The sequence below is a fragment of the Citrobacter sp. LST-B2 genome (genome assembly GCF_057983045.1).
Genome location: NZ_CP192598.1, coordinates 4,773,500 through 4,831,170, shown reverse-complemented (window position 1 = coordinate 4,831,170; position 57,671 = coordinate 4,773,500). Strand labels below are relative to the sequence as shown.

The following is a 57,671-nucleotide window of genomic DNA, read 5'->3' as shown; positions in this document are numbered from 1 at the left end:
CCTCGATCCCACGGATCAGTTCGCTAAAGAAGGGATCGCAAATATCCGGAACAATCACCAGGATGGTTCGCGATTCATTACGTTTAACGTTGCGTCCCGCCGCCTGCGGTAAATACCCGACCTCTACAGCTGCCTGTTCAACCCGGTTTCGGGTGGACTGAGAGACTTTATCCGGGTTCATTAGCGCGCGAGACACGGTTGCCGTTGAGACTTTCGCCTTCATGGCAACATCTTTCATTGTAGCGGCAGCAACCTGCTTATTCGGTTTCACTCTTTCTCCTCGCCTGGGAAATCCGGCGCAGCACAATCCCTGTTTAAATTCACATCGGAAACATTTTTATCAGATAGCGAATGGAAACGGTTACAGAATTTTCATAAAAAGTGTGATGGGTGTTAAATTTTACGATCCGCCTCGCATCGTGAGGGGGTTATCCCTCAATAGGATCGACATCCAGCACCCATTTCACCTTGCGTGAATCCGGTAAGGTATTGATGAGCGCGAGCGTTCCGCTGACGATATGTTGCAAACGAATTCGTGATGGATGTTGCAATAAAATCTGCCAGCGATAGCGTCCGCCGCGCTTCGGCGCCAGCGCCGGAACGGGGCCTAACACCCAGAGCTTGTCATCTGCCAGCGGGCTGGCCTGGATCAGATTACGCAGCTGCTGCAAAAACAGTGAAGCCTGCTGATTATTATGATCTTCAGCACGCACGATGACGTGGCTGGTCCACGGCGGCAGTTGCATCGTTTGGCGTTCGGCCAGCGCCTGTTCGGCAAACGCGTCATAGCCTTTATGCAACAGAGTTTGCAGCAGCGGATGTTCCGGATGGTGAGTCTGCAAAACCACTTCCCCCTGTTTGCCTGCGCGTCCTGCGCGTCCGGACACCTGAGTATAAAGTTGGGCAAAGCGCTCCGCCGAGCGGAAGTCTGCGGAGAACAACGCGCCATCCACATCCAGCAGCGCAACCAGCGTCACATCAGGGAAGTGGTGACCTTTTGCCAGCATCTGGGTGCCGATCAGGATCCTTGCGCCGCCGCGATGGACTTCCGCCAGATGTTGCTCAAGCGATCCTTTTCGGCTGGTGGTGTCGCGGTCAATGCGGGAAATCGGCACGCCGGGAAAGAAGGGGGCTAAGGCTTGTTCAAGCTGCTCGGTGCCTAACCCGACCGGCACCATATGCGTGGAGCCGCAGGAGGGGCACTGACGCGGCACCGGGCGCTGACTGTCGCAGTGGTGGCAGCGCAAGTGGTGCTGCGCCTGGTGCAGGGTGTAGTAGTGATCGCAACGCGGACACTCTGCAATCCAGCCGCAGTCGTGGCAAAGCAACGCAGGCGCAAAACCCCGGCGGTTGAGGAATAAAATTACCTGGTTATCGGCCTGTAAATGCTGGCGCATACGGGCGATTAACGCCGGTGCCAGGCCTGCCTGTACCTGTTGACCTTTTAAATCGAGTACATGCTGAGTGGCGGGGCGTGCGTTTCCGGCACGACGCGTCAGGCGCAGCATGCGGTATTTTTTCTGCCTGACATTGCAAAGCGTCTCAAGCGCCGGCGTTGCCGAACCGAGGATAATCGGGATGCGTTCACTATGGGCGCGCCAGACCGCCAGATCGCGGGCATGGTAGCGCCAGCCTTCCTGCTGTTTATAGGAACTGTCGTGTTCTTCATCGATCACGATCACGCCAAGATTTTTAAACGGTGTAAATAAGGAGGAACGGGTGCCAATGACGATCGCGGCTTCGCCGTTTTTCGCCTTCAGCCAGGCAGAGAGGCGTTCGCTGTCGTTGAGAGCGGAGTGCAGCACTTCCACCGGCGCGTTGAAACGTTCGCGAAAGCGGGCGATGGTTTGCGGCGTCAGGCCAATTTCCGGCACCATTACCAGCGCCTGTTTACCCTGCGCGAGGACGTTTTCCAGTACGCTCAGGTAAACTTCGGTTTTACCTGAGCCTGTCACCCCGGCCAGCAGCCAGGCGGAGAAACTGTCTGACGCACTGTGAATGGCGCCAACGGCGGTGGCCTGTTCGGTGTTCAGGCGCAGACGTTCGCCGCAGACCGCGTAATTTGTGCGCCAGTCGCTAAAACCAGGCGTTTCGCTCGCCAGTTCGCACAAGCCTTTTTTACGCAGCGCCTGAAGCGCGCCATCGTTGAATTCGAGAGCAGCCACCTGATCGCGCCAGATTTTCCCCTGCCGTAACGCAGCCAGCGCCTGCTGCTGTTTGGGGGAACGCTTCAGGCTATTGAGATCAATGGCCTGACCCTCTTCGGTGGCAAACCAGTACCACATTGGCGCGTTGGTAGCAGGTTTCCCCTGACGCAACAGGATGGGCAGAGCGTGGAACAGCACATCGCCGATGGGATGATGATAATAATCCGCCGCCCAGATCAGCAGACGCCAGACAGAGGTCGAAAAGAGCGGTTCATCATCCAGCACGTCAACGATCGCTTTCAGTTCATTCAGCGGCAGCTCGCTTTTGTCGCTGACCGAAACCACGATCCCGACGCGCTCTTGCTGTTTGCCAAACGGCACGCGCACGCGACATCCTGCCTTGACGCTGCTCATGCCTTCCGGCAGAAGATAGTCAAAGGTGCGGGGAAGCGGAACGGGTAAGGCAACGCGCGCTACGGGCATAAATCGTCCTGACTTGAAATCTGGCGGGTTAGTATACACATTAGTCGTGGGTGACGAGCGAATCAGTTTGCATGAGTGGGCTAATTTCTGTATGATTCGCCGCCTTTGATGCAAATTGATTGTGTCAAACTATACTATCAACATCGCGTGGTGTCTGGCGTTAGGGCTGGAAGAGCGACGCGGCCTTAAACTGAGGTTTCCCATGAAAAAAGATATTCACCCGAAATACGAAGAAATTACTGCTACCTGTTCTTGCGGTAACGTCATGAAAATCCGCTCTACCGTTGGTCACGATCTGAACCTGGACGTGTGCGGTAAATGCCACCCGTTCTACACTGGCAAACAGCGTGACGTTGCAACCGGTGGCCGTGTTGACCGCTTCAACAAGCGTTTCAACATCCCGGGCAGCAAATAAGTTTCAGCTGTCAAAAAAAAGCGCCGACTGGCGCTTTTTTTGTCTCTGAAATTTATCTGTTCCATATATATCATTAATGTCTTGAATAAATAACGCCACGGCAAATTGAAATGGTGTTTTTAATTTATCGATAAATTGTTTCTGTTGGTGATGTCTGTCTCTCTTATCTTCCTTTTTTTGCCATGATTTTTATTTGCTGGCAAAATTTAAAAGGTTTTAACTTTCCCACTTAAATAAACTTCACTTCGTAATATAAAATTATCCTTGTTTTCATCATTGCATTTTTATCGTTGTGATGTTGATAAGGTCAGATTGTTTTTGATGTATTCTATTGAGAGGGATTGCTATGAAGCGTGGATATGCGTTATTACTTATTCCAATATTATCTGGAGCCGCTCATGCTGGCTACGTAGATTATCGTCATGAATATTATGACGACGGACGTAACTATGACCGTGTTTATATGTCCCATCGTTTTGCCAGTGGATTTGGCGTTGCGGTAGAAGCGATTTCGCGCTCTGATGATTCGGATCCAAAACATCCGGTTAATAACATGGAGACGAACGGTAACGAGTACACGGCCAGTTACCAGTTCACCTGGCAAGACCTTGTCTGGCAACCGGGACTGGCGATAGAAACAGATGAAGGTCAGGCAATCTATAAGCCGTACTTGCGTGTGCAATATAATATCAATGATAGCTGGTGGACGGCATTCCGCTATCGTTTTGAGTATACTCGTCGCAATTCAGAAGGCAGAGATGATCGAATGGTTTATCGCCCGGAGGCCTGGTTGGGCTATAACCTTCATGACTGGATGTTTGAACTGAACGGTATTTATAAAATCGCAGACAGTGAAGATTTATATAATAATAAAAAAGAAGACTATGAACTTAACTTTCGCGTTGCCTATAAAATAGGTTCCTGGATCCCTTTTGCTGAAGTGGGTAACGTCTCTTCCGGCTATAATACAGCGACAACCGACGATCGTCAGACACGTTATCGTATTGGTATTGGTTATACTTTCTGATTAATAAATTCTTCTCTATGACATATTCCTGTGCGGTAAGCGTATTTTTTTTTTTTTTGCCGCGCGTACTTCATGCTTAATAATCAGGGAATCCAGATGAATAAGCGAAAAATAGGTCTTGTGAATTACCTCGCCTATGGCTCAGGTGATTGTCTTGGCGCAGGGACAACCGCGCTGACTGCGGCATGGTTATTATATTTTTTCACCACCTTTTGCGGATTAACACCAATAGAGGCGACGTTTATTTTTGCGATGGCGAGAATTTTGGATGCGGTGGTCAGTCCGCTGATGGGATATCTGACGGATAGCTTTGGCAATACGTGGTTGGGAAAACGATTTGGTCGACGGAAGTTCTTTATTTTACTGGGTATTCCCTGCGTTTTCTCCTATAGCCTGATGTGGATGGAGGGAATGAGCTACTGGTATTATCTGGCCGCCTATCTGTTGTTCGACGTGGTCTACACCATGATTTTGGTGCCTTATGAAACGCTGGTTCCGGAAATGACCGACGACTTCAGGCAGAAAACGAAGTTTTCCGGGGCGCGTATCGCGATGGCGCAACTGTCAGCGATCCTGGCGGCTTTTTTACCCGGTATTTTGCTGAACCATTTTGGTAAGGACAATGCCATCTCCTTCTTTTACGCCAGCCTGGTGTTCGCCATTATGTGTGCCGTGGTGCTGACTTTCGTCTGGATCTTTACCTGGGAACGTGAACGTAGTGCGGAAGAGCTGGCGGTGCAGGCGCAAAAGCTGACTCTGGGGCAGAGTCTGCATCGCCTGGTGATTGAGCTGAGCTCAACGTTTCGCATTCGAATTTTTCGTCTGCATCTCGGGATGTATCTCGGCGGCTATATTGCGCAGGACGTTTTTAACGCCGTGTTTACCTATTACGTGGTGTTCGTGCTGATGCAAAGCCCAACGCTGGCGTCCAATCTCATGGGGACGATGGCGATCCTGCAGTTTATCGCCGTGATGGCGATGATCCCGCTGTGTATCCGTTTTGGCCCGGCGCCGTCGTATCGTGTGGTGGTGCTGCTGTTTGGTCTGGGCGCGCTGTCATACTCCGCACTGTACTATAGCGGGATGAGCGACAATTCGGCGCTGTTGCTGCTGATTTCCGCGGTGGCCGGTCTGGGGCGCGGCGGCATCAATTATATCCCGTGGAACATTTATACCTATATTGCGGATGTGGATGAGGTCATCACCGGACAGCGTCGCGAGGGGATATTTGCGGGCATCATGACCCTGACTCGCAAAGCGTCTCAGGCCGGTGCCGTAATGTTGGTCGGCATTGTGATGCAGTATTCCGGTTTTGTCTCAGGACAGGCCACTCAGGTGCCGGGTGTCAGCCATACCATCATGCTGATTCTGAGTTTCGGTACGGTGGCGGTGCTCTGCATGGGATTCCTGGTTTCACTGCGTTTTCGATTAAACCTGAAAACGCACAAAGTACTGCGCGAAGAGACACTGAAAATGCGTCAGGCCGGAGGGATTACCCCGGACGCGATCACACCTCAGGCGCGCCAGACCGTGGAGATGCTGGCTGGTATGCCGTACGAACAGCTGTGGGGAAACAATACGATTGGTTATGTAAACCAGCAGAAGGCGCAGTACCATCAGCCAGCCTGATCCGAGAGAGCCAAACCGATAATCACCATGAAAAAAAGCAGAAGCGTGGCTTCTGCTCTTTTCTGCATCAATATTCCCACGTCTCCGGGTCGATGCCCAGTTCGCGCATAATTTCTTTCGCCGCTTCCGGGATTTCATCGCTACGCTCTTTGCGCAGGTCTGCATCGTTTGGCAGGGGTTGTCCGGTAAAAGCATGCAGAAACGCTTCACACAGCAGCTCGCTGTTGGTGGCGTGACGCAGGTTGTTCACCTGACGACGCGTGCGTTCATCGGTGAGGATTTTTAACACCTTCAGAGGAATGGAAACCGTAATTTTCTTTACTTGCTCACTCTTCTTACCGTGCTCAGCGTATGGGCTGATATATTCGCCGCTCCATTCAGCCATGAGATACCTTAATCCTCTTCGTCATTAATATGGGGCAAGACCATACTATTAGTATGCCTACTCGCCGTAATTCCGCATAGTTTACCGTACAGGCGATACCGTGACACGGATTAAGCACCTGTAGTTGTGCGCTAATGCAGATAATTTTAACGGCTATTTCCAGTTTGCTCAATCTATACGCAAAGAAGTTTAGATGTCCAGATGTATTGACGTCTATTGTGAACCTGTTTACTCTGGGACCTGACTTTTCATCGACTCAGCTCAGGAACACCCTAACATGACGCGTAAACAGGCCACCATCGCAGTGCGTAGCGGGTTAAATGACGACGAACAGTACGGTTGCGTCGTTCCGCCGATTCACCTTTCCAGTACCTATAATTTTACCGGTTTTAATGAGCCGCGCGTCCATGACTACTCCCGTCGCGGTAACCCGACGCGCGATGTGGTTCAGCGTGCGCTGGCCGAACTGGAAGGCGGTGCGGGTGCGGTACTGACCAATACCGGTATGTCGGCGATTCATCTGGTGACGACCGTGTTCCTGAAGCCCGGAGATCTGCTGGTTGCGCCACATGACTGCTACGGCGGCAGCTACCGCCTGTTTGACAGCCTGGCGAAGCGCGGATGCTATCGCGTGCACTTTGTCGATCAGGGAGATGAGCAGGCGTTGCAGGCCGCGCTGGCAGAAAAACCTAAACTGGTGCTGGTAGAAAGTCCGAGTAATCCGCTGTTACGCGTGGTGGATATTGCGAAAATCTGTCAACTGTCACGTGAAGCCGGGGCCGTCAGCGTTGTCGATAACACTTTTTTAAGCCCGGCGCTGCAAAATCCGCTGGCATTGGGCGCCGATCTGGTGTTGCATTCATGCACGAAATATCTGAATGGTCACTCTGACGTCGTGGCGGGCGTGGTGATAGCCAAAGATCCGAAAATCGTCACCGAACTGGCCTGGTGGGCGAATAATATCGGCGTGACCGGCAGCGCGTTTGACAGCTACCTGCTGCTGCGCGGGCTGCGTACGCTGTCGCCGCGCATGGAAGTGGCGCAGCGTAATGCACAGGCGATCGTCGATTACCTGCAAACCCAGCCGCTGGTGAAAAAGCTGTATCATCCGTCGCTGCCAGAAAATCAGGGGCATGACATTGCCGCGCGGCAGCAGAAAGGCTTTGGCGCAATGTTGAGTTTTGAACTGGATGGCGATGAGCAGACGCTGCGTCGTTTCCTGAGTGGGCTGTCGTTGTTTACGCTGGCGGAATCTTTAGGGGGAGTGGAAAGCTTAATCTCTCACGCCGCAACGATGACGCATGCTGGCATGGCGCCAGAAGCGCGTGCGGCCGCCGGGATCTCCGAGACGCTGCTGCGTATCTCCACGGGTATTGAAGATGGCGAAGATTTAATTGCCGACCTGGAAAATGGCTTCCGGGCTGCAAACAAGGGGTAAACATGAGTGTGATTGCGCAGGCAGGGGCGAAGGGTCGTCAACTGCACAAATTTGGTGGTAGTAGTCTGGCTGACGTGAAGTGTTATCTGCGCGTCGCGGGCATCATGGCGGAATACTCACAGCCTGACGACATGATGGTGGTTTCCGCTGCGGGCAGTACGACCAACCAACTGATCAGTTGGCTGAAATTAAGTCAGACCGATCGCCTCTCTGCGCATCAGGTACAACAGACCCTGCGACGCTATCAGTGTGAACTGATTAGCGGCTTGCTTCCCGCCGACGTGGCGGAGGCATTAACCAGCCTGTTTATCAGCGATCTGGAACGTCTGGCCAATCTGCTGGACAGCGGCGTGAATGACGCCGTTTATGCGGAAGTCGTGGGCCACGGTGAAGTATGGTCAGCGCGTCTGATGTCGGCTGTGCTCAATCAGCAGGGCATGGAGTCGGCCTGGCTGGATGCACGTGAATTCTTACGCGCTGAGCGCGCTGCGCAACCGCAGGTGGATGAAGGGCTTTCTTACCCGCTATTACAGCAACTGCTGATCCAGCATCCGCAGAAACGTCTGGTCGTGACCGGTTTTATCAGTCGTAGTAATGCGGGTGAAACAGTGCTGCTGGGCCGTAATGGTTCTGACTACTCCGCCACGCAGATTGGCGCGCTGGCGGGCGTTTCCCGCGTTACCATCTGGAGTGACGTGGCCGGGGTTTACAGCGCTGACCCGCGTAAAGTCAAAGATGCCTGCCTGCTGCCGCTGCTGCGTCTGGATGAAGCCAGCGAGCTGGCGCGTCTGGCGGCACCGGTTCTGCACGCCCGTACGCTGCAGCCGGTTTCCGGCAGCGATATTGATCTCCAGTTGCGCTGTAGTTATACGCCAGATCAAGGCTCCACGCGCATTGAACGTGTATTAGCTTCCGGGACCGGTGCGCGTATCGTGACCAGCCATGATGACGTCTGCCTGATTGAATTTCAGGTCCCTGCCAGCCAGGACTTTAAGCAGGCGCATAAAGATATCGATCAGGTCCTCAAGCGTGCACAGGTGCGTCCGCTGGCCGTTGGCGTCCATACCGATCGTCATCTGCTGCAATTCTGCTATACCTCCGAAGTGGCCGACAGCGCCTTGCGAATCCTCGATGAAGCCGGTCTGCCGGGTGAACTGCGATTGCGTCAGGGGCTGGCGCTGGTGGCGATGGTGGGCGCAGGCGTCACCCGTAACCCGCTGCACTGCCATCGTTTCTGGCAACAGTTGAAGGGACAGCCGGTAGAATTTACCTGGCAGTCGGAAGAGGGCATCGGCCTGGTGGCCGTACTGCGTACCGGCCCAACGGAGAGCCTGATTCAGGGTCTGCATCAGTCCATATTCCGCGCTGAAAAACGCATCGGCCTGGTGCTTTTCGGCAAGGGCAACATCGGCTCCCGCTGGCTTGAGCTGTTTGCCCGCGAGCAGAGCACGCTCTCGGCGCGTACCGGATTTGAATTTGTGCTGGCCGGGGTGGTGGATAGCCGTCGCAGCCTGCTGAACTACGAAGGGCTGGACGCCAGCCGGGCGCTGGCGTTCTTCAATGATGAAGCCATTGAACAGGATGAAGAGTCGCTGTTCCTGTGGATGCGCGCACACCCGTATGACGATCTGGTGGTGCTGGATGTGACCGCGAGCGAACAGCTGGCGGATCAGTATCTCGACTTTGCCAGCCACGGTTTTCACGTCATCAGCGCCAACAAGCTGGCTGGGGCGAGCACCAGCAATAAGTATCGCCAGATCCACGACGCGTTTGATAAGACCGGGCGCCACTGGCTGTATAACGCGACCGTGGGTGCGGGGTTGCCGATCAACCACACCGTGCGCGATCTGATCGACAGCGGCGACACCATCCTGTCGATCAGCGGGATCTTCTCCGGCACGCTGTCCTGGCTGTTCCTGCAGTTTGATGGCTCTGTGCCGTTTACCGATCTGGTGGATCAGGCCTGGCAACAGGGACTGACGGAGCCGGATCCGCGCGTTGACCTGTCGGGTAAAGATGTGATGCGCAAGCTGGTGATTCTGGCACGCGAAGCAGGCTATGACATCGAGCCGGATCAGGTCCGCGTTGAGTCGCTGGTTCCCGCGCATTGTGAAGAAGGCTCAATCGACCACTTCTTTGAGAATGGCGATGAGCTGAACGATCAGATGGTGCAGCGTCTGGAAGCGGCCCGTGAAATGGGGCTGGTACTGCGCTATGTGGCGCGTTTCGACGCCAATGGCAAAGCGCGTGTTGGCGTGGAAGCGGTTCGCCCGGAGCATCCGCTGGCAGCGCTGCTGCCGTGCGATAACGTCTTTGCTATCGAAAGCCGCTGGTATCGCGATAACCCGTTAGTGATCCGCGGGCCCGGTGCCGGGCGTGACGTCACTGCCGGGGCGATTCAGTCGGATATTAACCGTCTGGCGCAGCTGCTGTAGTTTTTTGCCGGATGGCGCAGTGCGCTTATCCGGCCGATGGTTCGGGCGTAATTCAGGCCGGATAAGATGCTTCAGCATCCTGTCCGGCGTGTTACCGACCAGCAAACACCTCTTTTGCGGCGAACAGACCGTTCAGCGCCGCCGGGAAACCGGCATACACTGCCATCTGTATCATGACCTCAATAATCTCCTCCTGCGTTAACCCGACATGCAGCGCGGCAGCAATGTGAACCTTCAACTGCGGTGCGGCGTTGCCCAGTGCGGTTAAGGCGGCGACGGTGGCGATTTCCCGACTGCGTAAATCCAGTCCGGGGCGGGAATAAATGTCGCCAAAAGGAAACTCAATCAGATAGCGAGCGAAGTCGGGAGCGATGTCCTTCAGGCTCTCGACGACGGCATCGCCGCCTTTGCCATCAACCTGCTGTAGCATGTTCTGACCGGTGATAAAGCGTTCTGAATGCATAGTGTCTTCCTCATCTGTTAGTGATGACGTGAGGATAGGGTGGGTGGAATGATTTGGATAATACCGTTTCCGTGATACCTTTTCGGTATGACAACACCGCTTCTGCACTCTCTGGATATTCGCCTGCTGCGTTACTTTGCCGTGGTGGCGGAAGAGAACAACATGAGCCGGGCAGCCCTGCGACTGTTTATGTCGCAACCGCCGCTTAGCCGCCATATACGCCAGCTTGAAGAACGTCTGGGGGTGACGCTGTTTGTCCGTCATACCAAAGGGTTGACGCTGACGAATGAGGGGCTGCGCGTGCTGGAGATCGTGCGTCCGCTGCTGGAACAGCAGGATAAAACCTATGCGGCCCTGAATCAGCTTGCGCCAGACGGCGTGCAGTCGTTGCGTCTGGGGCTGACGACGGCATTTGAGCAGGGCGTTTTCGCCGCGCTGGAAACGCAACTGAATACCCGGGTTGATACCCTGCGTCTTGTGCGCCAGGGCTCGCCCGATCTCATACGTCAGGTGCGACGCGGAAAACTGGATGCTGCCGTGGTGGCGTTGCCGCTGGAGACCGCCGGACTGACCATCACGCCGCTCGACTGGCGTGAGCCGCTCATCGCAGCGCTACCTGCCATTTGGTCAGAGGCTGGCAGTGACACCCTCTCCCTGAAAGCACTTAATCACCGGCCGCTGTTCTGGTTTAGCCGGGAACGAAATCCGGCCTTCTTTGACGCTACGCGGGCACGCTTTCAGCGTGTGGGTTACGCTCCTGCCTGTCTTGAAGAGCCGCTGGAGCATGACGTTCTGCTGGCGCGAATAGCCCATGGCGATGGTCTGAGCTTATTCCCTGCTTCCTTTGCCGCTATTCAGCGTCAGGGCGTGGTTTTTCGACCACTGAGCGAGGGTGAACTCAGCATTCAGGCGGGGCTGGCGATGTTGCCGGAGAACGCTGCCCGCTTACAATGGCTGAAAAGCATGATGCTGTCCGCTGGTATAGCCCACTAACGTGAATTTTTTTCATCTTCCCTGACTTTTCCTCACCATCAACGATGATTTTTCAGTTGACGTCATCGTGCTTTTCCGTCATTTTTACATCTGGACGTCTAAACGGATAGATGTTCACAACACAACATATAATGACAAGCGATTGATGAGGTAAGGTATGAGCTTTTTTCACGCCAACCAGCGGGAAGCCCTGAATCAGAGCCTGGCGGAAGTCCAGGGTCAGATTAACGTTTCGTTCGAGTTTTTCCCGCCGCGCACCAGTGAAATGGAGCAAACCCTGTGGAATTCCATTGATCGCCTGAGCAGCCTGAAGCCGAAGTTTGTTTCGGTAACCTACGGCGCCAACTCTGGCGAACGCGATCGCACGCACAGCATCATCAAAGGGATTAAAGATCGCACCGGTCTGGAAGCCGCACCGCACCTGACCTGTATTGATGCGACCCGCGATGAACTGCGTACTATTGCACAGGACTACTGGAACAACGGAATCCGCCACATCGTTGCGCTGCGCGGCGATTTGCCGGCAGGCAGCGGTAAGCCCGATATGTATGCTGCCGACCTGGTGAGCCTGCTGAAAGAGGTGGCCGACTTTGATATCTCCGTCGCCGCTTACCCGGAAGTGCATCCGGAAGCGAAAAGCGCGCAGGCGGATCTGCTCAACCTGAAACGTAAAGTGGATGCCGGGGCGAACCGCGCCATTACCCAATTTTTCTTTGACGTCGAAAGCTACCTGCGTTTTCGTGACCGCTGCGTCTCTGCGGGTATCGACGTGGAAATCATTCCTGGCATTCTGCCGGTCTCGAACTTTAAGCAGGCGAAGAAGTTTGCCGATATGACCAATGTGCGCATTCCGGCGTGGATGTCACAGATGTTTAATGGCCTCGATGACGATGCGGAAACCCGTAAGCTGGTGGGAGCAAATATCGCCATGGACATGGTGAAAATTTTAAGCCGGGAAGGCGTAAAAGACTTTCATTTCTATACACTTAACCGCGCTGAAATGAGTTATGCCATTTGCCACACCCTGGGTGTCAGACCCGGTATCTAAATGCCTCGGCCCTCCCCGGAGGGCTTTATTACACCTCATTTTGATCTACATCTCTGTAACTAAAAATATAAAAGGTATCGGCTATCGAATCTGTGGATTTTTTCGACTATATCTTATCTCTGTAGGTGTATATCGTAATGTAAACACTGTAAAGGGAGCATATAGATGAGCACGCCAGACGATATCCATAACCCGACGTCCGCCGGAAAATGTCCTTTTCATCAGGGCGGCCATGACCAGAGCGCTGGAGCAGGAACAACCAGCCGTGACTGGTGGCCTAACCAGCTCCGCGTCGACTTGTTAAACCAACATTCCAATCGCTCAAACCCGCTGGGTGAAGATTTCGATTACCGCAAAGAATTCAGCAAATTAGATTATTCCGCGCTGAAAGGCGATCTCAGAGCGCTTCTCACCGAATCTCAACCGTGGTGGCCTGCTGACTGGGGAACGTATGCCGGTCTGTTTATCCGCATGGCCTGGCACGGGGCTGGTACCTATCGTTCCGTTGACGGACGCGGCGGCGCAGGTCGCGGACAGCAGCGTTTTGCTCCCCTGAACTCCTGGCCGGATAACGTGAGTCTGGACAAGGCGCGTCGTCTGCTGTGGCCAATCAAGCAAAAATACGGACAAAAAATTTCCTGGGCCGACCTGTTTATTCTGGCGGGTAACGTTGCGCTGGAAAACTCCGGCTTCCGTACCTTTGGTTTCGGTGCGGGTCGTGAGGACGTCTGGGAACCGGATCTGGATGTAAACTGGGGCGATGAGAAAACGTGGCTTGCCCACCGTGATCCGGAAGAGCTGGCTAAACGTCCTTTAGCCGCCACCGAGATGGGGCTGATCTATGTTAACCCGGAAGGTCCTAACGCCAGCGGTGAACCGCTTTCGGCGGCTTCAGCGATTCGTGCAACCTTTGGCAACATGGGGATGAACGACGAAGAGACCGTTGCGTTGATTGCCGGCGGTCACACATTAGGGAAAACCCACGGCGCAGGCCCGGCGACGCACGTCGGCCCGGACCCGGAAGTGGCACCGATCGAAAACCAGGGTTTAGGCTGGAAAAGTGATTTTGGTAGCGGTGTGGGCGCGGATGCGATTACATCCGGACTGGAAGTGGTCTGGACGCAAACCCCAACCCAGTGGAGCAACTACTTCTTCGAGAACCTGTTCAAATATGAGTGGGTACAGACGCGCAGTCCGGCTGGCGCCATCCAGTTTGAAGCAGTCGATGCGCCAGAAATCATTCCTGATCCATTCGACCCGTCGAAAAAACGTAAGCCGACGATGCTGGTCACCGACCTGACGCTGCGTTTTGATCCGGAATTCGAAAAAATTTCCCGCCGTTTCCTGAACGATCCGCAGGCGTTTAACGAAGCCTTCGCCCGTGCGTGGTTCAAACTGACCCACCGTGATATGGGGCCGAAAGCGCGTTACATCGGTCCGGAAGTGCCAAAAGAAGATCTGATTTGGCAGGACCCGCTGCCGCAACCCACCTTCAATCCAACGGAAGAAGATATCCTGAGCCTGAAGTCTGCCATCGCGGATTCCGGTCTCTCTGTCGGTGAACTGGTGTCCGTTGCGTGGGCGTCTGCGTCGACCTTCCGCGGGGGGGATAAACGTGGCGGGGCGAACGGTGCGCGTCTGGCATTAGCGCCGCAGCGCGGCTGGGATGTCAATGCGATTGCTACGCGTGCGCTGCCGGTTCTGGAGAAAATCCAGCGTGATTCCGCTAAAGCGTCGCTGGCCGATATCATTGTTCTTGCCGGTGTCGTGGGGGTTGAAAAAGCCGCCAGCGCTGCAGGTGTCAGCATTCATGTGCCGTTTACGCCTGGTCGTGTGGATGCGCGTCAGGATCAGACAGATATTGAGATGTTTGAGCTCCTCAAACCGATCGCTGATGGGTTCCGTAACTATCGCGGTGAACCTGGCGTGGCAACAACAGAGTCTCTGCTGATCGATAAAGCGCAGCAGTTGACTCTGACCGCACCAGAAATGACCGTGCTGGTGGGTGGTCTGCGCGTGCTTGGCGCGAACTACGACGGCAGTAAACATGGTGTCTTTACCGATCGTCCGGGTGTACTCAGCAATGACTTCTTCGTCAACCTGCTGGATATGCGTCACGAATGGAAACCGGTTGATGAGTCAAACGAACAGTTTGAAGGTCGCGATCGTCAGACAGGTGAAGTGAAATACACCGCTTCTCGTGCGGACCTGGTTTTTGGCTCTCATGCGGTGCTGCGTGCTCTGGCGGAAGTGTATGCCGGTAGCGATGCGCACGTGAAGTTCGTGAAGGACTTTGTTGCGGCATGGGTGAAAGTGATGAACCTGGACCGTTTCGACCTGCAGTAAGCCCACCCCTGATGTAATCTGACCCCACTTCAGCGACGGCTTGCAGTCGCTGAAGTGTATTTGTAGGGGTATAGTGTCCGCAGGAAACGTCAATCTACTGGATCTATCATGTCTGTCTCAGGAAAGGGCAATCCACTGGCAATCGGTGGACTTATCTTGCTTACCCTTATCTGGAGCTATAGCTGGATTTTTATGAAGCAGGTCACGAGCTATATCGGCGCGTTCGACTTCACTGCATTACGCTGTATCTTCGGAGCCTTAATATTATTCCTCGTCCTCCTTTTGCGCGGCCGTGGCCTGCGCCCGACGCCGTTTCGGTTTACGCTGGCGATTGCGCTGTTGCAGACCTGCGGGATGATTGGCTTCGGTCAGTGGGCGCTGGTCAGCGGCGGGGCGGGGAAAGTCGCTATCCTGACCTATACCATGCCGTTTTGGGTCGTTATTCTGGCGGCGCTGTTTCTGGGGGAGCGACTGCGACGCCTGCAATACGCCGCAATTGCCATTGCCGCAATAGGGTTACTGCTGGTGCTGCAACCGTGGCAACTGAATTTATCAACGTTGAAGAGCGCTCTGCTGGCGATTCTCTCCGGAGTCAGCTGGGGAGCGAGCGCCATTGTCGCTAAACGTCTTTATACCCGCCATCCACGCGTCGATTTGCTGTCGTTAACGGCCTGGCAGATGTTGTATGCCGCGCTGGTGATGAGTGCGGTGGCCTGGCTGGTGCCGCAGCGGGAAGTTGACTGGCAGCCGGTGGTCCTCTGGGCGCTGGGATATAGCGCGATTCTGGCGACGGCGCTGGCCTGGAGTTTGTGGCTGTTTGTCCTGAAGAATTTGCCTGCCAGTATCGCCAGCTTAAGCACCCTGGCGGTGCCGGTCTGTAGCGTGCTGTTTTCCTGGTGGCTGCTTGGTGAAAACCCCGGTCCCGTTGAGGGTGGGGGAATTGTGCTGATCGTTATGGCGCTGGCAATTGTCAGCCGGAAAAAGCGTGAGGTGCAGGTGGTCGAACAGGCCTGATGAGATAAGAAACACTCCCGGCGAGGCCGGGAGTGTAGAGCGTGTTATTCCCACTCTTGCAGATAGCGCTGACCGTACTGGTCGGCAACCAACAGTGCGGCATAAACCTGATCCGGCGTTGCGCCGCCAGGCATGTTGTGAATGGTTTCGCCTTCCGCGCAGGAGGCTTCTGCCACAATACGCATCTTCGCCGGGATATCCTGTTTGATATCCAGTTGCGCCAGCGTAATCGGCAGACCGACGGAATGGCACAGTGCGGCAACGGTCTCAATCTCTTCAACCGGCGCGTTTTCCAGAATCAGCTGCGTCAGCGTACCGAAGGCCACTTTTTCACCGTGATAATAGTGATGCGCATCCGGGATCGCCGTCAGACCGTTGTGAACCGCGTGCGCGGCAGCCAGACCGCCGCTTTCAAAGCCGACGCCGCTCAGATAGGTGTTGGCCTCAATCACGCGCTCAAGCGCCGGGGTCACGACATGCTGCTCGGCGGCGAGCATTGCTTTTTCACCCTCTTCGAGCAGCGTGTTGTAGCACAGTTCAGCCAGCGCCAGCGCCGCCTGAGTGCATTTGCCGCCCGCCATGGTGATCGCGCCGCTGCGTGAACACGCGCGTGCTTCAAACCACGTGGCCAGCGCATCACCAATCCCTGCGGCTAACAGACGCGCCGGGGCGCCGGCAACGATTTTGGTGTCGACGATAACCATATGCGGGTTGTGCGGTAGCAGCAGATAACGGTCAAATTCACCAGCATCGGTGTAGATAACGGAAAGTGCGCTGCAGGGCGCATCGGTTGAGGCGATGGTCGGGGCGATCGCCACAGGCAGGTTCATAAAGTGGGCAAGGGCTTTGGCGGTATCCAGCGTTTTACCGCCGCCGATGCCGAGCACCGCGCTACACTGCGCATTTTCCGCCACGCTGCGCAAACGGTCGATCTCGTTTTGCGAGCATTCACCGCCAAACGGCGCGACTTCCAGCGCCAGTCCTGCGTTTTTAAAGCTTTTTTCCAGTTCGCCCTGAGCGAAACCGAGAACAAATTTGTCGCCAACAACCAGCCAACGTTCAGCCAACGGCTTGAGGTATTCGCCAAGACGAGTGATGACATCTGCACCCTGGATGTACTTACCAGGGGATTGAATAATGCGATCCATACCTTATTTCCCTCACAGGTTGATGTTACCGAATGCGTTTTTCCAGTCTTGCTCAAACTTCTCAACAGCTGACTCTACCGCAGGGGTATCGAGCATTTGTTGCGCTACATCTAAAGGAAGGGTGATTGCTTCACAGCCCACCAGCAGACAGTCCAGCGCCTGGCGCGGGGTCTTGAAACTGGCGGCCAGCACTTTGCTTTTCGGGGCATGACGTTCCAGTAGCGTCTGTAATTCCTGAACGGTGCGAATACCGTCTCCGCCCTGGGCATCTACGCGGTTGACGTAAGGCGCGACATATTTTGCCCCCGCCAGCGCGGCAAGTAGTCCCTGAGAGGCGCTGTACACGGCGGTTCCCAGGGTGACTATGCCCTCTTTTTTCAACTGCTTGATGGCGACCAGTCCTTCAGAGGTTACCGGGATTTTCACCACAATTCCCGGAACGGCATTGTTCAGACGTTTAGCTTCGTTCACCATTCCCTGCGCATCGCGACTCATGGTCTGGGCAAACAGAACGCCGTTTTCGCCAATCACCTTTTGCAGACGCGGCAGAACATCCCAGATGGATTCTTTGCTTGCCGCGATAATACTCGGGTTGGTCGTCACCCCGGCGATAGGGAAAATGCGGGCCAGACGTTCGACTTCCGCCACATTGGCGCTATCCAGATACAGTTCCATTTTGCTTCCTCTTAAAGTTCAAGCTCATGTTGCAGCAGGCTGGCAATCGCGTCGGCAGACGCGGCATTCACCAGCGCATTGCGAAATTCTTCGTGCATAATGCGACGGGCCAGGCGTGAGAAAATACGCATGTGCTGGTCCCCCGCCGCGTGTTTGTTGAGCGTTAGCATGATGATGAACTGCGCCTCGTCATCTCCCCAGCGGACAGGCGCTTTCAGGCGTGCCACGCTGATAGTGGACTGCTCAATGTGTTCAGATTTGCTGTGCGGAATGGCGAAGCTGAAGCCCAGCCCGGTAGAGAATACTGCCTCACGAGCCCACAGATCGGCTTCCAGTTTGCGGGGGTAGCGGCAGCGGCTGGCGAGCAGCAGATTGTCGGTCATTCCTTTGATCACCTCTTCTTTGCTGCGCCAGTCACTGTCGAGGGTGATGCACTGGGCGGTGACCAGTGGGGCATCCTGCTGTGACATGCGGAACTGCGCCAGCAGATGCTCCACTTCCAGCGACGTGCGACAGGCCATCGCCTGATTCAGCAATTGTCGGCAGGCGCGACTGTCGAGTTGCGCCATTCGCGCTTTAGCGGCAGGAATGGCGGGGGCGCTCATGCTGATTTCATCCAGCCCCAACCCGACCAGCAATGGCAGAACGGAACCTTTTGCCCCGAGCTCGCCACACAGGCCGATCCATTTCCCCTGACGGTGCACCGCCTGCACCGCGAAATCCAGCGCGCGCAGAAAGGCCGGGTTCAGGCTGTTGTAGTGGCGGGTCACTTTGGCGTTATCGCGGTCAACGGCCAACAGGTATTGCGTCAGGTCATTGCTGCCAATACTAAAGAAATCAATCTCTTCACAGCACTGGTCGATGATGAACATCACTGACGGGACTTCCAGCATAATGCCGAGCGGGATCTTCTCATCAAATGGGATCTGTTCATTGCGAAGCTGCTGTTTGGCTTCCGCCAGTTTCTCTTTCACCCACAGGATCTCTTCCATTGAGGAGATCATCGGGATCATAATTTTCAGGCTTCCGTGCGCCGATGCGCGCAGGATCGACCGGAGCTGAGTGGTAAACAGCGCGGCGTACTCTTCATAGATACGCACGGCGCGATAGCCGAGGAACGGGTTGGCTTCAGCAGGAATATTCAGATAATCAACGGGCTTATCGCCGCCGATATCCATCGTACGCACAATAATGCTGCGCCCCTGTGCGGATTCCAGCGCCTGGCAAAAAATGTTGTACAGCTCGTTCTCGTCCGGAGCGCTGAGCCGATCCATATACAGCATTTCGGTGCGGAACAGGCCAACCGCCTCCGCGCCGTTGCCAAATGCCGCCTGCGCTTCCACGGAGTGAGCAATGTTGGCGGCAACTTCCATACGAATGCCGTCGGCCGTGCGCGCTTCCTGGGTCAGCCAGACGCGCTGTTGCTCGCGCAGCGCCTCTTGTACACGGGCTTCCTGCTGATAGTAGCGGCTGACCGGTTCATCAGGCGCGACCACCACCGCTCCTGCATTGCCATCGATATAAACTTCTTGCTGCAGCCACGGGGTTAAAGCGTCAATCGCGACACCGACCAGAGTGGGGATGTTGAATGAACGAGCAAGAATCACCGTGTGCGAAGTGGTGCCGCCGCTTTTCAACAGCAGTCCTTTGAGGAACGTTTTGTCCAGTTCCAGGAACTGGCTGGGCGTCAACTCATCCGCCATACAGATGGTGGGTTGGGTCAGCTTTCCCGGTGCCGGAAAGCGCTTTTCGCCGTAGATGTGTTGCAGCAACTGGAAACAGACGTCGCGAACGTCCAGCGCGCGTTCCTGCAAATAGCGACTGCTGGAACGGGCAAACTCATCGCAGAAATGGTTGGCGCTGTCGACAATCGCCTGCGCGCAGCTTAAGCCGCGAGAAACGCCTGCCAGCAAATGCTGACGTAAGGAGGTATCGCCCGCCAGCGAACGGTGGGCTTCCAGAATCGCACTGGTGGCGCCGTCGCTGTCGAGCAAACGAAACGCAATGTTTTTTACCAGCAGCGTTAAGCCGCGATCCAGCGCCGACTGCTCGCTTTCCACATCGCCTGCCACAGGGAGTTCGCCGAGCGCGTTGAGATCCAGCGAAGAGAGAAGCGTCAGGATACCGCCCGCGCTACCACTGCAAACGCTACGGGCGCGGAAAAGCTGCGGGTTCAGGTGAGTCAGTGAAGCCGGTAGTGGTTCTAATTCGCTGTTACTGGCTTCTGCCAGCGGGGCATCGCAGTGGGGGAACTCGTCGCGCAGCCACAGGCTCAGGCGCTGATGGGCATCGGCTTCATCTGCTCCTGTAATGAGCAACTGGCAGGGGTCGCCAGCCAGCGTATCCGTGCCAATCAACGCCAGTGCGCTCTTGGCGTTGCCCTTACGATCGGTTCGCAGGTTGTGCCACTCAATGTGTGAAGTAAAGGTGTTACACAGGGTCTCAACATGGCTTGCCGGGCGCGCATGGACGCCATTGGGCAGCTCACAGGTAAATTCCACAATCAGGGCCATTGCCTTTCTCCCATAACGGTTTTCTGTCTACAGCATAAAAGGCCTTGCTTGTTCGCTGCCATGTGACAATTCTGCCAAAAACTGGACAAATGTAATGTAAGGCGAAAAGTGGGAGACAGTTCACAAGTCCTCCCGGTATCCGTGAATTCTCTTATCCTTCAACTTATGAAGCGGATCGCATTTTTGTACTGACATTACAAAAATCCAGTAAATGGCCTTTTTATCCACTGTCTGCGACCTTGCGGATTGCCTATTGTTTGCCACAACAACGTTATGGATATGGGCAAACACCTGCCCGGGAGCGACTTATGAATGAGTTGGTACACATCCTGAAAAATACCCGTCAGCATCTGATGACGGGGGTGTCGCATATGATCCCCTTTGTGGTTGCGGGCGGCATCTTACTGGCAGTCTCCGTCATGCTGTATGGGAAAGGGGCGGTGCCTGATGCCGCGACCGATCCGAATCTCAAAAAGCTGTTTGATATCGGCGTGGCCGGACTGACCCTGATGGTGCCTTTCCTCGCGGCGTACATTGGTTATTCCATTGCGGAACGCTCCGCGCTGGCACCATGCGCGATTGGTGCCTGGGTAGGCAACAGCTTCGGCGCCGGGTTCTTCGGGGCGCTGATTGCCGGGATTATCGGCGGCATTGTGGTGTATTACCTGAAAAAAATTCCGGTCCATAAGGTATTGCGTTCTGTCATGCCCATCTTCGTGATTCCTGTCATCGGGACCTTTATTACGGCGGGCATCATGATGTGGGGACTGGGCGAACCCGTTGGCGCGCTGACCGCCAGTCTGACCCAGTGGCTGCAAGGCATGCAGCAGGGCAGCATCGTGATGTTAGCCGTGATTATGGGGCTGATGCTGGCCTTTGACATGGGCGGCCCGATCAACAAAGTGGCCTACGCCTTCATGCTGATTTGTGTAGCGCAGGGGGTTTACACCGTCGTGGCCATTGCGGCGGTCGGGATCTGCGTGCCGCCGCTGGGCTTAGGACTGGCGACGCTGGTGGGGCGTAAAAATTTCTCTTCTGAAGAGCGCGAAGCCGGTAAAGCGGCGCTGGTGATGGGATGTGTGGGCGTTACCGAAGGGGCGATTCCTTTCGCTGCCGCTGACCCGCTGCGCGTCATTCCTTCCATCATGCTGGGTTCGGCCTGTGGTGCGGCCACGGCGGCATTGTTCGGCGCTCAGTGTTACGCAGGCTGGGGTGGACTGATTGTTCTGCCGGTGGTTGAAGGTAAGTTGGGTTATGTCGCCGCGGTGGCGGTAGGTGCGGTGGTGACGGCTATCTGTGTGAACGTGCTGAAAAGCCTGGCGCGCAAGAATGTCTCTCAGACCGACGAGAAAGAAGACGATCTGGATTTAGATTTTGAAATTAATTAAGTGAGGAGTGGCGTCATGACGAAAATTATTGCAGTAACCGCATGTCCTTCAGGTGTTGCACATACCTATATGGCCGCTGAAGCGCTGGAAAGTGCAGCCAAAGCGAAAGGCTGGGAAGTGAAAGTGGAGACGCAGGGCTCCATTGGTCTGGAAAATGAACTGACACCCGCTGATGTGGCACAGGCTGATATCGTCATTCTGACCAAGGATATCGGGATTAAATTTGAGGAGCGTTTTGCTGGTAAGACTATCGTCCGTGTCAACATCAGCGATGCGGTAAAACGCGCCGACGCGATTATGAACAAGATTGGCGCGCATCTGGCGCAAACCGCATAAGTTTTTTGTGTTCCGGATGGCGGCGCTGCCTTATCCGGCCTACGAATTTGTAGGCCTCATAAGCGTAGCGCCATCAGGCATTCATGCCCACAGGAGTTCCTCATGACCCACCGCATCCACCGCTTAAAAGCGGCACTCTTTCAGAACAGCAGGGAAATTTCGCTTGAGCGTGCAATGCTGTATACCGCCAGTCATCAACAGACGGAAGGGGAGCCGGTCATTTTACGTCGGGCTAAAGCGACCGCGTATATCCTCGAGCATGTCGAGATTTCGATTCGTGATGAGGAACTGATTGCCGGCAACCGTACCGTTAAACCGCGTGCGGGCATCATGTCGCCGGAGATGGACCCGTACTGGCTGCTCAACGAGTTGGATCAGTTCCCGACTCGTCCCCAGGACCGTTTCGACATCAGCGAAGACGATAAACGCCTCTATCGTGATGTGCTGTTCCCTTACTGGGAAAAACGGTCGATGAAGGATTTCATCAACGGTCAGATGACGGATGAGGTTAAGGCCGCCGTCAGTACCCAGATTTTTAGCATCAACCAGACGGATAAGGGACAGGGGCATATCATCATTGATTATCCGCGCCTGCTGAATCACGGGCTGGGTGAACTGGTGATGGAGATGCGTGCTCACTGCGAGCAGGCGCCGGATAACGCCTTTTATCAGGCGGCACTGCTGCTGCTGGAAGCGTCGCAGCGCCACATTCTGCGTTATGCCGTACTGGCGGAAGAGATGGCTGAACGCTGCCCTGACGTCACTCGTCGCCAGGAGTTGCTGACTATCGCTGCCAACTCGCGGCATAACGTGCAGCATAAGCCGCACACCTTCTGGCAGGCGTGCCAGTTGTTCTGGTACATGAACATCATTTTGCAGTACGAGTCCAACGCCAGTTCGCTGTCGCTGGGGCGTTTCGATCAGTACATGCTGCCGTTTTATCAGGCGTCGCTGGCGCAGGGAGATGATCCTGCATTCCTGAAAGAACTGCTGGAATCGCTGTGGGTGAAATGCAACGACATTGTGCTCCTGCGTTCGACCAGCAGCGCACGTTATTTCGCTGGCTTCCCGACCGGCTATACCGCGCTACTTGGTGGCCTGACGGAGAATGGCCGCAGTGCGGTAAACGTGCTTTCATTCCTCTGTCTCGATGCCTATCAGAGTGTGCAGTTACCCCAGCCGAATCTGGGCGTTCGCACCAACACGCTGATTGATACGCCGTTTCTGATGAAGACTGCCGAGACTATCCGCCTGGGTACCGGTATTCCACAGATCTTTAATGATGAAGTGGTGATCCCGGCATTCCTCAACCGGGGCGTCTCGCTGGAAGATGCGCGTGATTACGCCGTGGTAGGGTGCGTGGAGTTGTCGATTCCGGGCAGAACCTATGGTCTGCATGATATCGCTATGTTCAATCTGTTGAAGGTCATGGAAATTAGCCTGTACGAGAATGAAGGTAATGGTGAGCTGACCTGGGACGGTCTGCTGGCACATATTCGCGCCAAAATCAGCCACTACATCACGCTGATGGTTGAAGGCAGTAATATTTGCGACATCGGTCATCGCGACTGGGCGCCAGTGCCGTTGCTCTCCTCGTTTATCAGTGATTGTCTGGAGAAGGGATGTGACATCACCGACGGCGGCGCGCGCTATAATTTCTCGGGTGTGCAGGGTATTGGCATCGCCAACCTCAGCGATTCTCTGCATGCGCTGAATGGACTGGTGTTTGAGCAGCAGCGCCTCCGTTTTGACGAACTTCTTGCGGTGTTAAAGGCTAACTTTGCCACGCCGGAAGGGGAAAAGATCCGCGCCAGGTTGATCAACCGCTTCCATAAATACGGTAATGACATTGATGAGGTGGACAACATCAGCGCCGAACTGCTGCGTTATTACTGCAAAGAGGTGGAGAAGTATCAGAATCCGCGTGGCGGGCAGTTTACGCCGGGTTCTTATACCGTGTCCGCACACGTGCCGTTGGGGGCGGTGGTAGGGGCGACACCGGACGGGCGGTTTTCCGGAGAGCAACTGGCGGATGGCGGCCTTTCGCCGATGCTTGGACAGGATATGCAGGGACCGACGGCGGTGCTGAAATCGGTCAGTAAGCTGGATAACACGCTGTTGTCCAACGGGACGTTGCTGAACGTGAAGTTCACGCCCGCCACGCTGGAAGGAGAGGCAGGATTACGCAAACTGTGCGATTTCTTGCGCGCCTTTACCCAGCTCAAATTGCAGCATATTCAGTTTAACGTGGTGAATGCCGAAACGCTGCGGGAAGCGCAGCTGCGACCCCAGGATTTCGCCGGGCTGGTGGTACGCGTGGCAGGGTATAGCGCCTTCTTTGTCGAGCTGTCGAAGGAGATTCAGGATGACATCATTCGCCGCACCGCGCATCAGTTGTGAGGTTGTGGAGTCGTGCGACGAGGAGGTCGCACGCATCTTCAATATTCAACGGTATTCGCTGAATGACGGTCAGGGGATCCGCACGGTGGTCTTTTTTAAAGGCTGCCCGCACACCTGCCCGTGGTGCGCCAATCCGGAATCGATCTCGCCACGAATTGAAACGGTGCGACGGGAAAGCAAATGCCTGCACTGTACGCCGTGTCTGCGTGATGCCGACGAGTGTCCTTCCGGGGCGTTTGAGCGGATTGGCCGTGATGTCACCCTGGATGAGCTGGAACGCGAGGTGATGAAAGATGACGTTTTCTTTCGCACTTCTGGCGGCGGGGTGACGCTGTCGGGCGGAGAGGTGTTGATGCAGGCGGCTTTCGCTACGCGATTCTTACAGCGTCTGCGGCGCTGGGGTGTGCATTGTGCAATTGAAACGGCAGGCGATGCCCCCGCCCGTCGGCTGCTTCCGCTGGCGAAAGCGTGTGATGAAGTGCTGTTCGATTTAAAGATCATGGAGCCTGAACGGGCCCGTGAGATTGTGGCGATGAATATGCCACGCGTCGTGGCTAATTTGCGGATGCTGGTGGCGGAGGGCGTTAACGTGATCCCCCGTTTGCCGCTGATCCCCGGTTACACGCTCACACATGAGAATATGCAGCGCGCGCTGACGTTGCTGTTATCGCTTGGTATAAAGCAATTGCACCTGCTACCGTTTCATCTCTATGGAGAACCGAAATATCGGTTGCTCGGGCAGCAGTGGGGGATGAAGGACGTCCCTGCGCCAACGGAACAGATTATTGCCCAAATGCGTGAGATGGCGGAGAACGCGGGCTTTCAGGTCACAACAGGAGGGTAATATGTCCGTGTCAACAGGACGATTTCTGGTCGCGGTGACGGCCTGCGTAAGCGGTGTGGCCCATACCTACATGGCGGCTGAACGGCTGGAGAAGTTATGCCAGCAGGAAAAATGGACCATTAAGATTGAAACGCAGGGGGCGCTTGGTACGGAAAATCGCTTAACCGAAGAGGATATCCGTCGGGCGGATGCCGTGCTGCTGATTACCGATATCGAACTGGCGGGGGCGGAACGTTTCACTCAATGCCGTTATGTCCAGTCCGGCATTAACGCCTTTCTGCGCGAACCGCAGCGTGTCATGAGCGCGGTGCGTAAGTTGCTTTCCGCTCCGCAATATACCCATCTTATTCTGGACTGACCTGCTTTTCCGTTAGCTGGCTGTGATACTGACGACGATATTCTGACGGCGAGCGTTCGGTGTTTTTACGAAACAGGCGGCAAAAGTAGTTACTGTCCACAAATCCGCAGGTGTGCGCGACTTCTTTCACTTTTAAGTCGTAGCCTTTCAACAAGGTCTTTGCGTGTTCCAGTCGCGTATGGTTCAGGTATTCGTTAAAGCCAACCGCCCCCGTTTTTTGAAACAGATGCGAGAGATAGTTCGGCGAAATATAGAACGCCTGCGCCACCGATTCCCGGGTGAGCGGTGAGGCGTAGCGCTCGTCAATGTAGTCTCGGATAGCCTCAAACAGCGCCTGGCTGCGGGAGGCGGTTTGAATCTGGCTGCCGAGCAGGTCGCGACAGTGGCTGAGCAGACTGGCGACAATCAACCGCGCCGTTTGCTGCTCCTGCGGCTGCATTTGCATTTCATTGAGCGTCTGCAACAGAAAGGAACCGATACGCGGGCCACGGCGCGCCACGTGCTGTTTGACCAGATTCTGGTATGTTTCCCCGTCCCATTGCACCACGCTGAATCCGAGCTGTTGTTTGCCGAACAGGATACTGAGCGTAATGACCGGCACCTGCCACTGCGGAAGATTCCAGCCACCTGCTGGCACATAGAGCACATCGTATGGGGTGAGCGTGTCGGTGAGGCTGGCGTCGGTCAGTTCACCTTCCAGCACGATTTCCAGACGGGGAAAATCGACCTGATACGCCAGCGCCGGGATGGGGGTAAGCGTACTGGCAAAGAAAATCTGGCGCAGCGGCGCGGGGCCATGAATCAGGCGGGATAGAAGATGGCTGACGTCTTGATACATGATGATCCCTTGCGTTGCTCAGACAAGGAAACAGTAACTGCCAGGGTGAAAAAAGGCCACCCTAAAAAGCGTGGCCTGCTGAATGACTTACTGATTTCCGACCTGATCGCCATACGGCAGAGTATCGTAATCAATCAGCGCATTTTTCTTGTACGGGTTACCAATCCAGCGCGTGGTTTCTTTGAACTGCGGGCTGGTGATGGAGCGCGTCGGATCGAAACCGTCGTAGGTCAGCCCGGCTAAGTCGGACCAGGTGTGGATCAGTTCCGAACTGCTGTACTTACGATTCACATCTTGTGATAAATCACGCGGATGCGCGGCCTGCCATTTCTCGGACGTCCACAACAGGAACGGCACGGTATACATGTGACGCGTCGGATTGTCCTCGTTACGACCCTGCGTTTTATGCGGCGGGGTGTCATACACCTCTTCGCCATGGTCGGAGAAATAGAGCAGGAAGCCGTTCGGATCGGTCGCTTTATAATCCTTAATCAGGCTCGCGACGACTTTGTCGTTATACAGGTTGGCGTTGTCGTAATCGTTATACGATTCCAGCTCTTCTGCGCTCAGGCCTGGCGGAACATGATCGGTACTGCCGTCGAACTTGCCCTGGTCTTCCGGGTAACGGAATTTGTACTTAATGTGCGTGCCCAGCAAATGCACGATGATGAACTTTTTCGGTGCCGGATCAGCCATGATTTTCTTAAATGGCGTCAGCACGTTAGTGTCATATTCGCGCGCGCTTTGCGTACGCTGCTGGTTCATATAGAACTGCTCATCGGTCTGCTTAGAGAAAACCGTCAGCATGGTGTTACGGGCGGTCATCGTCTGCTGGTTTGTGATCCAGTAGGTCTTATACCCCGCCTGTTTCATCATGTTCATCAGCGACGGTTTCGTCAGATACAGGTCCGGGTTCTTCTCGTTCGCGAAGGTCAGCGCCTGTTGCAAGATTTCGATCGTGTAAGGACGTGAGGTCACGACGTTGTTAAACACGGTCAGATTCGGATCCGACTGATGCAATGCGTCCAGTTCCGGCGTGGTTTCACGCGGATAACCGTACAGACTCATGCGGCCACGTTGGGTGGATTCGCCAATCACCAGCACCAGCGTGCGCGGCGCGTCGCCGGAATTGTCTTTAAAATTGCTCAGCGGAGGCAAAGCGTGGTTCTGACTTAACAGGTTGTTAAGTGAGGTCAACTGGCGCTGATACTGATAGTAACCAATGACAAACTGCCATGGTGCCGCCGGTTCCATACGTGAGGAGAGGCCGCTTAGCGTTTTTTCATACGGCGAGTTGCCAAACGCAGAACGAACCACAAACGGGTTCAGGATCAGCCCATACAGCAGCGCAAAAGAGACGAGCCAACGCCAGCGTCCGGGAATATAGACGGGGCGCAGTCGTGTCCAGAGAAACACGGCGACGACGGTATAGGCCAGCGCAATGGCGATAATCTTCAGGCTGAAGTATTGGCTCAGGTATTCACTGGCTTCGTTGGCGTTGGTCTCAAACATCACGAACAGGACGCTTTGCGAAAACTCTTGCCCGTAGATGACGTAATAGCAGAGCGTGGCCAGCGACGTCGCCCACAACACGATTCCCACCACCGCAGCAATAATGCGGGTCCGACTCGGGAACAGGAAAATTGGGATCAGCCAAAGGGAGCTGTAAAGCAACGAGTCACGCAGTCCGTTGGTACCGCTGAAACCCGTAATTAAAATAATGGCCTGTAATAAAGAGGAGAAAAACCAAAAATAGAGAAGCGCCCAGCCAAGGGCTTTCCAGCTAAATGATGGCGTAGACTGGAGGGTTGTGGATTGCATATTGTCAGCCTGTCTTTAAACGTGGTGCCAAACGTAGCGACTAAACCTTAAGAGAATCTGAAGCACCGGTGCAAAGGCACACGTTGCTCTGAAAAATCTCACGGTGGAAAAAACAGACAGAAATATAGTGAATGTGCGGAGGTTATGACAGAACTATTTCAACCCCCTCGCGCGCAATAGCACGAGAGGGGGTTAGGGGGAAAATTAGCCGGTATTACGCATACCTGCCGCCACGCCGGCAATGGTGACCATCAGCGCTTGTTCAACGCGAGGATCGGGCTCTTTGCCCTGTTGTTCCGTCAGTCGTGAGCGGTGTAACAGCTCAGCCTGCAGGACGTTCAGCGGGTCGGTGTAGATATTCCGTAACTGGATAGACTCGGCAATCCACGGGAGATCGGCCATCAGATGTGAATCGTTGGCAATTGCCAGCACCACTTTGATGTCTTCTTCCAGCAGTTCGCGCAGCTCCTTGCCCAGCGGCCACAGCGCTTTCGCGACCAGGCGCTGATCGTAATATTCCGCCAGCCACAGATCCGCTTTCGAGAACACCATTTCCAGCATGCCGAGACGGGTGGAGAAGAACGGCCAGTCGCGGCACATCGCTTCCAGTTCGCTCTGCTTACCATCTTCCACCACTTTTTGCAGCGCGGTGCCGGCACCGAGCCAGGCTGGCAACATCAGGCGATTCTGCGTCCAGGCGAAAATCCACGGAATAGCGCGCAGAGATTCCACACCACCGGTCGGGCGACGTTTCGCTGGACGCGAACCGAGCGGCAGTTTGCCCAGTTCCTGTTCCGGCGTTGCGGAGCGGAAGTACGGGACAAAGTCTTTGTTTTCACGCACGTAGCCACGGTACACGTCACAGGAGATGACTGAAAGTTCGTCCATGATATGACGCCAGGCGTCTTTCGGCTCTGGCGGCGGCAGCAGGTTCGCTTCCAGAATAGCGCTGGTGTATAGCGACAGGCTGCTGACGGTGACTTCCGGCAGACCGTATTTGAAACGGATCATCTCGCCCTGTTCGGTCACGCGCAGACCGCCTTTCAGGCTGCCCGGTGGTTGTGAAAGCAGGGCGGCATGGGCCGGTGCGCCCCCGCGACCGATAGAACCACCGCGACCATGGAACAGCGTCAGTTCAATACCGGCTTTCTCGCAGGTTTTGATCAACGCATCCTGCGCCTGATACTGCGCCCAGGAGGCGGCCATTACGCCGGCGTCTTTTGCCGAATCGGAATAACCAATCATCACCATCTGCTTACCCTGAATCAGACCGCGATACCAGTCGATGTTCAGCAGTTGGGTCATGACGTCGTCGGCATTGTTCAGGTCGTCAAGGGTCTCGAACAGCGGGGCCACCGGCATGGCAAAGCCAATTCCGGCTTCTTTCAATAGTAGATGCACAGCCAGCACGTCAGATGGCGTTTTTGCCATTGAGATGACGTAGGCAGCAATCGACCCTTTCGGCGCTTCGGCGATGACTTTACAGGTGTCGAGCACTTCACGAGTGTCATTACTCGGCTCCCAGTTGCGCGGTAGCAGCGGGCGTTTAGAGTTCAGCTCACGGATCAGGAAGGCCTGTTTGTCCGCTTCTGACCAGCTTTCGTAATCACCAATGCCGAGGTAGCGGGTCAGTTCACCCAGCGCTTCGGTGTGGCGGGTGCTTTCCTGGCGGATATCAATACGCACCAGCGGGACGCCAAAACATTTCACACGACGCAGGGTGTCGAGCAGTTCACCGTTGGCGATAATGCCCATGCCGCAAGCTTGTAACGACCGGTAGCAGGCGTACAGCGGTTCCCATAGCTGTTCGTTTTGTGTCAGCAGACCTGCCGGTTTCGGCAGCTTCTCGCCTTTCAGACGCGCTTCCAGCCAGGCCTGGGTTGCCATCAGGCGCGAGCGCAGGTTTTTCATCAGATAGCGGTAAGGCTCCGAAGCGCCTTCTTCACCGACCATCGCTAACAGTTCCGGCGTGGCATCGACCATCGACAGCTCGGAAACCAGAATCTGAATATCTTTCAGGAACAGGTCGGTTGCTTTCCAGCGGCTCAGCAGCAGAACGTGGCGGGTGATATCTGCGGTTACATTCGGGTTGCCGTCACGGTCGCCGCCCATCCATGAGGTGAAACGGACTGGAACGAAATCAACGGGTAACTGGTAGCCCAGATTATCTTCCAGCTGTTCGTTCAGCTCGCGTAAATAGTTCGGTACGCCCTGCCACAGGCTGTTCTCGACCACCGCGAAGCCCCATTTGGCTTCATCAACCGGGCTTGGGCGCAGCTTACGAATTTCATCGGTGTGCCAGGACTGTGCAATCAACTGACGCAGACGGCGCATCAGCTGGTGGCGTTCGTATTCAACGATATCTTTGTTATCGAGCTGCTTCAGACAGGCGTTGATTTCGCCCATTTTGTGGATCAGTGTGCGACGGGTAATTTCCGTCGGATGTGCGGTCAGCACCAGCTCAAGAGACAACGACTCTACCGCTTTTTTGATGATGGCGTCGTTCAGCTCTGGCTGGTTTTTCAGTTTACGCAGGGTGCGGGCAATCACTTCCGGGTTGCTGGCGCCTTCGCCTTTTGGCGAACTGCTGTGATATTGCTCGGCGGTGTTGGCCAGGTTCAGGAACTGGCTAAACGCGCGTGCGACCGGCAGCAACTCGTCATTCGACAAATTCTGTAACGTGGTGAGCAACTCTTGGCGATTTGCTTCATTGCCAGCGCGTGAGGATTTAGACAGCTTACGGATTGTTTCTACGCGATCAAGAATGTTCTCTCCCAGCGCATCCTTGATGGTTTCTCCCAGCACTTTGCCGAGCATACTGACATTACTACGCAACGCGGAATATTGTTCGTTCATATTAACCCAGACACCCCATCTTTAATCTATGAGTCCTGTATCTTTCACGCCACAGCGGCGTTGGCTGCGCTCGTCCACCCAGGTCACTTACTTATGTAAGCGCCCTGGAATGGGCTTGTTTGCCGCCTTGCTGTGACACGAAATCTTTCGGACTTTGTTTAGTAGTCGTCTTTTATAAAGCCACGTAAAACCCGTGGCGTCAATTGCGGCGAAATCGGTTCAGCAAACGAATAAATGCGGGTAATTTACGAAATTTAATTCATATCCAGCCAGATAAGAAATGCTTATCGGAATGTGAAAATGCATTGCCGGATGGCGCTGCGCATATCCGGCCTACCATCGGAGGTAGGCCGGGAAAGCGGGTAGTTCGATCAGTGCCAGCAGAAGTGGTGCACGACCTGGGTGATTAACTCACGGGTGGGCTTAATAAAACGCGTCTCGAGATATTCGTCAGGCTGGTGCGCCTGATTGATTGAACCCGGTCCCAACACCAGCGTTGGGCACAGGGTCTGAATAAACGGCGCTTCGGTGCAGTAGTTCACGACATCGGTTTTTTCGCCCAGCAGTTTCTCCACTACCTCGACAAGCTGATGGTCCGGCGGACACTCGTAACCAGGGATCGGCGGATGGAGTTCGGCAACGGTCAGACGACCCGGCCAGCGTTCGCTCACTGGTGCCAGGGCTTCCGTCAGCAAACCATCCAGTTCGCCCAGCGTCATGCCCGGCAGCGGGCGGATATCCATATGCAATTCACAGCAGGCACAAATTCGGTTCGACGCATCGCCACCGTGCAGACTACCCAGATTCAGGGTGGGATATGGTACGGTGAACGCGTCGTAGTGATAACGCGCTTTCAGAGTATCGCGCAGTTGCATAATGCGACCAATCGCGTCGTGCATCAGTTCGATGGCGTTCACGCCGCGTGCCGGATCGCTGGAGTGACCGGACTGGCCCATCACCCGTACCGCCGTCGAGATATGACCTTTGTGAGCGCGAATCGGCTGTAGCGACGTGGGCTCACCGATGATCGCGCAATCAGGACGAATCGACGCGTTTTCCGAGAAGTAACGCGCCCCCGCCATACTGGTCTCTTCATCTGCCGTCGCCAGGATGTAGAGCGGTTTTTTCAGTTGTGTCACATCAACGTCGCGAAGCGCGTCGAGAATAAATGCGAAGAAGCCCTTCATATCTGCGGTACCCAGACCGTAGAGCTTATTGTCATGCTCGGTAAGGGTGAAGGGATCGCGCGTCCAGCGCCCATCGTCAAACGGTACGGTGTCGGTATGACCCGTGAGCAGTAAGCCACCAGCTCCTTGTCCGGTGCTGGCCAGCAGATTGAATTTATTGCGGGTTCCCGGGACCGGTTGAATCTCAACGTTGAAACCGAGATTGCTGAACCAACCCGCCAGCAGATTGATTAAAGACTCATTGCTCTGATCCAGTGCTTCTTCGGTAGCGCTGATGGACGGCGTGGCAATCAGCGCGCGGTAGATCTCGATAAATGGCGGTAAGTTCATTTTCATTGTTGACACACCTTAGGTCGTGATAGTATCAATATTCATGCAATAAATATGCATAAAAATACATTAACGTTGAGCATAAAGGAACCTGATGTTGAATACGCTGATTGTAGGCGCTAGCGGTTATGCGGGCGCAGAGCTTGTAAGCTACGTGAATCGCCACCCTCATATGACCATAACCGCTTTGACCGTCTCAGCGCAAAGCAATGATGCGGGAAAGTTAATTTCTGATTTGCATCCACAGCTTAAAGGCATCGTCGATCTGCCGTTGCAGCCGATGTCTGATATCAGCGAGTTTACCGATGGCGTGGATGTGGTGTTTTTAGCCACCGCCCACGAAGTCAGCCATGACCTGGCGCCGCAATTTCTGGCTGCCGGTTGCGTGGTCTTCGACCTTTCCGGTGCCTTCCGCGTGAACGATGCCGGCTTCTATGAAAAATACTATGGCTTCACCCATCAGTATCCCAACCTGCTTGAGCAGGCGGTCTACGGTCTGGCGGAGTGGAGCGCCGACAAACTGAAAGAGGCGAATCTGATTGCGGTGCCGGGGTGTTATCCCACGGCGGCGCAACTTTCTTTGAAACCCCTGATTGATGCCGGACTGCTGGATTTGACGCAATGGCCGGTGATCAACGCGACCAGCGGGGTGAGCGGAGCGGGACGTAAAGCGGCATTGTCTAACAGCTTCTGCGAAGTGAGCCTGCAACCGTATGGCGTGTTTACCCATCGTCATCAGCCGGAGATCGCCACCCATCTGGGAACGGACGTGATTTTCACCCCGCATCTGGGCAATTTCCCGCGCGGGATCCTGGAAACGATCACTTGTCGACTGCAGCCGGGCGTGACCGCTGCGCAGGTCGCGCAGGTATTACAGCAGGCGTATGCGGATAAACCGCTGGTGCGTCTGTATGACAAAGGCGTTCCGGCGCTGAAGAATGTCGTTGGGCTGCCGTTCTGCGATATCGGTTTTGCCGTGCAGGGTGAACATTTGATCGTGGTGGCAACCGAAGATAATTTGTTGAAAGGCGCCGCCGCACAGGCAGTGCAGTGTGCCAATATCCGTTTCGGCTTTGCTGAAACGCAGTCTCTTATTTAAGGGTGCAATGATGAGTCCATTAATTATCAAGCTGGGTGGCGTATTACTGGATAGCGAAGAGGCGCTGGAGCGTCTTTTTACTGCGCTGGTGAACTATCGCGAGTCGCATCAGCGTCCGCTGGTCATTGTCCATGGCGGCGGTTGTGTCGTTGATGAGTTGATGAAAGGGCTCAACCTGCCGGTGAAAAAGAAAAACGGCCTGCGTGTGACGCCTGCTGACCAGATCGACATCATCACCGGTGCGCTGGCGGGAACGGCGAACAAAACGCTGCTGGCCTGGGCGAAGAAACACCACATCGCCTCCGTAGGCCTGTATCTTGGCGATGGCGATAGCGTAAAAGTGACCCAGCTCGACGAAGAGCTTGGCCATGTTGGACTGGCGCAGCCGGGTTCACCTACGCTGATTAACACGCTGCTGGAAAATGGTTTTCTGCCAGTCGTCAGCTCGATTGGGGTGACGGAAGAAGGGCAGTTGATGAACGTGAACGCGGACCAGGCGGCGACAGCGCTGGCGGCGATGCTGGGCGCGGATCTGATCCTGCTTTCCGACGTGAGTGGTATTCTCGACGGTAAAGGTCAGCGCATTGCTGAAATGACCGCCGCGAAAGCGGAACAGCTGATCGACCAGGGTATTATTACCGATGGCATGATTGTGAAGGTCAATGCCGCGCTGGATGCTGCACGCACGCTGGGTCGTCCGGTGGATATCGCCTCCTGGCGTCATGCCGAGCAACTCCCGGCGCTGTTCAACGGTACGCCGATCGGTACACGTATTCTGGCTTAACTATTAATGTGCCGGATGGCGGCTTCGCCTTATCCGGCCTGCATGAGTTTTGTAGGCCCGGTAAGCGCAGCGCCACCGGGCAAAAATATCAAATTAAGGAAATTCGTTATGGCACTTTGGGGTGGGCGTTTTACTCAGGCAGCAGATCAGCGGTTCAAACAGTTCAACGATTCGTTGCGCTTTGATTACCGCCTGGCGGAGCAGGATATTGTTGGCTCTGTGGCCTGGTCCAAAGCGTTGGTTACCGTTGGCGTGTTGACCGCTGACGAACAACTTCAGCTCGAAGAGGCGTTGAACGTACTGCTGGAAGAGGTTCGCGCTAATCCGCAACAGATCCTCGAAAGTGATGCCGAAGATATTCACAGCTGGGTGGAAGGCAAACTGATCGACAAAGTCGGTCAGTTAGGTAAAAAGCTGCATACCGGGCGTAGCCGTAATGACCAGGTCGCTACCGATTTGAAACTGTGGTGCAAAGAGACGGTGACCGAACTGCTTACTGCTAATCGTCAGTTGCAGAGCGCACTGGTCGAGACGGCGGAAAATAACCAGGATGCGGTGATGCCGGGGTATACCCACCTGCAACGTGCGCAGCCGGTGACGTTTGCGCACTGGTGCCTGGCGTATGTCGAAATGCTGGCGCGTGATGAAAGCCGTCTGCAGGATGCGTTAAAGCGTCTGGACGTTAGCCCATTAGGCTGTGGCGCGCTGGCCGGGACCGCCTATGAAATCGATCGTGAACAGCTGGCGGGCTGGCTGGGATTTGCCTCGGCCACGCGTAACAGTCTGGACAGCGTCTCCGATCGTGACCACGTGCTGGAACTGCTGTCCGACGCCTCTATCGGTATGGTGCACCTGTCGCGTTTTGCCGAAGATCTGATTTTCTTTAACACCGGTGAAGCGGGCTTTGTTGAGCTTTCCGATCGCGTGACCTCCGGTTCTTCATTGATGCCGCAGAAGAAAAACCCGGACGCGCTGGAGTTGATTCGCGGTAAATGTGGCCGTGTGCAGGGCGCATTGACGGGCATGATGATGACGCTGAAAGGACTTCCACTGGCCTACAACAAAGATATGCAGGAAGACAAAGAAGGCTTGTTCGACGCGCTCGACACCTGGCTGGACTGCCTGCATATGGCTGCGCTGGTGCTGGACGGCATTCAGGTGAAACGTCCGCGTTGCCAGGAAGCGGCGCAGCAAGGGTACGCTAACGCCACTGAACTGGCGGATTATCTGGTCGCGAAAGGCGTGCCGTTCCGTGAAGCACACCACATCGTCGGTGAAACGGTTGTTGAGGCGATTCGTCAGGGGAAACCGCTGGAAGACCTGCCGCTCGCCGATCTGCAGAAATTCAGTAGCGTCATCGGCGATGACGTATACCCGATCCTCTCTCTGCAGTCGTGTCTGGACAAACGTGCCGCGAAGGGCGGGGTGTCTCCGCAGCAGATCGCACAGGCGATCAGCTACGCGAAGGCGCGTCTGGCATAACGGGTATTCTGGCTTATCTGGCCTGGCGAGATGCCAGGCTTTTTTATGCCATCACGCGAAGATTACTGTCCGTAATAAGCATTCGCGCTGTGTTTTCTCAGGAAATGTTTATCCAGCAGCGTGGGTTGCATGGCGGGAATTTGAGGCTGTAACTGCTGAGTAAACAAATTCATATAAGCGATTTCTTCCAGTACCACGGCGTTATGCACGGCGTTAGCAGGATCAGAACCCCAGGCGAAAGGCCCATGGCTGTTGACCAGTACCGCCGGGATCTGTTCCGGTGAGAGCCCGCGCTGCGCAAAGGTTTCGATAATCACGCTGCCAGTTTCATATTCATAGCGGCCATTAATTTCGTCGTCATGCATCGGGCGCGTGCAAGGAATGGTTCCGTAAAAATAATCCGCATGCGTGGTGCCTAAAGCCATTAAGTCTTTTCCGGCCTGCGACCAGATAGTGGCGTGTCGGGAATGCGTATGTACGATGCCGCCAATCGTCGGGAAAGCGCGATAGAGCGCTAAATGCGTGTCGGTATCTGATGATGGCTTTTTATTTCCCTCAATAACGTTGCCGCTTTGTACATCCACCACCACCATATCTTCCAGACCCATATGGTTATATTCCACTCCGGAAGGTTTGATGACCATAATACCTTTTTCACGATCGATTCCGCTGACGTTACCCCAGGTAAACGTTACCAGTTTATGCGCAGGCAGGGATAAATTCGCCTCGAGAACGTGTTGTTTTAACGTATTCATTGTTGACTCCAGAATATAGGAAGCATGTTATTTAACAGCATTAATGACTTAACGATGGATAACATAAAATATGTGCCGCGTTTTTATTTAAATTACGCCGAATAAATAGGATGTAAAATGTAGTCAGGCGCGTCATGGCAAGAAAAAGTCATACTCGGTCACATTCGGGCATATTTGGTCAATCATAAGATGACCATTTATGTTTGTTTGCGTGTTTTCAGGTTACGGCAGGCGTGCAAAACAAGCGTATTTTGTGAGTTTTATCACCTTATATGTTGACTGGTTGCTGTTATTTCATTGTTTATTGTGATGAATATCGTTCAATTGTTCGCGGGCTTTTTCAATGGAATATTTCTTGAAATTAATCACTTTAATTCTGGGTGGAAACGTTAATTATAAGACCATGTAAAATGACACTTAGCGGATCCCTATTATGCTGCAGGCAGAACGTTACAAAATGATTTGTGCCCATGTGCAAAAACAAGGGGCGGTGCGGGTAACGGAGCTGTCGCAATTATGTCAGGTATCACCGGAAACCATTCGCCGGGATCTGAGAGTATTAGAACGTAACAAACGATTGACCCGCAGCTTTGGCGGCGCGGTTTCTCTGGATGCGCCAGAGGCGACGGCAGCGGCGATAGAGGGGACGGCATGGCAGGCGAGCAGCGTGGACCGCGCCGAATCATTTCGCAAGCGTACCGAGGAACATCCTGATATCAAAACTAAAATCGCCAAGGCAGCGTTACAGTTTATTCATTCCGGCGATTGCATTCTGATGGACAACAGCAGTACCTGCTGGTTTCTGGCCCGGCAAATTCCGGACATTGATATTACCGTGGTGACCAATTCGCTACGCATTATCCAGGCGCTGGCCTGTCGGGATAAAGTGCGCATTATCGGTATTGGGGGTGAGTATTCTGAACGCCACGATGATTTCCATGGACCCGTTGCCGAGAGTGCTATTCGAAATTTTCAAATTAATAGTTTTTTCTTTTCCTGTCAGGGAGTAAATCTGGAAAATGGCATACGTGATGGCAGTGAAATAAATGCCAGATTAAAGCAGGTTATGTTACAGGTTTCCGGGCAAAAGATCCTTCTGGTGGATTCCAGTAAATTTGAACAATACGCCTTCAGTAAAATATGTATGCTGGATGAAATCGATATTATGGTAACCAATAGCTGTATTGATCAACGTTATCGTGCGCAATACCCACAGCTAAATGTGGTGGAAGTCGATAAGTAGTATGTGTTAGCCGTTATCTGAATAATCATGACACCTGTCTGGTTATTCTGCCAATGCCAGAGGAAAGTCGAAATAAATAAAAAGTCAGGCCAATTTTTATTGGGTATTCCTGGCGTCTGAAGCTATTTCTTAAGGAAATTACGATGAAAAAATTACTCTTACCCTGCCTGATTACTGCTGCATTGTCATCAACCGCCGCGTGGGCTGAACAATCCACGGCGCCGCAAAAAGCCAACAAGCCTTTTACCATGGGCGTGGTTGTGAAAGTCGGCGGGATTCCCTGGTTCAACGTGATGGAACAAGGGATTAAAGAAGAGGGCAAGGCGCTCGGCGTTAATGCCTGGCAGGTTGGCCCAACGACGGCAGACCCGGCCGAGCAGGTGCGGGCCATTGAAGATTTAATCGCTAAGAAAGTCGATGTGATTGGCGTGGTGCCGAACGACGCGAAAGTGCTGGAGCCGGTACTTAAACGTGCCCAGGAAGCCGGTATCAAAGTGATTACACATGAATCACCGGATCAGGCTAATGCTGACTGGGATTTTGAGCTGCTGAACACCCAAACTATGGGCGCCAATCATATGAAAGATATGGCGAAGTGCATGGGTGAAGAAGGCAAATACGCCATGTTTGTCGGCAGCCTGACGGTACCGCTGGTGAATGACTGGGCCAATGCCGCGATTGCTTATCAAAAAGAACACTACCCGAAAATGACCCTGGTGGAAGATCGCTTTGGCGTGGCGGAATCGGTGGACGATTCCATGCGCACTGCGAATGACCTGATGTCCAAATACAAAGATCTCAAAGGCATTATGTCGTTCGGTTCTCAGGGCCCGATTGGCGCAGGCCGCGCGATTGATAAGCGTAAGAAAAACGATGCGATTTGCGTGTTCGGCACCTTCACTCCGGGTCAGGGCATTAAATTGCTGGAGAAAGGCGCGATTGACGGCGGCTACATTTCTAACCCGATGATCGCCGGTAAAGTTTTCGTTCAGGTCGCCACGGCGATGATGAACGGCGAACCGATTAAAGACGGCGTCAAAATCGGCGATATGGGCGAAATCAAAGTCCAGAACAACACCATCCTGAGCGATAACCCCGAAAAGCTTGATGTTGAAAATACCCGGCGTTTAGTGAAGTTAGGTTTGTAATTTCTGGTCGCATCACCGGGCCGCCAACCGGCCCGGAAATCCTTTGGTCGTTTTCAGGAACAGCATGATGCCGCATATTGCAGAACGAAATGCCGGTGAACCGTTGGTGACGTTTAAGTCGCTAAGCAAAAGTTTTGGCGGTCATCGGGCATTAAAGAATATTGATCTCACGTTAAATAAAGGCGAAGTCCACTGTCTGGCCGGAGCGAACGGCTGTGGTAAAAGCACGCTGATAAAAACCCTGTGCGGTGTGTATATCCCGGATGCCGGTAGCGAAATTATTATTGATGATAAATCCTGGTCAAGACTCTCGCCGGATAAAGCCCGTGAGTTAGGCATTCAGGTTATTTATCAGGATCTGTCGTTATTCCCGAACCTCACGGTCGCGGAAAATATCGCCTTTGAAGAAAATCTCAAGGGCTATTTTGGCTGGCACCGCAAAGCCCGTCTTAAAGCGCTGGCGCTAAAAATTATCCACGAATTACATTTCTCCCTCGATCCGGACGCGCAGGTTCAGCATTTACCGATTGCCCAGCGCCAGCAGGTGGCGATTTGCCGCGCGCTGGTGGCCGATGCCCGGCTGGTGATTATGGATGAGCCTACGGCGTCGCTGACGCGTACTGAAGTTAACCAACTACTGCGCACGGTCAATTATCTGCGCGATAAAAATATCACCGTGGTGTTTGTCAGCCATCGTCTGGATGAAGTGAAAGAGATTTCCGACCGTATTACCGTGATCCGCGATGGCGAAATCATTGGCACCTGGGCGGCGAATTTACTAACCCCGTCGCGTATTACCGAACTGATGACCGGCAGAACGATTGTCCATCAGAAAAAGCTGCCGAACAGCGTGGAAGGAAAAGTGGTGCTGGAACTGAATAAGCTCAGTCGGAAAGGGCAGTTCGAGGATATTTCACTGAAGCTTCACCAGGGTGAAGTGCTGGGACTGTGCGGATTGTTAGGCTCAGGGCGAACAGAGCTGGCGTTAAGTCTTTTTGGCATTACCCATCCGGATAGCGGAGAGATTTATCTGGAAGGGAAAAAAGTCACCATCAAAGACAATACGCAGGCCGCGAAACTGGGCATTGCCTATGTCTCTGAAGACCGCCTGACGCTGGGCGCGGTGCTCCCGCAGTCGGTCAGCGACAATATGGTGCTTTCGATCCTTAACCGGTTAAAAACGCCGTGGCATGTTATTGACGAAAAACGGCAAGCCACCCTCGTTCAGGAGTGGATCCAGGATCTGGATATTAAAGTCGCCAATCCCGATAACCCGCTCTCGACGCTGTCCGGCGGCAACCAACAAAAAGTGGTGTTGGCAAAATGGATTTTAACCCGCCCCAAAGTCTTGATCCTCGATGCGCCGACCGTCGGCGTCGATATTGGCGCGAAAGACAGTATTTATCAGCTTATCCACCGCCTTTCCGGCGTCGGTATTTCCGTGCTGCTGATTACCGATGAAGCGCCAGAGGCGTATTACAACTGCGATCGTATTTTCCATATGCAGCGCGGGAAAATTATTAACGAGCTGTTGCCTGCGGACTATACCGAGCAGCAGCTGGCGGAGGTGATTAATGGCTAATGTATTGCCGCTCCGGTTTCCACGGTCGGTGGAAGGCTGGCTGGGCTGGGTCATCGTCCTGATGCTGGCGTTTTTTTCGCTGATGAGTAATGAGTTCCTGTCAATCCAGAACCTGCTCGATCTCACCGAAAGCTACGCGGTGACGGGGATATTCGCCCTCGGCTTGTTTGTGGTGCTGGTTACCGGGGGAATTGATATTTCCTTCGCCGCCGTGGCGTCGGTGGTTCAGTACGTGGTGGCGTCCCTGTTGCTCAGCGGCACCATGACCAGCCCGCTGCTGTGCCTGGGGTTTGCTATCGCGCTGGGTGTGATATTTGGCCTGATCAACGCGATCCTGATTTATTACCTCAATGTGGTTTCCATCATCATCACCATCAGTATGCAGTCGCTGTTGTTCGGCATGCTGATGTGGCTGACCAACGGCCACAGCATCTATGACCTGCCGGACTGGTGGATCACCCAGCGATCGCTGTTTAGCTTTGGTTTTGAAGGAGAAACCTACCAGGTCGGGCTGCCGCTGGTGGTGATGTTGGCGATGGCCTGTTTCACCTGGATGCTGATGAACAAAACACATATTGGCCGCCAGCTGTATGCGGTGGGCGGCAGTACCGAGTCGGCACGACGTATCGGTATCCGGGTATCGCTGATTTATCTGTTTGCCTACGGGTATCTTGGCGCCGCCGCCGCCATTGGCGGAATGCTACAGGCCTACCGCATGAGTGAAGTGGTGCCTAACGCGCTGGTGGGCGGCGAACTCGATGTATTGGCCGCCGCCGTGCTGGGCGGAGCCAGTTTGTCCGGCGGGCGCGGTTCGGTGATCGGCACGCTAATGGGGGTCTTTCTGATCGGCATCCTCAAAAACGGTCTTAACCTGATCGGCGTCTCCAGCTACTTCGTGAATATCGTCATCGGCGTGGTGATTGTCTCGGCTATCTGCGTCACCCACTACAAAAAACGTAAAGAAACGGACGTTGGATTCGTCTGACAGGGGGCTTGAAATGAAAAAGCAGGCATTTTTACCGCTTGATGGCACCAGCTCAGGGTTGCTGGCGATCTGTTTCTTCGCCGTGGCGGCGTTCAGTCTGGCGATGCCAGGGCGTTTTTTTACCGACAACACTTTTCTGAGTATCGCCTTTCAGCTACCGGAACTGGGGCTACTGACCTTCGCGATGTTTGTCCCGATGCTGAGCGGCGGTCTGAATCTGGCGATTATCGGTACCGCGAATTTGACCAGCCTGTTTATGGCCTGGCTGCTGATCCAGTATGTGCCGGCTGACGCGTCTACCGGTATGCAACTGTGGTGGCTGTTTCTGGCGCTGCTGGGTGCGATGGCGATCGCCATGGCGATCGGCGCGCTCACCGGGACCATTATTTCCCGCGTTGGCGCGCACCCGATTCTGGTGACGCTGGGCAGCATGACCATTATCAGCGGCATCGGCGTTTACCTGACTAAAGGCGCGGCGCTAAGCGGTATGCCACCGGTGGTGCGCAGTATCGGGTCGGAAGTGATCTTTGGCATTCCGGTGCCGATGGTGATTTTTATCGTCGCTACCCTGGGTCTGGCGCTGTTCCTCGGCAAAACCCGTACCGGGAAAATCATCTATATGTGCGGCAGCAACATCAATGCGACCTGGTTTAGCGGCATTCGCACCCACCGTGTGTTAATGGCGATTTATGCGATTTCCAGCCTGCTGTGTGTGCTGGCCGGGCTGATTATGCTGGCCCGTTTTAACTCCGCCCGTATGGGCTATGGCGATTCTTATCTGCTGCTGACGGTACTGGCGATTGTGCTGGGCGGCACCGATCCCTTCGGCGGCTCAGGCAAAGTCAGCCACGTCTTTTGCGCCTTGCTGGTGCTGCAGGTGATCGCCACCGGCCTGAGCCTGTTAGGCCTCAGCCTGCATTTCAATCTGGCGGTCTGGGGTATCACGCTGATAGCAGCGCTGGCGTTTAAATTCTTTAAGCAAAAATGGCAGGCACAGCGCGCCATGAATCACAGCCGAAAAGCGTTACAACAACTGGCCACTCGTGAGGGAAGATAATGCGTAGCCACCCGTTAGGTATTTATGAAAAGGCGCTACCCGGAAACACCAGTTGGGTAGAAAAACTGGCACTGGCAAAATCCTGCGGTTTTGATTTTGTCGAAATGTCGGTGGATGAGAGCGAAGAGCGGCTGGCACGCCTCGACTGGTCTCTCGCGGAGCGCATGGAAATCATCAGCGCGATCCAGAAAACCGGGGTGCGCATTCCAACGATGTGCTTATCCGCCCATCGCCGCTTCCCGTTCGGCAGCCACGATAGCCAGACTCGCCAGCAGGCGCGTGCCATCATGCAAAAAGCGCTGCGGCTGGCGCAGGATTTAGGGATACGGACCATCCAGCTTGCGGGTTATGACGTTTATTATGAGCCACAGAATGAAGAAACTATCGCCTGGTTCGAAGACGCGATGGCCTGGGCCGCGGAGCAGGCTGCTGCTGCGCAGGTGATGTGTGCCGTGGAAATCATGGATACGCCTTTCATCAATTCCATCAGTAAATGGAAAGTGCTGGATGAAAAAATTAACTCGCCGTGGTTCACCGTTTACCCGGACGTCGGCAACTTAACTGCCTGGGGTAACGAACTGGAGAGCGAACTGGCGAAAGGCATCGACCGTATTGCCGCGATCCATCTCAAAGACACATTCCCGGTGACGCCGGATTCGCCCGGTCAATTCCGCGATGTGCCTTTTGGCGAAGGGTGTGTGGACTTTATCAAGCTGTTCAAAACGCTACGCCGCCTTAACTATCGGGGAACCTTCCTGATTGAGATGTGGACGGAAAAGTCCGCCGAGCCGTTGTTAGAAATTATCCATGCGCGCCAGTGGATAGAAAGCAAGATGCAGGCAGCCGGGTGGTATGACGAACGGCCGCTCATGGCAGGTTAAGGAGATAACGATGAGCCATTACTTTATCGGCATTGATTTGGGCGGCACAGTCACCAAAGCGGGGATCTATACCGCCGAAGGTAGAGAAGTCATCGTTGCGGCCCAAACCTTGCCGCTGCTGAGCTCACAGGCGGGGTTTTGTGAGCGCGATATGAACGAGATCTGGGCCACCACATGTCTCGTGATTCAGCGCGCACTGGCCGAGAGCCATATTGCGGCGGAACAGATCCGCGGGATTGGCTTTTCTGCACACGGTAAAGGACTTTACCTGGTCGATAAGTCGGGCAAACCCGTCCGTAATGGCATCGTCTCTTCAGATTCCCGGGCGCAACCGCTGGTGGCAAGCTGGAAGGCGCAGGGTGTCGATCGCCAGGCGTACCCGCTCAGTTTGCAACAGCTATGGCCTTCTCATCCGGCAGCGCTGCTGGCCTGGCTGAAACAGCATGAGCCGGAGAACTACGCGCGGACGGGCCACATCCTGATGGCGCACGACTATATTCGTTACTGCCTGACGGATAACCTTGCCTGTGAAGAGACCAATATCTCCGGGAGCCAGTTGTTTAATCAGCAGCGTAATGAGTTCGATCCCGCGCTGTTCGCCCTGTTTGGCATTGAGGAGATGGTGCACTGCACGCCGGGGGTGATAGGTTCTGCCGATCTCGCTGGCTATGTGACCGCCGATGCCGCTACGTTATGCGGGTTGAAGGTAGGTACACCCGTGTTCGGCGGGGTCTTTGACGTGGTTGGCGCAGCCATCACCTCCGGTGTGCATGACAGCTCGCACCTCAGTGCGGTAGCGGGCACCTGGTCTATCGCTACCCGGGTATTCGATCGCATTATTCCGGCGGATTATCCCTATGTGTGGGGTAAATTCAGTGTTCCTGGGCAGTATTTTGCGCATGAAGGCAGCCCCACTTCCGCCAGTAATCTGACCTGGTTTATCAACCATTTTTTCCCGGCGTTGGCAAACGATCACGATACGCTTAACCGGTGGGCGGAGCAGGGGTATCAGAAGCCAGACAGCATTCTGTTTTTCCCGTGGCTGTACGGCTCAAACTATTGCGACTCATTAAGCGGCGGCTTTTTCGGGCTGGCAGGGCATCACGATGCGTCAGACATGGTTTACGCTATCTATCAGGGCATCGTATTTTCTCATTTACTGCATCAGGACCGGATGCTGCAGCTCAACGGCGCAACCCAGGCGATTCGTTTTACTGGCGGGCCAACGCATTCGCGTATCTGGATGCAGATGTTTTGCGATGCCAGCAATCTGCCGCTTGAAATTGTCGATGTCGAGCAGTCCGGGTGCCGGGCGGCGGCGATGTGTGCGGCCGTTGGCGTGGGGGATTATGCAGGATTCGCACAGGCGATTAACGCCACTCTGCCGTCGGTGATCAGACTTGAGCCGAATGCCGTAAAGCACAACATGCTGCGTAGCCGGTTTGCGCAATTCAAACGCGTTGCGGATGCACTGAGTGCAATATAACGCTGATTAACTTCATTCCGGCCAGGCACGATGCCTGGCTTTTTTACGCAAAAAAAATGCGGACCACGGGGTCCGCAAAAGTTCACGTTGGCTTTCGTTATTTGGGTAGAGAGAGACTCTCTGAACGGGCAGTGGCTTCAAGGGTTAAACGAGACTGCTCCGTTTCTGTGATGGATTATCAGACAGAAAGCTTGATAGGGATAATCGTTCGTTGCTATGCTACCTATCGCCATGAACTATCGTGGCGATGGAGGATGAATAATGAATATTCGTGATCTTGAATACCTGGTGGCATTAGCCGAACATCGCCACTTCCGGCGCGCGGCGGACTCCTGTCACGTTAGTCAGCCAACGCTGAGCGGACAAATCCGCAAGCTGGAAGATGAGCTGGGCGTGATGCTGCTGGAGCGTACGAGTCGTAAAGTGCTGTTCACCCAGGCGGGTTTACTGCTGGTGGATCAGGCGCGTACCGTGCTGCGTGAGGTCAAAGTGCTCAAGGAGATGGCAAGCCAACAGGGCGAAACCATGTCAGGTCCGCTGCACATTGGTTTGATTCCCACTGTCGGTCCTTACCTGCTGCCGCATATTATCCCGATGCTGCACCAGACTTTCCCGAAGCTGGAAATGTATCTGCATGAAGCGCAGACCCATCAGCTGCTGGCGCAACTGGATAGCGGCAAGCTTGACTGCGTGATCCTGGCGCTGGTGAAAGAGAGCGAGGCCTTTATCGAAGTGCCGTTGTTCGACGAGCCGATGCTGCTGGCGATCTACGAAGATCACCCGTGGGCGAATCGCGAATGCGTGCCGATGTCCGATCTGGCAGGCGAAAAACTGCTGATGCTGGAGGACGGTCACTGTCTGCGCGATCAGGCGATGGGATTCTGCTTTGAAGCCGGTGCTGACGAAGACACCCACTTCCGTGCGACCAGTCTGGAAACGCTGCGTAACATGGTAGCGGCAGGAAGCGGTATTACCCTGCTGCCCGCGCTGGCGGTTCCGCAAGAACGCAAACGTGATGGCGTGGTGTATCTGCCCTGCATTAAGCCTGAGCCGCGTCGTACGGTGGGGCTGGTGTATCGTCCAGGATCACCGCTGCGTAGTCGCTATGAGCAACTGGCAGAGGCCATCCGCGGTGCGATGGATGGCCATTTCGACAAGGCGTTAAAAAAGGCGGTTTAAGCCATTTAGCGCCGCTACCCGATAGGCTTCCGCCATCGTCGGGTAGTTAAAGGTGGTGTTAACGAAGTACTCAATCGTGTTACCACCACCTTTCTGCTCCATAATCGCCTGACCGATGTGAATAATCTCGGCTGCGCGTTCACCAAAGCAGTGAATCCCCAGAATCTCTTTCGTTTCCCGATGGAACAAAATCTTCAGCGTGCCTACGTTCATGCCAACGATTTGCGCGCGCGCCAGGTGTTTAAACTGGGCACGGCCCACTTCGTAAGGCACTTTCATCGCTGTCAGTTGCTGTTCGGTTTTGCCCACGGAACTGATCTCCGGGATGGTGTAAATGCCGGTCGGGATATCTTCGATCAGGTGCGCGTTCGCTTCCCCTTTCACCAGCGCCTGAGCGGCAATGCGTCCCTGGTCGTATGCTGCGGACGCCAGGCTCGGGTAACCGATCACATCACCCACCGCGTAAACGTGCGGCAGCGCGGTTTGGTACATGCTGTTGACCTTGAGCTGACCACGGCTGTCGGTTTCCAGACCGATATTCTGTAACGCCAGAGAATCGGTGTTGCCGGTACGACCATTGGCATACAACAGGCAGTCGGCCTTCAGTTTCTTACCGGACTTCAGGTGCATGATCACGCCATCGTCGCAGCCTTCGATTTTCTCATACTCTTCATTGTGGCGAATGACGACGCCGCTGTTCCAGAAGTGGTAAGAGAGGGAGTCGGACATCTCTTGATCGAGGAACGCCAGCAGACGGTCGCGGGTGTTGATGAGATCAACTTTGACCTCCATTCCGCGGAAGATCGACGCATATTCGCAGCCAATCACCCCGGCGCCATAAATAATCACATGGCGCGGTTCGTGGTGCAGACTGAGGATCGAATCGCTGTCATAAATGCGCGGGTGCGAGAAATCCACGTCTGCCGGATGATAAGGGCGCGATCCGCAGGCAATGACAAATTTCTCTGCTGTCAGGGTTTCAACCATACCGTCATGACATTCCAGCGCCAGCGTGTGTTCGTCAACAAAATGGGCGTTACCCTGCAAGATCTCGCAGTGGTTACGCTCATAAAAACCCTGCCGCATCCGTGTTTGCTGATTAATCACGTTGTCGGCATGGTTGAGAATATCGGCGAATGAGGAACGAAGCAGGCGGGAATGATCGCTATAAAGGGGGTTCTGATTGAATTCGATAATACGACTGACTGCGTGGCGGAGCGCTTTTGACGGGATGGTGCCCCAGTGGGTGCAACCGCCGCCAACGTTATGATAACGCTCGATAACGGCAACACGAGCTCCTTGCTTAACCAGACCCATTGCAGCGCCTTCGCCGCCGGGGCCGGAACCTATAACTATGGCATCGTAATCGTAGGAATGTGGCATGGTAAGGCTTACCTGTTCTTATACATAAAAGCAACAGAATAGTAACATCATTGCCGGGATAACCCAATTATCGTTGTGCTTTTTTGCGAAGCCGAAGCACAAACTGCGCGTAAACAATCATTCACAAAGCTGAACAAACAGATTAACTTTGAACTCTGGTATAGTGCCGGACAAGGCATACGGAAGGATTCAGACATCGTGATGGGCGTTAGAGCGCAGCAAAAAGAAAAAACCCGGCGTTCGTTGGTAGAAGCCGCATTTAGTCAACTGAGCGCGGAGCGTAGCTTCGCCAGTCTCAGTTTGCGTGAAGTCGCACGTGAAGCGGGCATTGCGCCAACCTCCTTTTATCGTCATTTCCGTGATGTTGATGAGCTCGGCCTGACCATGGTTGATGAAAGCGGTCTGATGTTGCGTCAGTTGATGCGTCAGGCTCGTCAGCGTATCGCCAAGGGCGGGAGTGTGATCCGCACCTCGGTCTCCACATTTATGGAGTTCATCGGTAACAACCCCAACGCCTTCCGTTTATTATTGCGTGAACGTTCTGGCACCTCAGCGGCGTTCCGTGCTGCCGTTGCGCGAGAAATTCAGCACTTCATCGCGGAACTTGCGGACTATCTGGAAATCGAAAACCATATGCCGCGTGCGTTTACTGAAGCGCAAGCCGAAGCGATGGTGACGATTGTCTTCAGTGCAGGTGCCGAAGCGCTGGACGTGGGCGCGGAACAGCGTCGGCAGTTAGAAGAGCGACTGGTACTGCAACTGCGCATGATTTCGAAAGGTGCGTATTACTGGTATCGCCGTGAACAAGAGAAGATGCCCCTCATTCCGGGTAACGTGAAGGAAGAGTAATGAAACAGTCAGTTCAGGATAAAGGTACGCTGCTGCTGGCGCTGGTCGCTGGCTTGTCAATCAATGGTACATTCGCGGCGCTGTTTAGCTCCATCGTGCCGTTCTCTGTATTTCCGATTATCTCGTTGGTGCTGACGGTGTACTGTCTGCATCAACGTTATTTGAATCGCACCATGCCTGTGGGTTTACCGGGTCTGGCTGCCGCCTGCTTTATTCTCGGCGTTCTGCTTTACAGCACCGTGGTGCGCGCGGAATATCCGGATATTGGTTCCAACTTCTTCCCGGCGGTGCTGTCGGTCATTCTGGTCTTCTGGATCGGCGTGAAAATGCGTAATCGCAAGCAGGAAGTGTCGGAATAAAGAGGAGAGGCCGGATGAGACGCTTTGCGTCATCATCCGGTTATGACACTCACTTCGCCGTCAACAACACCCCACACTCCATATGGTGCGTATACGGAAACTGATCAAACAGCGCCAGACGTGATACGTCATGCGTCTGGCTTAACGTTTCCAGGTTCTTGCACAGCGTCTCCGGATTACAGGAGATGTACAGAATGCGCGGATATGCCTGTACCATTTTCTCCGTTTCGCTGTCCAGACCGCTGCGGGGCGGATCGACAAAAATCGTTTCGCACTGATAGCTTTTCAGATCGATACCCTGCAAGCGGTTAAATTCGCGCACGCCGTTCATTGCCTGCGTAAACTCTTCCGCCGCCATGCGGATAATCTGCACGTTATCAATCTGATTCGCCGCAATGTTGTATTGCGCGGCGGCAACAGACGGTTTGGCGATTTCGGTGGCCAGCACACGGTCAAAATTGCGTGCCAGCGCTAAAGAAAAGTTGCCGTTACCGCAGTACAGTTCAAGCAGGTCGCCTTTCGAGCCTTTAGTGACATCCAGCGCCCACTCCAGCATCTGAATGTTCATGGCCGCATTTGGCTGCGTAAAGCTGTTCTCAACCTGGCGATAGATCATTTCTTTGCCCGCAACTGGCAAACGTTCATCAATGTAGTCCTGATCCAGCGCGATTTTGGTTTTTGTCGCGCGGCCAATCAGATGCACGTTCAGGTTCTGCGCACGCAGGGCGTCGCGGAGCGCTTCGGCGGCTTCACGCCATTCGTCGTCCAGCCTTTTATGATACAGCAGCGAAACCACTGCCTGATTACTCATGGTGGTGAGGTAATCAATCTGGAACAGTTTATGGCGCAACACGCGGTTGTCGCGCACGCCTACGATCATCGCGGTCATCAACTGGTTAATCAGTTCACTCGCCGCAGGGAAGCTGTCGACGCGGATTCGGCTTTTGCTCTGTTGGTCAAAAATGATGTGATAGAGGTCATCGCCATCGTGCCAGATGCGGAATTCAGCACGCATACGGTAGTGACTGACCGGCGAACGAAACACTTCCGGGACAAGGTCAGAAAAGGGCGCCATCATACTCTGCAAGCGCACCACTTTTTCGGCGAGCTGCGCGTCATACTGTTCTGTCGGAAGGTGTTCGGGGGTCATGATGTATCCTGAAAAATAAAAGTACGCGGGGATTGTAGGGATTGCTCAACAGATGTCCAGTCATTGATGATCTCTCATATTTAACAAACACGCTGGACAGTAAGATGTTACAAACTGTAGCATCCGTGTGCCGGTCCTGTGAGTTAATAGGGAATCCAGTGTAAATCTGGAGCTGACGCGCAGCGGTAAGGAAAGGTGAGATGAGAGCGTAAGCAGACACTGCCTGTTGGGTGGGAAGTCTTCATCTCTTATATCCGTGGATAACCTTCCAAGCCCGAAGACCTGCCGGCTAACGTCGCAACTGGTTTTCATCATCGCGTACTATCGGTGGGACCTGCGGCATCCTTCTTATATTGTGGATGCTTTACAATGATTAAAAAAACATCGCTGCTGACGGCGCTCTCCGTCACGGCTTTTTCGGGTTGGGCACAGGATGCCACCCCTGACACGCTTGTCGTGACAGCAAACCGTTTTCAACAACCTGTTAATACCGTTCTGGCCCCGACCGATATTGTCACCCGCGAGGATATCGAACGCTGGCAGTCCCGAACCGTTCTGGATGTCATGCGCCGCCTGCCAGGCGTGGATGTCGCCCAGAATGGCGGCATGGGGCAAAGCTCTTCTCTGTTTGTGCGGGGTACCGAAGCGAAACACGTTCTGGTGTTAGTCGATGGTATTCCGGTCGCCCGTCCGGGCATTACGAATAATTCCGATATTGACCAGATCCCGGTGTCGCTGGTGCAGCGCATTGAGTATATCCGTGGCCCGCGCTCAGCGATTTATGGCTCTGGCGCGATTGGCGGCGTAGTGAACATCATCACTATGACGGGTGAGGAACGTTCGCAGATTAATGCTGGCGTGGGGTCAAAAGGTTATCAGCAATATGACGGTACGTACCGCCAGCGTTTTGGCGATACCGTGGTAACCGCGGCCGGGGCTTATCAGACCACCAAAGGCTTCGACGTTCAGCCGCGTTCCAGCTATAGCGGCGACAGCGATCGCGATGGTTATCGCAATAAACTCTTCTGGGGTGGCGTTGAGCACAAATTTAACGATCAATTCGATGGTTACTTTCGTGGCTACGGCTATGCCAGTAATGCCGATTACGACCAGGGGAACTGGGGATATGACGGCGGAAACGACGAGCACCAGAATTACACTCAGTCGTGGGATACGGGGCTGCGCTTCAATTCTGGAATCTACTCGTCACAACTGGTCGCTAACTACCAGCGAATTAAGGACTATAACTACAGCAGCCTGAATGGGCGCTATGCCACAGGTTATAGCCTTGATGATATGGAACAGCGCTACGTCCAGTGGGGCAACAACGTTATTGTCGGGCACGGCGCTGTCAGTGCTGGTGTCGACTGGAAACAAGAAAAGCTGATGTCCTTCGGCGAGTATGGGACAGACAACTATAAGCGTGATAACACGGGCCTCTATCTCACCGGGCAACAGCAGATTGATAGCGTGACGCTGGAAGCGTCGGGCCGTGAAGACCATGACGACCAGTTCGGCTGGCATGGTACCTGGCAAACAGCGGCGGGATGGCAGTTTGTTGATGACTATAAAGTGACGCTTTCCTATGGCACGGGCTTCCTTGCGCCTTCACTGGGGCAACAGTTTGGTGCGGAGCGTTTTGGGATCGCCTCTAACCCAAACCTGAAGCCGGAAGAGTCGAAGCAGTGGGAAGCCGGATTAGAAGGGCTGACCGGCCCGCTTGACTGGCGTCTGTCGACCTATCGCTACAAAATTCAGAACCTGATCGACTACAACAACAATACCTACTTCAACGTCAAATCCGCGACCATCAAAGGCCTGGAATGGACCGGGAACCTGACGACCGGGCCGGTCGATCATCGCTTAACGTTGCAGTATGTTGATCCGCGTGATGATGAAACCGATCAGCCGCTTTATCGTCGCGCTAAACAGCAGGTGAAGTACGAGCTCAGCGGACAGGTCTACGATCTGGGCTGGGATGTGACCTATCAGTATATTGGCGAGCGTTACGATTACGACTACGACAATTCCCGGAAGGTGAAAATGGGCGGGCTGAGCGTGTGGGACCTCGGACTTTCATATCCAGTCACCTCACATCTCACAGTTCGTGGTAAAATAGCCAACCTGTTCGATAAAGATTACGAGACAGTTTATGGCTACCAAACTGCAGGACGGGAATACACCTTGTCTGGCAGCTACACCTTCTGATCCGCGCCCCACCGTGCTGGTATTTGATTCCGGTGTCGGTGGGTTGTCGGTCTATGATGAGATTCGGCATCTCCTGCCGGATCTCCACTATATCTATGCTTTCGATAACGTGGCTTTTCCTTATGGGGAGAAGAGCGAGGCATTTATCGTTGAGCGCGTTGTTGAGATCGTGACGGCGGTACAGCAGCGTTATCCTCTTTCTCTGGCCGTTATCGCCTGTAACACGGCCAGCACGGTCTCTCTTCCTGCCTTACGTGAGAAGTTCGCTTTCCCGGTTGTGGGCGTGGTACCGGCGATCAAACCGGCGGCGCGTCTGACGGCGAACGGGGTTGTCGGGCTTCTGGCCACGCGCGGGACGGTGAAGCGCCCTTATACGCATGAACTGATCGCGCGCTTTGCCAATGAGTGCCAGATAGCCATGCTGGGGTCCGCAGAGCTGGTGGAACTGGCGGAAGCGAAGTTGCACGGCGAACCCGTGCCGCTGGAAGAACTGCAACGGATCCTGCGCCCATGGCTGCGGATGCCGGAGCCGCCTGATACCGTGGTACTTGGCTGCACCCACTTTCCCCTGTTGCAGGAAGAACTCTTACAGGTTCTGCCTGAAGGAACGCGACTGGTCGATTCCGGGGCGGCCATTGCACGACGTACTGCCTGGCTACTGGAACATGAAGCGCCGGATGCGAAATCAGCAGATGCCAACATTGCCTATTGCATGGCGATGACGCCAGAAACTGAGCAATTATTGCCCGTTTTGCAGCGCTATGGCTTTGAATCGCTCGAAAAACTGACGGTTTAACGCTGTTTTGGGTAAATATTACGCACTCGGAAAATTATTTTAAATTTCCCCTTGTCAGCCCGAAATAACTCCCTATAATGCGCCTCCACTGACACGGAACAACGGCACGCAAGCCGCCGGGTCAGCAGGGTTCTCCGGTGAAAACCAGTGATGAACACCGACAGAGAAAAGCGAAATAAATGCTTGACTCTGAAGCGGGAAAGCGTATTATGCACACCCCGCGCCGCTGAGAAAAAGCGAAGCGGCACTGCTCTTTAACAATTTATCAGACAATCTGTGTGGGCACTCAGAGTGACATGGATTCTTAACGTCGCAAGACGAAAAATGAATACCAAGTCTCAAAGAGTGAACACGTAATTCATTACGACGTTTAATTCTAGGAGCATCAAACTTAAATTGAAGAGTTTGATCATGGCTCAGATTGAACGCTGGCGGCAGGCCTAACACATGCAAGTCGAACGGTAACAGGAAGCAGCTTGCTGCTTTGCTGACGAGTGGCGGACGGGTGAGTAATGTCTGGGAAACTGCCCGATGGAGGGGGATAACTACTGGAAACGGTAGCTAATACCGCATAATGTCGCAAGACCAAAGAGGGGGACCTTCGGGCCTCTTGCCATCGGATGTGCCCAGATGGGATTAGCTTGTTGGTGAGGTAACGGCTCACCAAGGCGACGATCCCTAGCTGGTCTGAGAGGATGACCAGCCACACTGGAACTGAGACACGGTCCAGACTCCTACGGGAGGCAGCAGTGGGGAATATTGCACAATGGGCGCAAGCCTGATGCAGCCATGCCGCGTGTATGAAGAAGGCCTTCGGGTTGTAAAGTACTTTCAGCGGGGAGGAAGGGGTTAAGGTTAATAACCTTAGCCATTGACGTTACCCGCAGAAGAAGCACCGGCTAACTCCGTGCCAGCAGCCGCGGTAATACGGAGGGTGCAAGCGTTAATCGGAATTACTGGGCGTAAAGCGCACGCAGGCGGTCTGTCAAGTCGGATGTGAAATCCCCGGGCTCAACCTGGGAACTGCATTCGAAACTGGCAGGCTTGAGTCTCGTAGAGGGGGGTAGAATTCCAGGTGTAGCGGTGAAATGCGTAGAGATCTGGAGGAATACCGGTGGCGAAGGCGGCCCCCTGGACGAAGACTGACGCTCAGGTGCGAAAGCGTGGGGAGCAAACAGGATTAGATACCCTGGTAGTCCACGCCGTAAACGATGTCTATTTGGAGGTTGTGCCCTTGAGGCGTGGCTTCCGGAGCTAACGCGTTAAATAGACCGCCTGGGGAGTACGGCCGCAAGGTTAAAACTCAAATGAATTGACGGGGGCCCGCACAAGCGGTGGAGCATGTGGTTTAATTCGATGCAACGCGAAGAACCTTACCTGGTCTTGACATCCACAGAACTTGGCAGAGATGCCTTGGTGCCTTCGGGAACTGTGAGACAGGTGCTGCATGGCTGTCGTCAGCTCGTGTTGTGAAATGTTGGGTTAAGTCCCGCAACGAGCGCAACCCTTATCCTTTGTTGCCAGCGGTTAGGCCGGGAACTCAAAGGAGACTGCCAGTGATAAACTGGAGGAAGGTGGGGATGACGTCAAGTCATCATGGCCCTTACGACCAGGGCTACACACGTGCTACAATGGCATATACAAAGAGAAGCGACCTCGCGAGAGCAAGCGGACCTCATAAAGTATGTCGTAGTCCGGATTGGAGTCTGCAACTCGACTCCATGAAGTCGGAATCGCTAGTAATCGTGGATCAGAATGCCACGGTGAATACGTTCCCGGGCCTTGTACACACCGCCCGTCACACCATGGGAGTGGGTTGCAAAAGAAGTAGGTAGCTTAACCTTCGGGAGGGCGCTTACCACTTTGTGATTCATGACTGGGGTGAAGTCGTAACAAGGTAACCGTAGGGGAACCTGCGGTTGGATCACCTCCTTACCTTAAAGAACCTGCCTTTGTAGTGCCCACACAGATTGTCTGATGAAAAACGAGCAGTAAAACCTCTACAGGCTTGTAGCTCAGGTGGTTAGAGCGCACCCCTGATAAGGGTGAGGTCGGTGGTTCAAGTCCACTCAGGCCTACCAAATTTTCCCTGAATACTGCGTTGTGAAACGACTCGCATACTTTAAGTATGCTTCGCCATTCCACGCCTTGTCTCAGGAAAAATTATCGGTACAGAGGTTCTGACTACACTGTATGGGGCTATAGCTCAGCTGGGAGAGCGCCTGCTTTGCACGCAGGAGGTCTGCGGTTCGATCCCGCATAGCTCCACCATACTGTAGAACGTAATCAAGAAAACTTCAGAGTGTACCTGAAAGGGTGCGCTGCGAAGTTTTGCTCTTTAAAAATCTGGATCAAGCTGAAAATTGAAACGACACACTGTTAATGGTGTGTTCGAGTCTCTCAAATTTTCGCAACACGATGATGAATCGAAAGAAACATCTTCGGGTTGTGAGGTTAAGCGACTAAGCGTACACGGTGGATGCCCTGGCAGTCAGAGGCGATGAAGGACGTGCTAATCTGCGAAAAGCGTCGGTAAGGTGATATGAACCGTTATAACCGGCGATGTCCGAATGGGGAAACCCAGTGCAATTCGTTGCACTATCGTTAACTGAATCCATAGGTTAACGAGGCGAACCGGGGGAACTGAAACATCTAAGTACCCCGAGGAAAAGAAATCAACCGAGATTCCCCCAGTAGCGGCGAGCGAACGGGGAGCAGCCCAGAGCCTGAATCAGCATGTGTGGTAGTGGAACGGTCTGGAAAGGCCGGCGATACAGGGTGACAGCCCCGTACACAAAATTGCATGTGTTGTGAGCTCGATGAGTAGGGCGGGACACGTGGTATCCTGTCTGAATATGGGGGGACCATCCTCCAAGGCTAAATACTCCTGACTGACCGATAGTGAACCAGTACCGTGAGGGAAAGGCGAAAAGAACCCCGGCGAGGGGAGTGAAAAAGAACCTGAAACCGTGTACGTACAAGCAGTGGGAGCCTCTTTATGGGGTGACTGCGTACCTTTTGTATAATGGGTCAGCGACTTATATTCTGTAGCAAGGTTAACCGAATAGGGGAGCCGAAGGGAAACCGAGTCTTAACTGGGCGTTAAGTTGCAGGGTATAGACCCGAAACCCGGTGATCTAGCCATGGGCAGGTTGAAGGTTGGGTAACACTAACTGGAGGACCGAACCGACTAATGTTGAAAAATTAGCGGATGACTTGTGGCTGGGGGTGAAAGGCCAATCAAACCGGGAGATAGCTGGTTCTCCCCGAAAGCTATTTAGGTAGCGCCTCGTGAATTCATCTCCGGGGGTAGAGCACTGTTTCGGCTAGGGGGCCATCCCGGCTTACCAACCCGATGCAAACTGCGAATACCGGAGAATGTTATCACGGGAGACACACGGCGGGTGCTAACGTCCGTCGTGAAGAGGGAAACAACCCAGACCGCCAGCTAAGGTCCCAAAGTCATGGTTAAGTGGGAAACGATGTGGGAAGGCTCAGACAGCCAGGATGTTGGCTTAGAAGCAGCCATCATTTAAAGAAAGCGTAATAGCTCACTGGTCGAGTCGGCCTGCGCGGAAGATGTAACGGGGCTAAACCATGCACCGAAGCTGCGGCAGCGACACTAAGTGTTGTTGGGTAGGGGAGCGTTCTGTAAGCCTGTGAAGGTGTGCTGTGAGGCATGCTGGAGGTATCAGAAGTGCGAATGCTGACATAAGTAACGATAAAGCGGGTGAAAAGCCCGCTCGCCGGAAGACCAAGGGTTCCTGTCCAACGTTAATCGGGGCAGGGTGAGTCGACCCCTAAGGCGAGGCCGAAAGGCGTAGTCGATGGGAAACAGGTTAATATTCCTGTACCAGGTGTTACTGCGAAGGGGGGACGGAGAAGGCTATGTTGGCCGGGCGACGGTTGTCCCGGTTTAAGCGTGTAGGTGTGTGTTCCAGGTAAATCCGGTTCACTTTAACACTGAGGCGTGATGACGAGGCACTACGGTGCTGAAGTGACAAATGCCCTGCTTCCAGGAAAAGCCTCTAAGCATCAGGTAACATCAGATCGTACCCCAAACCGACACAGGTGGTCAGGTAGAGAATACCAAGGCGCTTGAGAGAACTCGGGTGAAGGAACTAGGCAAAATGGTGCCGTAACTTCGGGAGAAGGCACGCTGATGCGTAGGTGAAGCGATTTACTCGTGGAGCTGAAATCAGTCGAAGATACCAGCTGGCTGCAACTGTTTATTAAAAACACAGCACTGTGCAAACACGAAAGTGGACGTATACGGTGTGACGCCTGCCCGGTGCCGGAAGGTTAATTGATGGGGTTATCCGTAAGGAGAAGCTCTTGATCGAAGCCCCGGTAAACGGCGGCCGTAACTATAACGGTCCTAAGGTAGCGAAATTCCTTGTCGGGTAAGTTCCGACCTGCACGAATGGCGTAATGATGGCCAGGCTGTCTCCACCCGAGACTCAGTGAAATTGAACTCGCTGTGAAGATGCAGTGTACCCGCGGCAAGACGGAAAGACCCCGTGAACCTTTACTATAGCTTGACACTGAACACTGGTCCTTGATGTGTAGGATAGGTGGGAGGCTTTGAAGCGCGGACGCCAGTTCGTGTGGAGCCATCCTTGAAATACCACCCTTTAATGGCTGGTGTTCTAACGTGGGCCCGTAATCCGGGTTGCGGACAGTGTCTGGTGGGTAGTTTGACTGGGGCGGTCTCCTCCTAAAGAGTAA

General features: G+C 54.2%; 43 protein-coding genes, 2 tRNA genes, 2 rRNA genes and 1 riboswitch (2 of these 48 running past the window's edge). Of the genes, 33 read left to right on the top strand and 14 right to left on the bottom strand.

Features of this window, described 5'->3' with window-relative positions; genetic code table 11:
• Nucleotides 1–271, bottom strand: partial view of a DNA-binding transcriptional regulator CytR gene (gene cytR, locus ACQ0PY_RS23235; protein WP_044257471.1) — the 5' end (the start) only. 755 nt of this gene lie to the left of the window's left edge; only the first 271 of its 1,026 coding nucleotides appear in the window; its start codon is at nucleotides 269–271; its stop codon lies off the left edge, out of view.
• Between the two features lie 157 nt (nucleotides 272–428).
• Nucleotides 429–2,630 (bottom strand): primosomal protein N', encoded by a 2,202-nt coding sequence (gene priA / locus ACQ0PY_RS23230; RefSeq protein WP_054176970.1) that lies wholly within the window; start codon nucleotides 2,628–2,630, stop codon nucleotides 429–431.
• A 202-nt stretch (nucleotides 2,631–2,832) separates the two neighbouring features.
• On the opposite strand from priA, the gene rpmE reads away from it, so the two are divergent.
• The 3 genes from rpmE (at nucleotide 2,833) to ACQ0PY_RS23215 (ending at nucleotide 5,701) form a co-directional block, all read left to right on the top strand.
• Nucleotides 2,833–3,045, top strand: a complete 213-nt coding sequence (gene rpmE, locus ACQ0PY_RS23225) for a 50S ribosomal protein L31 (protein WP_042325590.1) — start codon at nucleotides 2,833–2,835, stop codon at nucleotides 3,043–3,045.
• Nucleotides 3,046–3,391: 346 nt separating this feature from the next.
• Nucleotides 3,392–4,072, top strand: coding sequence for an oligogalacturonate-specific porin KdgM family protein (locus tag ACQ0PY_RS23220; RefSeq protein WP_042998930.1), 681 nt, complete (start codon nucleotides 3,392–3,394; stop codon nucleotides 4,070–4,072).
• A 96-nt stretch (nucleotides 4,073–4,168) separates the two neighbouring features.
• Nucleotides 4,169–5,701: an MFS transporter gene (locus tag ACQ0PY_RS23215; RefSeq protein ID WP_109739605.1), complete on the top strand. Its 1,533-nt coding sequence runs from the start codon at nucleotides 4,169–4,171 to the stop codon at nucleotides 5,699–5,701.
• A gap of 67 nt (nucleotides 5,702–5,768) precedes the next feature.
• Here the strand turns inward: ACQ0PY_RS23215 and metJ are convergent, their stop codons facing one another.
• Nucleotides 5,769–6,086 (bottom strand): met regulon transcriptional regulator MetJ, encoded by a 318-nt coding sequence (gene metJ, locus ACQ0PY_RS23210; protein WP_042325599.1) that lies wholly within the window; start codon nucleotides 6,084–6,086, stop codon nucleotides 5,769–5,771.
• 277 nt (nucleotides 6,087–6,363) lie between these two features.
• Between metJ and metB the strand changes: the two genes are divergently transcribed.
• Together metB and metL are read left to right on the top strand one after the other, a co-directional pair.
• The gene (metB, locus tag ACQ0PY_RS23205) at nucleotides 6,364–7,524 is read left to right on the top strand and encodes a cystathionine gamma-synthase (protein ID WP_109739604.1); all 1,161 of its coding nucleotides are present in this window, start codon (nucleotides 6,364–6,366) and stop codon (nucleotides 7,522–7,524) included.
• Between the two features lie 2 nt (nucleotides 7,525–7,526).
• The gene (gene metL / locus ACQ0PY_RS23200; RefSeq protein WP_109739603.1) at nucleotides 7,527–9,959 is read left to right on the top strand and encodes a bifunctional aspartate kinase/homoserine dehydrogenase II; all 2,433 of its coding nucleotides are present in this window, start codon (nucleotides 7,527–7,529) and stop codon (nucleotides 9,957–9,959) included.
• A gap of 91 nt (nucleotides 9,960–10,050) precedes the next feature.
• Here metL and ACQ0PY_RS23195 read toward each other — a convergent pair whose 3' ends face one another.
• Nucleotides 10,051–10,422, bottom strand: coding sequence for a carboxymuconolactone decarboxylase family protein (locus ACQ0PY_RS23195; RefSeq protein ID WP_109739602.1), 372 nt, complete (start codon nucleotides 10,420–10,422; stop codon nucleotides 10,051–10,053).
• 87 nt (nucleotides 10,423–10,509) lie between these two features.
• Here ACQ0PY_RS23195 and ACQ0PY_RS23190 point away from each other — a divergent pair, with 87 nt between their 5' ends.
• The 4 genes from ACQ0PY_RS23190 (at nucleotide 10,510) to ACQ0PY_RS23175 (ending at nucleotide 15,823) form a co-directional block, all read left to right on the top strand.
• A complete protein-coding gene (locus tag ACQ0PY_RS23190) occupies nucleotides 10,510–11,415 on the top strand; it encodes a LysR family transcriptional regulator (protein WP_042998935.1) in 906 nt (301 codons plus the stop codon).
• Between the two features lie 157 nt (nucleotides 11,416–11,572).
• Nucleotides 11,573–12,463: a methylenetetrahydrofolate reductase gene (metF, locus tag ACQ0PY_RS23185; RefSeq protein ID WP_042998936.1), complete on the top strand. Its 891-nt coding sequence runs from the start codon at nucleotides 11,573–11,575 to the stop codon at nucleotides 12,461–12,463.
• A 165-nt stretch (nucleotides 12,464–12,628) separates the two neighbouring features.
• Complete coding sequence (gene katG / locus ACQ0PY_RS23180) at nucleotides 12,629–14,809, top strand: catalase/peroxidase HPI (protein ID WP_042998937.1); 2,181 nt, start codon at nucleotides 12,629–12,631, stop codon at nucleotides 14,807–14,809.
• A 108-nt stretch (nucleotides 14,810–14,917) separates the two neighbouring features.
• Nucleotides 14,918–15,823: a DMT family transporter gene (locus ACQ0PY_RS23175; RefSeq protein ID WP_044265212.1), complete on the top strand. Its 906-nt coding sequence runs from the start codon at nucleotides 14,918–14,920 to the stop codon at nucleotides 15,821–15,823.
• A gap of 44 nt (nucleotides 15,824–15,867) precedes the next feature.
• On the opposite strand, the gene gldA is transcribed toward ACQ0PY_RS23175, so the two are convergent.
• Genes gldA through ptsP form a run of 3 tightly spaced genes read right to left on the bottom strand, consistent with a single transcriptional unit; the run spans nucleotide 15,868 to nucleotide 20,159 of the window.
• On the bottom strand, nucleotides 15,868–16,971 hold the full coding sequence (gene gldA / locus ACQ0PY_RS23170; RefSeq protein WP_042998939.1) for a bifunctional L-1,2-propanediol dehydrogenase/glycerol dehydrogenase: 1,104 nt from the start codon (nucleotides 16,969–16,971) through the stop codon (nucleotides 15,868–15,870).
• 12 nt (nucleotides 16,972–16,983) lie between these two features.
• The gene (gene fsa / locus ACQ0PY_RS23165) at nucleotides 16,984–17,646 is read right to left on the bottom strand and encodes a fructose-6-phosphate aldolase (protein WP_042998940.1); all 663 of its coding nucleotides are present in this window, start codon (nucleotides 17,644–17,646) and stop codon (nucleotides 16,984–16,986) included.
• Between the two features lie 11 nt (nucleotides 17,647–17,657).
• On the bottom strand, nucleotides 17,658–20,159 hold the full coding sequence (ptsP, locus tag ACQ0PY_RS23160; RefSeq protein WP_109739601.1) for a phosphoenolpyruvate--protein phosphotransferase: 2,502 nt from the start codon (nucleotides 20,157–20,159) through the stop codon (nucleotides 17,658–17,660).
• 308 nt (nucleotides 20,160–20,467) lie between these two features.
• On the opposite strand from ptsP, the gene ACQ0PY_RS23155 reads away from it, so the two are divergent.
• From ACQ0PY_RS23155 to ACQ0PY_RS23135, 5 genes are all read left to right on the top strand, one after another.
• Nucleotides 20,468–21,547, top strand: coding sequence for a PTS fructose transporter subunit EIIC (locus ACQ0PY_RS23155; RefSeq protein WP_044257488.1), 1,080 nt, complete (start codon nucleotides 20,468–20,470; stop codon nucleotides 21,545–21,547).
• Between the two features lie 15 nt (nucleotides 21,548–21,562).
• Nucleotides 21,563–21,883, top strand: a complete 321-nt coding sequence (locus tag ACQ0PY_RS23150; protein ID WP_044257490.1) for a PTS fructose-like transporter subunit IIB — start codon at nucleotides 21,563–21,565, stop codon at nucleotides 21,881–21,883.
• A gap of 102 nt (nucleotides 21,884–21,985) precedes the next feature.
• Nucleotides 21,986–24,283, top strand: a complete 2,298-nt coding sequence (locus tag ACQ0PY_RS23145; protein WP_109739600.1) for a formate C-acetyltransferase — start codon at nucleotides 21,986–21,988, stop codon at nucleotides 24,281–24,283.
• The gene (locus tag ACQ0PY_RS23140) at nucleotides 24,249–25,127 is read left to right on the top strand and encodes a [formate-C-acetyltransferase]-activating enzyme (RefSeq protein ID WP_044257494.1); all 879 of its coding nucleotides are present in this window, start codon (nucleotides 24,249–24,251) and stop codon (nucleotides 25,125–25,127) included. Before ACQ0PY_RS23145 ends, ACQ0PY_RS23140 begins: the two co-directional genes overlap by 35 nt.
• Nucleotide 25,128: 1 nt before the next feature.
• Nucleotides 25,129–25,485 carry a PTS fructose-like transporter subunit IIB gene (locus tag ACQ0PY_RS23135; protein WP_042998943.1) on the top strand — a complete coding sequence of 119 codons (357 nt, stop codon included), beginning with the start codon at nucleotides 25,129–25,131 and terminating at the stop codon, nucleotides 25,483–25,485.
• Here the strand turns inward: ACQ0PY_RS23135 and ACQ0PY_RS23130 are convergent.
• The 4 genes from ACQ0PY_RS23130 to argE all read right to left on the bottom strand — a co-directional run bounded on the left by ACQ0PY_RS23130 (nucleotide 25,472) and on the right by argE (nucleotide 32,523).
• The gene (locus ACQ0PY_RS23130; protein WP_042998944.1) at nucleotides 25,472–26,323 is read right to left on the bottom strand and encodes a helix-turn-helix transcriptional regulator; all 852 of its coding nucleotides are present in this window, start codon (nucleotides 26,321–26,323) and stop codon (nucleotides 25,472–25,474) included. The genes ACQ0PY_RS23135 and ACQ0PY_RS23130 overlap by 14 nt on opposite strands.
• A gap of 87 nt (nucleotides 26,324–26,410) precedes the next feature.
• Nucleotides 26,411–28,144, bottom strand: coding sequence for a phosphoethanolamine transferase CptA (locus tag ACQ0PY_RS23125; protein ID WP_054176979.1), 1,734 nt, complete (start codon nucleotides 28,142–28,144; stop codon nucleotides 26,411–26,413).
• 204 nt (nucleotides 28,145–28,348) lie between these two features.
• Entirely contained in the window at nucleotides 28,349–31,000 is a 2,652-nt protein-coding gene (gene ppc, locus ACQ0PY_RS23120) for a phosphoenolpyruvate carboxylase (RefSeq protein ID WP_044265227.1), read from the bottom strand.
• 371 nt (nucleotides 31,001–31,371) lie between these two features.
• The gene (gene argE / locus ACQ0PY_RS23115) at nucleotides 31,372–32,523 is read right to left on the bottom strand and encodes an acetylornithine deacetylase (protein ID WP_109739599.1); all 1,152 of its coding nucleotides are present in this window, start codon (nucleotides 32,521–32,523) and stop codon (nucleotides 31,372–31,374) included.
• An 88-nt stretch (nucleotides 32,524–32,611) separates the two neighbouring features.
• Here argE and argC point away from each other — a divergent pair, with 88 nt between their 5' ends.
• The 3 genes from argC to argH all read left to right on the top strand — a co-directional run bounded on the left by argC (nucleotide 32,612) and on the right by argH (nucleotide 35,882).
• Nucleotides 32,612–33,616 (top strand): N-acetyl-gamma-glutamyl-phosphate reductase, encoded by a 1,005-nt coding sequence (argC, locus tag ACQ0PY_RS23110; protein WP_044265228.1) that lies wholly within the window; start codon nucleotides 32,612–32,614, stop codon nucleotides 33,614–33,616.
• A gap of 7 nt (nucleotides 33,617–33,623) precedes the next feature.
• The gene (gene argB, locus ACQ0PY_RS23105; protein ID WP_150547161.1) at nucleotides 33,624–34,400 is read left to right on the top strand and encodes an acetylglutamate kinase; all 777 of its coding nucleotides are present in this window, start codon (nucleotides 33,624–33,626) and stop codon (nucleotides 34,398–34,400) included.
• A gap of 108 nt (nucleotides 34,401–34,508) precedes the next feature.
• Nucleotides 34,509–35,882, top strand: coding sequence for an argininosuccinate lyase (gene argH / locus ACQ0PY_RS23100; protein ID WP_042998950.1), 1,374 nt, complete (start codon nucleotides 34,509–34,511; stop codon nucleotides 35,880–35,882).
• A gap of 62 nt (nucleotides 35,883–35,944) precedes the next feature.
• Here argH and araD read toward each other — a convergent pair whose 3' ends face one another.
• Complete coding sequence (gene araD / locus ACQ0PY_RS23095; RefSeq protein ID WP_109739598.1) at nucleotides 35,945–36,637, bottom strand: L-ribulose-5-phosphate 4-epimerase; 693 nt, start codon at nucleotides 36,635–36,637, stop codon at nucleotides 35,945–35,947.
• A gap of 433 nt (nucleotides 36,638–37,070) precedes the next feature.
• Here araD and ACQ0PY_RS23090 point away from each other — a divergent pair, with 433 nt between their 5' ends.
• The 8 genes from ACQ0PY_RS23090 (at nucleotide 37,071) to oxyR (ending at nucleotide 46,198) form a co-directional block, all read left to right on the top strand.
• On the top strand, nucleotides 37,071–37,880 hold the full coding sequence (locus tag ACQ0PY_RS23090) for a DeoR/GlpR family DNA-binding transcription regulator (protein WP_042998952.1): 810 nt from the start codon (nucleotides 37,071–37,073) through the stop codon (nucleotides 37,878–37,880).
• A gap of 143 nt (nucleotides 37,881–38,023) precedes the next feature.
• The gene (locus ACQ0PY_RS23085; protein ID WP_044328351.1) at nucleotides 38,024–39,028 is read left to right on the top strand and encodes a substrate-binding domain-containing protein; all 1,005 of its coding nucleotides are present in this window, start codon (nucleotides 38,024–38,026) and stop codon (nucleotides 39,026–39,028) included.
• Nucleotides 39,029–39,092: 64 nt separating this feature from the next.
• The gene (locus tag ACQ0PY_RS23080) at nucleotides 39,093–40,610 is read left to right on the top strand and encodes a sugar ABC transporter ATP-binding protein (protein WP_044257501.1); all 1,518 of its coding nucleotides are present in this window, start codon (nucleotides 39,093–39,095) and stop codon (nucleotides 40,608–40,610) included.
• Complete coding sequence (locus ACQ0PY_RS23075; RefSeq protein WP_044328352.1) at nucleotides 40,603–41,595, top strand: ABC transporter permease; 993 nt, start codon at nucleotides 40,603–40,605, stop codon at nucleotides 41,593–41,595. Before ACQ0PY_RS23080 ends, ACQ0PY_RS23075 begins: the two co-directional genes overlap by 8 nt.
• Nucleotides 41,596–41,608: 13 nt before the next feature.
• Nucleotides 41,609–42,652, top strand: a complete 1,044-nt coding sequence (locus ACQ0PY_RS23070; RefSeq protein WP_042998957.1) for an ABC transporter permease — start codon at nucleotides 41,609–41,611, stop codon at nucleotides 42,650–42,652.
• Nucleotides 42,652–43,533, top strand: a complete 882-nt coding sequence (locus ACQ0PY_RS23065) for an L-ribulose-5-phosphate 3-epimerase (RefSeq protein ID WP_042998958.1) — start codon at nucleotides 42,652–42,654, stop codon at nucleotides 43,531–43,533. Before ACQ0PY_RS23070 ends, ACQ0PY_RS23065 begins: the two co-directional genes overlap by 1 nt.
• A gap of 10 nt (nucleotides 43,534–43,543) precedes the next feature.
• Nucleotides 43,544–45,019, top strand: coding sequence for an FGGY-family carbohydrate kinase (locus ACQ0PY_RS23060; RefSeq protein WP_109739597.1), 1,476 nt, complete (start codon nucleotides 43,544–43,546; stop codon nucleotides 45,017–45,019).
• Between the two features lie 261 nt (nucleotides 45,020–45,280).
• A complete protein-coding gene (oxyR, locus tag ACQ0PY_RS23055; protein WP_042998960.1) occupies nucleotides 45,281–46,198 on the top strand; it encodes a DNA-binding transcriptional regulator OxyR in 918 nt (305 codons plus the stop codon).
• Here the strand turns inward: oxyR and sthA are convergent.
• Entirely contained in the window at nucleotides 46,181–47,581 is a 1,401-nt protein-coding gene (sthA, locus tag ACQ0PY_RS23050; protein ID WP_109739596.1) for a Si-specific NAD(P)(+) transhydrogenase, read from the bottom strand. The two genes, oxyR and sthA, sit on opposite strands and share 18 nt — an antisense overlap.
• Before the next feature lie 198 nt (nucleotides 47,582–47,779).
• On the opposite strand from sthA, the gene fabR reads away from it, so the two are divergent.
• Both fabR and ACQ0PY_RS23040 read left to right on the top strand, forming a co-directional pair.
• Complete coding sequence (gene fabR / locus ACQ0PY_RS23045) at nucleotides 47,780–48,430, top strand: HTH-type transcriptional repressor FabR (protein WP_043001797.1); 651 nt, start codon at nucleotides 47,780–47,782, stop codon at nucleotides 48,428–48,430.
• On the top strand, nucleotides 48,430–48,789 hold the full coding sequence (locus ACQ0PY_RS23040) for a YijD family membrane protein (protein WP_042998961.1): 360 nt from the start codon (nucleotides 48,430–48,432) through the stop codon (nucleotides 48,787–48,789). Before fabR ends, ACQ0PY_RS23040 begins: the two co-directional genes overlap by 1 nt.
• A gap of 49 nt (nucleotides 48,790–48,838) precedes the next feature.
• On the opposite strand, the gene trmA is transcribed toward ACQ0PY_RS23040, so the two are convergent.
• Nucleotides 48,839–49,939, bottom strand: a complete 1,101-nt coding sequence (gene trmA, locus ACQ0PY_RS23035) for a tRNA (uridine(54)-C5)-methyltransferase TrmA (RefSeq protein ID WP_109739595.1) — start codon at nucleotides 49,937–49,939, stop codon at nucleotides 48,839–48,841.
• A 114-nt stretch (nucleotides 49,940–50,053) separates the two neighbouring features.
• A riboswitch (cobalamin riboswitch) is annotated at nucleotides 50,054–50,243 on the top strand.
• Nucleotides 50,244–50,308: 65 nt separating this feature from the next.
• Here trmA and btuB point away from each other — a divergent pair.
• From btuB to ACQ0PY_RS23005, 6 genes are all read left to right on the top strand, one after another.
• A complete protein-coding gene (gene btuB, locus ACQ0PY_RS23030) occupies nucleotides 50,309–52,147 on the top strand; it encodes a TonB-dependent vitamin B12 receptor BtuB (RefSeq protein WP_042998963.1) in 1,839 nt (612 codons plus the stop codon).
• Nucleotides 52,092–52,943, top strand: coding sequence for a glutamate racemase (gene murI, locus ACQ0PY_RS23025; protein WP_042998964.1), 852 nt, complete (start codon nucleotides 52,092–52,094; stop codon nucleotides 52,941–52,943). Before btuB ends, murI begins: the two co-directional genes overlap by 56 nt.
• Before the next feature lie 393 nt (nucleotides 52,944–53,336).
• Nucleotides 53,337–54,878, top strand: a 16S ribosomal RNA gene (locus ACQ0PY_RS23020).
• 69 nt (nucleotides 54,879–54,947) lie between these two features.
• A tRNA-Ile gene (locus tag ACQ0PY_RS23015) sits at nucleotides 54,948–55,024 on the top strand.
• A gap of 114 nt (nucleotides 55,025–55,138) precedes the next feature.
• Nucleotides 55,139–55,214 (top strand) — tRNA-Ala (locus ACQ0PY_RS23010).
• Nucleotides 55,215–55,395: 181 nt separating this feature from the next.
• A 23S ribosomal RNA gene (locus ACQ0PY_RS23005) occupies nucleotides 55,396–57,671 on the top strand (it continues 630 nt past the right edge of the window).
• Together the 16S and 23S rRNA genes with 2 tRNA genes alongside form the textbook arrangement of a ribosomal RNA operon.

Bases quoted from the DNA above. Each gene is read 5' to 3' on its own strand.
- ACQ0PY_RS23150 (WP_044257490.1), top strand. From the start codon at position 21,563: ATGACGAAAATTATTGCAGTAACCGCATGTCCTTCAGGTGTTGCACAT.
- ACQ0PY_RS23195 (WP_109739602.1), bottom strand. From the start codon at position 10,422: ATGCATTCAGAACGCTTTATCACCGGTCAGAACATGCTACAGCAGGTT.
- ACQ0PY_RS23175 (WP_044265212.1), top strand. From the start codon at position 14,918: ATGTCTGTCTCAGGAAAGGGCAATCCACTGGCAATCGGTGGACTTATC.
- gldA (WP_042998939.1), bottom strand. From the start codon at position 16,971: ATGGATCGCATTATTCAATCCCCTGGTAAGTACATCCAGGGTGCAGAT.
- ACQ0PY_RS23155 (WP_044257488.1), top strand. From the start codon at position 20,468: ATGAATGAGTTGGTACACATCCTGAAAAATACCCGTCAGCATCTGATG.
- ACQ0PY_RS23190 (WP_042998935.1), top strand. From the start codon at position 10,510: ATGACAACACCGCTTCTGCACTCTCTGGATATTCGCCTGCTGCGTTAC.
- ACQ0PY_RS23130 (WP_042998944.1), bottom strand. From the start codon at position 26,323: ATGTATCAAGACGTCAGCCATCTTCTATCCCGCCTGATTCATGGCCCC.
- argC (WP_044265228.1), top strand. From the start codon at position 32,612: ATGTTGAATACGCTGATTGTAGGCGCTAGCGGTTATGCGGGCGCAGAG.
- metJ (WP_042325599.1), bottom strand. From the start codon at position 6,086: ATGGCTGAATGGAGCGGCGAATATATCAGCCCATACGCTGAGCACGGT.
- ACQ0PY_RS23090 (WP_042998952.1), top strand. From the start codon at position 37,071: ATGCTGCAGGCAGAACGTTACAAAATGATTTGTGCCCATGTGCAAAAA.
- ACQ0PY_RS23060 (WP_109739597.1), top strand. From the start codon at position 43,544: ATGAGCCATTACTTTATCGGCATTGATTTGGGCGGCACAGTCACCAAA.
- ppc (WP_044265227.1), bottom strand. From the start codon at position 31,000: ATGAACGAACAATATTCCGCGTTGCGTAGTAATGTCAGTATGCTCGGC.
- priA (WP_054176970.1), bottom strand. From the start codon at position 2,630: ATGCCCGTAGCGCGCGTTGCCTTACCCGTTCCGCTTCCCCGCACCTTT.
- ACQ0PY_RS23065 (WP_042998958.1), top strand. From the start codon at position 42,652: ATGCGTAGCCACCCGTTAGGTATTTATGAAAAGGCGCTACCCGGAAAC.
- metL (WP_109739603.1), top strand. From the start codon at position 7,527: ATGAGTGTGATTGCGCAGGCAGGGGCGAAGGGTCGTCAACTGCACAAA.
- metF (WP_042998936.1), top strand. From the start codon at position 11,573: ATGAGCTTTTTTCACGCCAACCAGCGGGAAGCCCTGAATCAGAGCCTG.
- argB (WP_150547161.1), top strand. From the start codon at position 33,624: ATGATGAGTCCATTAATTATCAAGCTGGGTGGCGTATTACTGGATAGC.
- ptsP (WP_109739601.1), bottom strand. From the start codon at position 20,159: ATGGCCCTGATTGTGGAATTTACCTGTGAGCTGCCCAATGGCGTCCAT.
- ACQ0PY_RS23085 (WP_044328351.1), top strand. From the start codon at position 38,024: ATGAAAAAATTACTCTTACCCTGCCTGATTACTGCTGCATTGTCATCA.
- ACQ0PY_RS23040 (WP_042998961.1), top strand. From the start codon at position 48,430: ATGAAACAGTCAGTTCAGGATAAAGGTACGCTGCTGCTGGCGCTGGTC.
- metB (WP_109739604.1), top strand. From the start codon at position 6,364: ATGACGCGTAAACAGGCCACCATCGCAGTGCGTAGCGGGTTAAATGAC.
- ACQ0PY_RS23140 (WP_044257494.1), top strand. From the start codon at position 24,249: ATGACATCATTCGCCGCACCGCGCATCAGTTGTGAGGTTGTGGAGTCG.
- trmA (WP_109739595.1), bottom strand. From the start codon at position 49,939: ATGACCCCCGAACACCTTCCGACAGAACAGTATGACGCGCAGCTCGCC.
- murI (WP_042998964.1), top strand. From the start codon at position 52,092: ATGGCTACCAAACTGCAGGACGGGAATACACCTTGTCTGGCAGCTACA.
- katG (WP_042998937.1), top strand. From the start codon at position 12,629: ATGAGCACGCCAGACGATATCCATAACCCGACGTCCGCCGGAAAATGT.
- btuB (WP_042998963.1), top strand. From the start codon at position 50,309: ATGATTAAAAAAACATCGCTGCTGACGGCGCTCTCCGTCACGGCTTTT.
- ACQ0PY_RS23215 (WP_109739605.1), top strand. From the start codon at position 4,169: ATGAATAAGCGAAAAATAGGTCTTGTGAATTACCTCGCCTATGGCTCA.
- ACQ0PY_RS23135 (WP_042998943.1), top strand. From the start codon at position 25,129: ATGTCCGTGTCAACAGGACGATTTCTGGTCGCGGTGACGGCCTGCGTA.
- ACQ0PY_RS23220 (WP_042998930.1), top strand. From the start codon at position 3,392: ATGAAGCGTGGATATGCGTTATTACTTATTCCAATATTATCTGGAGCC.
- fsa (WP_042998940.1), bottom strand. From the start codon at position 17,646: ATGGAACTGTATCTGGATAGCGCCAATGTGGCGGAAGTCGAACGTCTG.
- ACQ0PY_RS23075 (WP_044328352.1), top strand. From the start codon at position 40,603: ATGGCTAATGTATTGCCGCTCCGGTTTCCACGGTCGGTGGAAGGCTGG.
- araD (WP_109739598.1), bottom strand. From the start codon at position 36,637: ATGAATACGTTAAAACAACACGTTCTCGAGGCGAATTTATCCCTGCCT.
- sthA (WP_109739596.1), bottom strand. From the start codon at position 47,581: ATGCCACATTCCTACGATTACGATGCCATAGTTATAGGTTCCGGCCCC.
- argH (WP_042998950.1), top strand. From the start codon at position 34,509: ATGGCACTTTGGGGTGGGCGTTTTACTCAGGCAGCAGATCAGCGGTTC.
- ACQ0PY_RS23145 (WP_109739600.1), top strand. From the start codon at position 21,986: ATGACCCACCGCATCCACCGCTTAAAAGCGGCACTCTTTCAGAACAGC.
- oxyR (WP_042998960.1), top strand. From the start codon at position 45,281: ATGAATATTCGTGATCTTGAATACCTGGTGGCATTAGCCGAACATCGC.
- ACQ0PY_RS23080 (WP_044257501.1), top strand. From the start codon at position 39,093: ATGATGCCGCATATTGCAGAACGAAATGCCGGTGAACCGTTGGTGACG.
- rpmE (WP_042325590.1), top strand. From the start codon at position 2,833: ATGAAAAAAGATATTCACCCGAAATACGAAGAAATTACTGCTACCTGT.
- argE (WP_109739599.1), bottom strand. From the start codon at position 32,523: ATGAAAATGAACTTACCGCCATTTATCGAGATCTACCGCGCGCTGATT.
- ACQ0PY_RS23125 (WP_054176979.1), bottom strand. From the start codon at position 28,144: ATGCAATCCACAACCCTCCAGTCTACGCCATCATTTAGCTGGAAAGCC.
- ACQ0PY_RS23070 (WP_042998957.1), top strand. From the start codon at position 41,609: ATGAAAAAGCAGGCATTTTTACCGCTTGATGGCACCAGCTCAGGGTTG.